This window comes from Pelagibius sp. (assembly GCF_965227505.1).
Classification (GTDB): domain Bacteria; phylum Pseudomonadota; class Alphaproteobacteria; order Kiloniellales; family Kiloniellaceae; genus Pelagibius.
Genome location: NZ_OZ245757.1, coordinates 1802979 through 1859702, shown reverse-complemented (window position 1 = coordinate 1859702; position 56724 = coordinate 1802979). Strand labels below are relative to the sequence as shown.

General features: G+C 64.2%; 52 protein-coding genes, 1 tRNA gene and 1 other RNA gene (2 of these 54 running past the window's edge). 43 read left to right on the top strand and 11 right to left on the bottom strand.

Annotation, left to right across the window (positions count from 1 at the left end; genetic code table 11):
- From ACO06P_RS08735 to ACO06P_RS08715, 5 genes are all read left to right on the top strand, one after another.
- A protein-coding gene (locus tag ACO06P_RS08735) for a TRAP transporter substrate-binding protein (RefSeq protein ID WP_420349727.1) crosses the window boundary here: on the top strand, positions 1-871 show its 3' portion. Its footprint begins 164 nt before the window's first position; the window shows 871 of its 1035 coding nt (coding positions 165-1035); its start codon lies beyond the left edge, outside the window; it ends in the stop codon at positions 869-871.
- Between the two features lie 112 nt (positions 872-983).
- Positions 984-1505 (top strand): TRAP transporter small permease, encoded by a 522-nt coding sequence (locus ACO06P_RS08730; RefSeq protein ID WP_420349726.1) that lies wholly within the window; start codon positions 984-986, stop codon positions 1503-1505.
- 9 nt (positions 1506-1514) lie between these two features.
- Positions 1515-2822 carry a TRAP transporter large permease gene (locus tag ACO06P_RS08725; RefSeq protein ID WP_420349725.1) on the top strand — a complete coding sequence of 436 codons (1308 nt, stop codon included), beginning with the start codon at positions 1515-1517 and terminating at the stop codon, positions 2820-2822.
- 189 nt (positions 2823-3011) lie between these two features.
- Complete coding sequence (locus tag ACO06P_RS08720; protein WP_420349724.1) at positions 3012-4382, top strand: FAD-binding oxidoreductase; 1371 nt, start codon at positions 3012-3014, stop codon at positions 4380-4382.
- A 99-nt stretch (positions 4383-4481) separates the two neighbouring features.
- Entirely contained in the window at positions 4482-7331 is a 2850-nt protein-coding gene (locus tag ACO06P_RS08715) for a cation-translocating P-type ATPase (protein WP_420349723.1), read from the top strand.
- Positions 7332-7401: 70 nt separating this feature from the next.
- Here ACO06P_RS08715 and ACO06P_RS08710 read toward each other — a convergent pair whose 3' ends face one another.
- Entirely contained in the window at positions 7402-7560 is a 159-nt protein-coding gene (locus ACO06P_RS08710; protein WP_420349722.1) for a hypothetical protein, read from the bottom strand.
- 244 nt (positions 7561-7804) lie between these two features.
- On the opposite strand from ACO06P_RS08710, the gene ACO06P_RS08705 reads away from it, so the two are divergent.
- The gene (locus ACO06P_RS08705) at positions 7805-11356 is read left to right on the top strand and encodes an AsmA family protein (RefSeq protein ID WP_421935173.1); all 3552 of its coding nucleotides are present in this window, start codon (positions 7805-7807) and stop codon (positions 11354-11356) included.
- Positions 11357-11415: 59 nt separating this feature from the next.
- On the opposite strand, the gene ACO06P_RS08700 is transcribed toward ACO06P_RS08705, so the two are convergent.
- Together ACO06P_RS08700 and fumC are read right to left on the bottom strand one after the other, a co-directional pair.
- Entirely contained in the window at positions 11416-11682 is a 267-nt protein-coding gene (locus tag ACO06P_RS08700; RefSeq protein WP_420349614.1) for a ribbon-helix-helix domain-containing protein, read from the bottom strand.
- A gap of 16 nt (positions 11683-11698) precedes the next feature.
- A complete protein-coding gene (gene fumC, locus ACO06P_RS08695; RefSeq protein WP_420349613.1) occupies positions 11699-13099 on the bottom strand; it encodes a class II fumarate hydratase in 1401 nt (466 codons plus the stop codon).
- A gap of 762 nt (positions 13100-13861) precedes the next feature.
- Here fumC and ACO06P_RS08690 point away from each other — a divergent pair.
- On the top strand, positions 13862-15289 hold the full coding sequence (locus tag ACO06P_RS08690) for a methyl-accepting chemotaxis protein (protein WP_420349612.1): 1428 nt from the start codon (positions 13862-13864) through the stop codon (positions 15287-15289).
- A 119-nt stretch (positions 15290-15408) separates the two neighbouring features.
- Here ACO06P_RS08690 and ACO06P_RS08685 read toward each other — a convergent pair whose 3' ends face one another.
- Positions 15409-16128: a helix-turn-helix transcriptional regulator gene (locus ACO06P_RS08685; protein ID WP_420349611.1), complete on the bottom strand. Its 720-nt coding sequence runs from the start codon at positions 16126-16128 to the stop codon at positions 15409-15411.
- Between the two features lie 296 nt (positions 16129-16424).
- Between ACO06P_RS08685 and ACO06P_RS08680 the strand changes: the two genes are divergently transcribed.
- The 3 genes from ACO06P_RS08680 (at position 16425) to ACO06P_RS08670 (ending at position 18729) form a co-directional block, all read left to right on the top strand.
- Positions 16425-17372 (top strand): transporter, encoded by a 948-nt coding sequence (locus ACO06P_RS08680; RefSeq protein WP_420349610.1) that lies wholly within the window; start codon positions 16425-16427, stop codon positions 17370-17372.
- A gap of 302 nt (positions 17373-17674) precedes the next feature.
- Entirely contained in the window at positions 17675-18157 is a 483-nt protein-coding gene (locus ACO06P_RS08675) for a VOC family protein (RefSeq protein ID WP_420349609.1), read from the top strand.
- Positions 18158-18228: 71 nt separating this feature from the next.
- The gene (locus ACO06P_RS08670; protein ID WP_420349608.1) at positions 18229-18729 is read left to right on the top strand and encodes a VOC family protein; all 501 of its coding nucleotides are present in this window, start codon (positions 18229-18231) and stop codon (positions 18727-18729) included.
- Positions 18730-18736: 7 nt separating this feature from the next.
- On the opposite strand, the gene ACO06P_RS08665 is transcribed toward ACO06P_RS08670, so the two are convergent.
- Positions 18737-19384, bottom strand: a complete 648-nt coding sequence (locus ACO06P_RS08665) for an alpha/beta fold hydrolase (protein WP_420349607.1) — start codon at positions 19382-19384, stop codon at positions 18737-18739.
- A gap of 147 nt (positions 19385-19531) precedes the next feature.
- Here ACO06P_RS08665 and ACO06P_RS08660 point away from each other — a divergent pair, with 147 nt between their 5' ends.
- Positions 19532-19762 carry a hypothetical protein gene (locus tag ACO06P_RS08660; RefSeq protein WP_420349606.1) on the top strand — a complete coding sequence of 77 codons (231 nt, stop codon included), beginning with the start codon at positions 19532-19534 and terminating at the stop codon, positions 19760-19762.
- Positions 19763-19929: 167 nt separating this feature from the next.
- On the opposite strand, the gene ACO06P_RS08655 is transcribed toward ACO06P_RS08660, so the two are convergent.
- On the bottom strand, positions 19930-20511 hold the full coding sequence (locus ACO06P_RS08655; RefSeq protein ID WP_420349605.1) for an SspB family protein: 582 nt from the start codon (positions 20509-20511) through the stop codon (positions 19930-19932).
- Positions 20512-20660: 149 nt separating this feature from the next.
- Positions 20661-21037: a transfer-messenger RNA gene (gene ssrA, locus ACO06P_RS08650) on the bottom strand.
- 286 nt (positions 21038-21323) lie between these two features.
- Here ssrA and ACO06P_RS08645 point away from each other — a divergent pair.
- The 3 genes from ACO06P_RS08645 (at position 21324) to ACO06P_RS08635 (ending at position 23182) form a co-directional block, all read left to right on the top strand.
- On the top strand, positions 21324-22118 hold the full coding sequence (locus ACO06P_RS08645; RefSeq protein ID WP_420349604.1) for a thymidylate synthase: 795 nt from the start codon (positions 21324-21326) through the stop codon (positions 22116-22118).
- Between the two features lie 21 nt (positions 22119-22139).
- Positions 22140-22673, top strand: coding sequence for a dihydrofolate reductase (locus ACO06P_RS08640; RefSeq protein ID WP_420349603.1), 534 nt, complete (start codon positions 22140-22142; stop codon positions 22671-22673).
- 89 nt (positions 22674-22762) lie between these two features.
- On the top strand, positions 22763-23182 hold the full coding sequence (locus ACO06P_RS08635; protein ID WP_420349602.1) for an SRPBCC family protein: 420 nt from the start codon (positions 22763-22765) through the stop codon (positions 23180-23182).
- A gap of 87 nt (positions 23183-23269) precedes the next feature.
- On the opposite strand, the gene ACO06P_RS08630 is transcribed toward ACO06P_RS08635, so the two are convergent.
- Positions 23270-23764, bottom strand: coding sequence for a YHS domain-containing (seleno)protein (locus tag ACO06P_RS08630; RefSeq protein ID WP_420349601.1), 495 nt, complete (start codon positions 23762-23764; stop codon positions 23270-23272).
- Positions 23765-23984: 220 nt separating this feature from the next.
- A complete protein-coding gene (gene apbC, locus ACO06P_RS08625; RefSeq protein ID WP_420349600.1) occupies positions 23985-25145 on the bottom strand; it encodes an iron-sulfur cluster carrier protein ApbC in 1161 nt (386 codons plus the stop codon).
- Between the two features lie 192 nt (positions 25146-25337).
- On the opposite strand from apbC, the gene hflK reads away from it, so the two are divergent.
- From hflK to ACO06P_RS08605, 4 genes are all read left to right on the top strand, one after another.
- On the top strand, positions 25338-26477 hold the full coding sequence (hflK, locus tag ACO06P_RS08620) for an FtsH protease activity modulator HflK (protein WP_420349599.1): 1140 nt from the start codon (positions 25338-25340) through the stop codon (positions 26475-26477).
- An 11-nt stretch (positions 26478-26488) separates the two neighbouring features.
- Positions 26489-27382: a protease modulator HflC gene (gene hflC, locus ACO06P_RS08615; protein ID WP_420349598.1), complete on the top strand. Its 894-nt coding sequence runs from the start codon at positions 26489-26491 to the stop codon at positions 27380-27382.
- Between the two features lie 178 nt (positions 27383-27560).
- Positions 27561-27746 (top strand): DUF2065 domain-containing protein, encoded by a 186-nt coding sequence (locus ACO06P_RS08610; protein ID WP_420349597.1) that lies wholly within the window; start codon positions 27561-27563, stop codon positions 27744-27746.
- Positions 27747-28104: 358 nt separating this feature from the next.
- Positions 28105-29601: a DegQ family serine endoprotease gene (locus ACO06P_RS08605; protein WP_420349596.1), complete on the top strand. Its 1497-nt coding sequence runs from the start codon at positions 28105-28107 to the stop codon at positions 29599-29601.
- 121 nt (positions 29602-29722) lie between these two features.
- On the opposite strand, the gene serB is transcribed toward ACO06P_RS08605, so the two are convergent.
- On the bottom strand, positions 29723-30631 hold the full coding sequence (gene serB / locus ACO06P_RS08600; protein WP_420349595.1) for a phosphoserine phosphatase SerB: 909 nt from the start codon (positions 30629-30631) through the stop codon (positions 29723-29725).
- 76 nt (positions 30632-30707) lie between these two features.
- On the opposite strand from serB, the gene miaA reads away from it, so the two are divergent.
- The 6 genes from miaA (at position 30708) to ACO06P_RS08570 (ending at position 36676) form a co-directional block, all read left to right on the top strand.
- Entirely contained in the window at positions 30708-31673 is a 966-nt protein-coding gene (gene miaA / locus ACO06P_RS08595; protein ID WP_420349594.1) for a tRNA (adenosine(37)-N6)-dimethylallyltransferase MiaA, read from the top strand.
- Positions 31674-31917: 244 nt separating this feature from the next.
- Complete coding sequence (locus tag ACO06P_RS08590; RefSeq protein WP_420349593.1) at positions 31918-33699, top strand: acetolactate synthase 3 large subunit; 1782 nt, start codon at positions 31918-31920, stop codon at positions 33697-33699.
- A gap of 83 nt (positions 33700-33782) precedes the next feature.
- Positions 33783-34298, top strand: coding sequence for an acetolactate synthase small subunit (gene ilvN / locus ACO06P_RS08585; protein ID WP_299391063.1), 516 nt, complete (start codon positions 33783-33785; stop codon positions 34296-34298).
- 152 nt (positions 34299-34450) lie between these two features.
- The gene (ilvC, locus tag ACO06P_RS08580) at positions 34451-35470 is read left to right on the top strand and encodes a ketol-acid reductoisomerase (protein ID WP_420349592.1); all 1020 of its coding nucleotides are present in this window, start codon (positions 34451-34453) and stop codon (positions 35468-35470) included.
- Positions 35471-35810: 340 nt separating this feature from the next.
- Positions 35811-36392, top strand: a complete 582-nt coding sequence (locus ACO06P_RS08575; protein ID WP_420349591.1) for a GNAT family N-acetyltransferase — start codon at positions 35811-35813, stop codon at positions 36390-36392.
- Positions 36389-36676, top strand: coding sequence for a DUF6881 domain-containing protein (locus ACO06P_RS08570; protein ID WP_420349590.1), 288 nt, complete (start codon positions 36389-36391; stop codon positions 36674-36676). Before ACO06P_RS08575 ends, ACO06P_RS08570 begins: the two co-directional genes overlap by 4 nt.
- Positions 36677-36845: 169 nt before the next feature.
- Here the strand turns inward: ACO06P_RS08570 and ACO06P_RS08565 are convergent, their stop codons facing one another.
- A complete protein-coding gene (locus tag ACO06P_RS08565; protein WP_420349589.1) occupies positions 36846-37661 on the bottom strand; it encodes an aspartate dehydrogenase in 816 nt (271 codons plus the stop codon).
- A 312-nt stretch (positions 37662-37973) separates the two neighbouring features.
- Here ACO06P_RS08565 and ACO06P_RS08560 point away from each other — a divergent pair, with 312 nt between their 5' ends.
- The 19 genes from ACO06P_RS08560 to ACO06P_RS08470 all read left to right on the top strand — a co-directional run.
- Positions 37974-38954, top strand: coding sequence for a Bug family tripartite tricarboxylate transporter substrate binding protein (locus tag ACO06P_RS08560; protein ID WP_420349588.1), 981 nt, complete (start codon positions 37974-37976; stop codon positions 38952-38954).
- 145 nt (positions 38955-39099) lie between these two features.
- On the top strand, positions 39100-39600 hold the full coding sequence (locus ACO06P_RS08555; protein WP_420349587.1) for a tripartite tricarboxylate transporter TctB family protein: 501 nt from the start codon (positions 39100-39102) through the stop codon (positions 39598-39600).
- A 48-nt stretch (positions 39601-39648) separates the two neighbouring features.
- Positions 39649-41334 (top strand): tripartite tricarboxylate transporter permease, encoded by a 1686-nt coding sequence (locus ACO06P_RS08550; RefSeq protein WP_420349586.1) that lies wholly within the window; start codon positions 39649-39651, stop codon positions 41332-41334.
- A 631-nt stretch (positions 41335-41965) separates the two neighbouring features.
- Entirely contained in the window at positions 41966-43006 is a 1041-nt protein-coding gene (locus ACO06P_RS08545; RefSeq protein WP_167223262.1) for a rod shape-determining protein, read from the top strand.
- Between the two features lie 118 nt (positions 43007-43124).
- Entirely contained in the window at positions 43125-44066 is a 942-nt protein-coding gene (mreC, locus tag ACO06P_RS08540; RefSeq protein WP_420349585.1) for a rod shape-determining protein MreC, read from the top strand.
- On the top strand, positions 44063-44572 hold the full coding sequence (mreD, locus tag ACO06P_RS08535) for a rod shape-determining protein MreD (RefSeq protein ID WP_420349584.1): 510 nt from the start codon (positions 44063-44065) through the stop codon (positions 44570-44572). Before mreC ends, mreD begins: the two co-directional genes overlap by 4 nt.
- A gap of 17 nt (positions 44573-44589) precedes the next feature.
- A complete protein-coding gene (gene mrdA / locus ACO06P_RS08530) occupies positions 44590-46476 on the top strand; it encodes a penicillin-binding protein 2 (protein WP_420349583.1) in 1887 nt (628 codons plus the stop codon).
- Positions 46477-46481: 5 nt separating this feature from the next.
- Positions 46482-47636, top strand: coding sequence for a rod shape-determining protein RodA (rodA, locus tag ACO06P_RS08525; protein WP_420349582.1), 1155 nt, complete (start codon positions 46482-46484; stop codon positions 47634-47636).
- Between the two features lie 261 nt (positions 47637-47897).
- Positions 47898-47973, top strand: a tRNA-Lys gene (locus ACO06P_RS08520).
- A 222-nt stretch (positions 47974-48195) separates the two neighbouring features.
- The gene (locus ACO06P_RS08515; RefSeq protein ID WP_420349581.1) at positions 48196-48588 is read left to right on the top strand and encodes an ATP-binding cassette domain-containing protein; all 393 of its coding nucleotides are present in this window, start codon (positions 48196-48198) and stop codon (positions 48586-48588) included.
- A gap of 240 nt (positions 48589-48828) precedes the next feature.
- Positions 48829-49836, top strand: coding sequence for an NAD-dependent 4,6-dehydratase LegB (locus ACO06P_RS08510; RefSeq protein WP_420349580.1), 1008 nt, complete (start codon positions 48829-48831; stop codon positions 49834-49836).
- 2 nt (positions 49837-49838) lie between these two features.
- Positions 49839-50981 carry a DegT/DnrJ/EryC1/StrS family aminotransferase gene (locus ACO06P_RS08505; RefSeq protein ID WP_420349579.1) on the top strand — a complete coding sequence of 381 codons (1143 nt, stop codon included), beginning with the start codon at positions 49839-49841 and terminating at the stop codon, positions 50979-50981.
- Positions 50982-51043: 62 nt separating this feature from the next.
- Positions 51044-52150 (top strand): UDP-N-acetylglucosamine 2-epimerase, encoded by a 1107-nt coding sequence (gene neuC, locus ACO06P_RS08500; protein WP_421938193.1) that lies wholly within the window; start codon positions 51044-51046, stop codon positions 52148-52150.
- Complete coding sequence (locus ACO06P_RS08495; RefSeq protein ID WP_420349577.1) at positions 52147-53031, top strand: methionyl-tRNA formyltransferase; 885 nt, start codon at positions 52147-52149, stop codon at positions 53029-53031. The genes neuC and ACO06P_RS08495 overlap by 4 nt, the downstream gene beginning before the upstream one ends.
- Positions 53028-53699, top strand: coding sequence for a PIG-L deacetylase family protein (locus ACO06P_RS08490; protein ID WP_420349576.1), 672 nt, complete (start codon positions 53028-53030; stop codon positions 53697-53699). The genes ACO06P_RS08495 and ACO06P_RS08490 overlap by 4 nt, the downstream gene beginning before the upstream one ends.
- Positions 53696-54772 (top strand): N-acetylneuraminate synthase, encoded by a 1077-nt coding sequence (gene neuB, locus ACO06P_RS08485; RefSeq protein WP_420349575.1) that lies wholly within the window; start codon positions 53696-53698, stop codon positions 54770-54772. Before ACO06P_RS08490 ends, neuB begins: the two co-directional genes overlap by 4 nt.
- Positions 54773-54842: 70 nt before the next feature.
- Complete coding sequence (locus tag ACO06P_RS08480; protein WP_420349574.1) at positions 54843-55619, top strand: class I SAM-dependent methyltransferase; 777 nt, start codon at positions 54843-54845, stop codon at positions 55617-55619.
- Positions 55620-55654: 35 nt separating this feature from the next.
- Positions 55655-56323, top strand: a complete 669-nt coding sequence (locus ACO06P_RS08475) for an acetyltransferase (RefSeq protein ID WP_420349573.1) — start codon at positions 55655-55657, stop codon at positions 56321-56323.
- 48 nt (positions 56324-56371) lie between these two features.
- Positions 56372-56724, top strand: the start of a protein-coding gene (locus ACO06P_RS08470; protein WP_420349572.1) for a nucleotidyltransferase family protein. Its footprint extends 691 nt past the window's final position; only the first 353 of its 1044 coding nucleotides appear in the window; it begins with the start codon at positions 56372-56374; the stop codon falls past the right edge of the window.

Below are 56724 nucleotides of genomic sequence, written 5' to 3'. Positions count from 1 at the left end.
CAACTACCATTCCGAGAATGCGGCGAAGTTCGCCGAGGCCGTCACCGCGGCCTCCGGCGGCGAACTTGAGATCGTCGCCCATCCCGGCGGCTCGCTGTTCAAGGGCGGCGAGATCTACCGCGCCATCCGCACAGGCCAGGCGCCGATTGGTGAGCGCCTGATCTCGGCGCTGGGCAACGAGGACCCGCTGTTCGAAGTGGATGCCCTGCCGTTCTTGGCGACCAGCTTCGAAGACTCCTGGAAGCTCTACCAGGCCTCCAGGCCGCAGCTCGAGGAGACCCTCGACAAAGCCGGCCTGAAGCTGCTCTACGCGGTGCCCTGGCCGCCCCAGGGGCTCTACAACAAGACCGCGGTGACCTCCGCCTCCGACATGAAGGGCGTGAAGTTCCGCGCCTACAACGCCGCCACCTCGCGGCTGGCCGAGCTGATGGGCGCGGTTCCGACCAAGATCGAGGCGGCGGAACTGACCCAGGCCTTCGCCACCGGCGTTGCCGAGAGCATGATCTCATCCGGCTCCACCGGCTATGACCGCAAGATCTGGGAGCATGTGAAGTACTGGTATGACGTCCAGGCCTGGCTGCCGAAGAACATGGTGATCGTCAACCAGGCGGCCTGGGACGGGCTGGACGAGACCCTGCAGAAGATCGTGCTGGACGAGGCGGCGAAGGCCGAGCAGGCGGGCTGGGACAAGGCCCGCGAGCTGGCCGATTGGTACAAGGAGCAGCTGGCGGCCAACGGCATGGAGGTGGGCCCGCCCAGCGACGCGCTGAAGGCCGACTTCGAGTCCATCGGCGCGACCATGACCAAGGAGTGGCTGGATAAGGCCGGCGCCGAGGGTCAGGCGGTGATCGACGCCTACAACGCCATGTAGGTTCGCCTTTCGGTGGCCGGCCGCGCGCTGCGGCCGGCCCCGATGGCCATCCCGGAGCCGCGGCGCATTCTGAGCCGGGCTGATCCGGAACGATCCTTGTAGGGGGCTTTCGATGCAGGGGACCATGCGGCGCGGCCTCGGCGGCGTGCTCGACCGGGTTTATCTGGCCGGCGGTGTGCTGGCCGGGCTCTTCCTTCTTTCCATCGCGCTGCTGGTGCTGCTCAGCATCGTCTCGCGGCTCCTCGGCATCTTTGTGCCGGGCCTTTCGGAATACGCCGGCTATGCCATGGCCTCGTCGTCGTTTTTCGCCTTGGCCTACACCTTCGGTGCGGGCGGCCATATCCGCGTCAACCTCTTCCTCGGCAAACTGACCGGTTCCCGGCGGCGGGCCGCTGAGATCTGGTGCCTGGCCGCCGGCAGCTTCTTTGCCTGCTACCTCGCCTGGTTCAGCGTGAAGATGGTTCGGGTCTCGCACATGCTGGGCGACATCAGCGAAGGTTCCGACGCGATGCCGCTGTGGATCCCGCAGATCGGCATGGCCGCGGGCTCGGTGCTGCTGGCCGTCGCCCTGGTCGACCGGCTGGTTGCCGTCCTCCGCGGCGCGCCGCTGGCCGCCCAGCAGACCAGCGAGTAGAGGCGGACCATGGAACAACTGATCCTCACCCTGGTCTTCCTCGTCGTGCTCTTCTTCCTGCTGGGCAGCGGGGTCTGGGTCGGGCTGTCGCTGCTGGGCGTCGCGCTCACCGGCATGCTGCTCTTCACCACGCGCCCGGCCGGTGACGCCATGGCGACGACGATCTGGAGCGCCTCTTCCTCCTGGACGCTGACGGCCTTGCCGCTGTTCATCTGGATGGGGGAGATCCTTTTTCGAACGCGGCTCAGTGAGGACCTCTTCAAGGGGCTGTCGCCCTGGCTCGGACGCCTGCCCGGGCGGCTTCTGCACGTGAACGTCGCCGGCTGCGCGCTCTTCGCCGCGATTTCCGGCTCCTCCGCTGCCACGGTGGCCACTGTCGGCAAGATGTCGATCCCGGAACTCCGACGCCGCGAGTACCCCGAGCGTATGATCATCGGCACTCTGGCCGGGGCCGGGACCCTCGGGCTGCTGATCCCGCCCTCGATCATCCTCATCGTCTACGGCGTGACGGTGAACGAGTCCATTGCCGGACTGTTCATGGCCGGGGTCTTTCCCGGCATCATGCTGGCGCTGCTGTTCATGGGCTATATCGCCATCAAGGCGCTGCTCGATCCCGCCTCCATGCCGCCGCGCGAGGCGGCTCTGACCTTCGTGCAGAAGATTCGGGCCTCTTTTTCTCTGCTGCCGGTGATCGCGCTGATCATCGGCGTTCTGGGGTCCATCTACGCCGGCATCGCGACCGCGACCGAGGCTGCCGTGCTGGGTGTGATCGGCGCCCTGGTGCTGTCTTTCCTGCAGGGCTCGCTCACCTGGAACAGCTTCGTCGAAAGCCTGATGGGCGCGACCCGCACCTCCTGCATGATCGCCCTCATCCTGGCCGGGGCGGCCTTTCTGTCGCTGGCCATGGGCTTCACCGGCCTGCCCCGCGATCTGGCCGCCTGGATCGGCGCGCTGGAGCTATCGCCGCTGGCCCTCATCCTGGCGCTCACGGTGTTCTACATCATCCTCGGCTGCTTTCTCGACGGCATCTCCGCGGTGGTGCTGACCATGGCGGTGGTGGAGCCGATGGTGCGCCAGGCGGGCTTCGACATGCTGTGGTTCGGCATCTTCCTGGTGATCGTCGTCGAGATGGCCCAGATCACCCCGCCGGTGGGCTTCAATCTCTTCGTCTTGCAGGGCATGACCAAGCACGAGATGCCCTACATAGCGCGGGCCGCCCTGCCGATGTTCGGCATCATGGTGCTCGCGGTGGCGCTGGTCGTCGCCTTTCCTGAGATCGCCACCTGGCTGCCGGCCCAGATGCGCGCCAGTCCCTGATGCCGCGGCTTGTGTCAGGGAGCCATTCCCGGGGAGATCACGGAGGTCTTACTGCGGAAAACCTGGGATTTGCTGCGCGGGTCCCCAGATCTGCTATAGTGCAGCGATTGTAAAAGGAAGACCCGAAACATGGCCAATGCCGCCCCCCGACCGACAGCCTCGCCTGACAGCAACCTGCCTGATAGCAATTTGCCCGGTGACCCTCTGATCGATGCGCTGCGCGCGCTGCTCGGCGACCGTCTGTCGACCGCCCGTGCCGTGCGCGAACACCACGGCAAGGACTCCTCTTTCCACGCCATGGAGGCGCCGGATGCGGTCGCCTTCGCGGAATCCACCGAGGAGGTTTCGGCCATCGTGAAGCTCTGCGCCGAGCACGGCCGGCCGGTCATCCCCTTCGGCACCGGAACCTCGCTGGAAGGTCAGATCCAGGCGACCAAGGGCGGTATCTGTATCGACGTCAGTGCCATGCAGCAGATCCTGGAGCTCAACGAGTCCGATCTCGACTGCCGGGTTCAGGCCGGTGTCACCCGCAAGGCGCTGAACACCCACCTGCGCGACACCGGGCTGTTCTTCCCCATCGATCCCGGCGCCGACGCCTCCCTGGGCGGCATGGCGGCGACCTCGGCCTCCGGCACCAACGCCGTGCGCTACGGCACCATGCGCGACAATGTGATGGGGCTGACCGTCGTTCTGGCCGACGGGCGGGTGATCCGCACCGGCGGAAGGGCGCGCAAGTCTTCGGCTGGCTACGACCTGACCCGGCTCTTCGTCGGCTCGGAAGGCACACTCGGCGTGATCACGGAGGTGCAACTGCGCCTCTACGGCATCCCCGAGGCGATGACGGCAGCGGTCTGCTCTTTCGAGAGTCTGTCCGGTGCCGTGGACACGGTGATCCTGACCATCCAGTCGGGCATTCCCGTGGCGCGCATCGAGCTTCTGGACGAACACCAGATCGACGCGGTGAACCGCTACGCCAAGCTGGACCTGCCGGTGAAACCGACCCTGTTCTTCGAGTTCCACGGCACCGAGTCCTGGGCGCGCGAGCAGGCCGAGATGGTCGGCGAAATCGCCGAGGGCTATGGCGGCAGCAACTTCGAATGGGCGACCAAGCAGGAAGACCGCAACCGTCTCTGGCAGGCGCGCCACAATGCCTGGTATGCGAACCTGGCCTTGAAGCCGGGGGCCATGGGCTGGGCGACGGACGTCTGCGTGCCGATCTCGCGGCTGGCCGAGTGCATCCTGGAGACCCGCAAGGACATCGATGAGAGCGGTGTGCTGGCCCCTATCGTCGGGCATGTCGGCGACGGCAACTTTCACCTGACCTTCGTGCTCGACCCCAACGATCCGGACGACATGAAGAAGGCCGAGGGGGTGAACGAGCGCATGGTCATGCGCGCCCTTGCCATGGGCGGCACCTGCACCGGCGAACACGGCGTGGGCAGCAGCAAGATGAAGTTCCTGCAGGCTGAGCACGGCGAGTCGGTCAGTGTCATGCGACAGGTGAAGCTGGCGCTCGATCCGCAGAACCTGATGAACCCGGGCAAAATCCTGACCGTCTGACGGTCCTTTTCCTTGCCCTGCTCTTGAGCCTTGCGGGGGCGCTGATCCGCGCGCATCCTCTGCGCTGTCATGACCCTGCCTGAAGGATCGCAGCCGCCGGTGGCCAAACCGCCCGGTTCAAAGCAACCCGGGGCGAAGCCGGACCTGCCGGGCGACGGCAAGGGGCCGGGGGGCGTGCGGTCGGCCACTGCGACTGCGTGGCACTCTCTGACCGCCGCCCAGGCCATTGCGGCACAGGAGTCGAGCGCCGCAGGCCTGCGCGAGGCCGAGGCGGGGCGACGCCTGGTCGAATACGGTCCCAACCGCCTGCCGCGTGCGCGCAGGCCGGGCGCCCTGGTACTCTACGTCAGGCAGTTCAAAAGCCCGCTGGTTTACCTGCTGCTCGCCGCGTCCGTCGTCTCGGTCTTTGTCGGGGAGTGGAGCGACGCGCTCTTCATCTTCGTCGTGCTGCAGCTGAACGCCGTTATCGGCGGTTACCAGGAATGGCGGGCCGAGACGTCGGCAGCCGCCCTGGGGCAAATGATGCGCGACCGCGTTGTGGTCCTGCGCGATGGCGATGCGCGGCAGGTCGACACGGCCGACCTGGTGCCCGGCGACGTGGTGCGCCTTGAATCCGGCGGACGGGTGCCGGCGGACCTTCGACTGCTGGAACAGCACGAGCTGAGCGTCGACGAATCGCTGCTGACCGGCGAATCGCTGCCGCTGGAGAAAGCCGTCGACGACGTGGCCCCTGCCGCGGCGCCGCTCTCTGACCGCATCAACCTTCTCTTTGCCGGCACCACGGTGCTGACAGGGCGGGCGCGGGCGCTGGTGGTTGCCAGCGGCGCCGACACCCAGATCGGGCGCATCGCCAGTGCATTGGCGCTGCCCGACCAGGCGCCGCCGCCGCTGATCGCCCGCCTCGAACGCATGGGCCGGGTGATCGGGATGGGTACCGTCCTGGCGATCGGCGTTCTGGCCACCGTGCAGCTCCTCCAGGGCCTCGATCTCCTGACCGTCTTTCTGGTCGCCGTGGCGCTTGCTGTGGCCGCCATTCCGGAAGGCCTGCCGGTTGCGATCACCGTAGCGCTTTCGATCGCGACCGGGCGTATGGCACGGCGCAACGTCATCGTGCGGGCGCTGCCCGCGGTCGAGGGGCTGGGCGCTTGCAGCCTGATCGCCAGCGACAAGACCGGAACCCTGACCTGCAACGAACTGACGGCGAAGCGCGTTGTGCTGTTCGACGATGCCGGTCCGGCGGTGGCGGGTACGGTCGGCGGCCAGGGCTATCGCCCTCAGGGAACCGTCACGGTGGACGGCCGGGCGCCCTCCAAGCAGGAGCTGGCCGGTTTCGCCGAACTCGCCCGCAGCGCCGCGCTCTGCAACGAGGCGGAGATCGCGTTCGAGGAGGAAGCGGTTCGGCACCTGGGCGACACCGTCGACGTCGCCTTCCTTGTGCTGGCCGCCAAGCTGGGGTTGGACCCTACGGCTCTGAGAGCCTCTTACCGCGTCCACGGCATGATCCCTTACGAGCCGCAGCGGCGCTATGCCGCCTCCTTCGTGTCCGGCGGCGGTGCAGCGGCGGGGCCGGTGAGTGCCGGGACCACGGGCGGCGCCACGGTGCATGTGAAGGGGGCGCTGGAGGTCCTGCTGCCCATGTGTGACGGCATCGATGCCGAGCGTGCGCTGGCGGCGGGCGACGCGATGGCGGCCGAAGGCTACAGGGTGCTGGCGGTGGCCCGGGGCAGTGTCTCCCAGGATGCGGCCGGGCGGGCCGATGCGGGTTCCCTGCGCTATCTCCGTCTGCTCGGCCTGGTGGGGCTGATGGATCCGCTGCGCCCGGAGGTGCCGCAGGCACTCGAGCGCTGTCGCGAAGCCGGTATCGCGGTCGTCATGATTACCGGCGATCATCCGGAAACCGCCCGGGCGATCGCCCGGGACCTCGGTGTCGGTGACGGTGACCCCGTCGTGATGACCGGGGCGGATCTGCAGGCTGCCGCTTCCGGGACAAGGAACTTCAGCGAGACCGTGGCCTCCGTCCAGGTCTTCGCCCGCGTCGAGCCGGTTCAGAAGCTCGAGATCGTTCAGGCCCTGCAACAGGCCGGTCACGTCGTCGCCGTCACGGGAGACGGTGTGAACGACGCGCCGGCCTTGGCGGCGGCTGACATCGGCGTCGCCATGGGCAAGGGCGGGACCGACGTGGCCCGTGGCGCTGCGGACCTGATTCTTACCGACGACAACTTCGCCTCCATCGTCGGCGGCATCGAAGAGGGACGCATCGCTTACGACAATGTACGCAAGCTGATCTACCTCCTGATTTCCACCGGCCTGGGCGAAATCGTCCTCTTCCTGCTCGCCATCCTGGCAGGCCTGCCGTTTCCGCTCTTCGCCGTTCAACTGCTGTGGCTGAACCTTGTGACCAACGGCATCCAGCACGTGGCGCTCGCCCTCGAAAAGGGGGAGCCGGGCATTCTGCAGCGCCGGCCGCGGCCGCGCGACGAGGTGCTTTTCGACCGCCGCATGATCGGCCAGGTGGCCATGGCCGGCGGGTATATGGGCTGCTGCGGCTTCGCGTTCTACTTCTGGTGCCTGGAACGCGGCATGGCGGAGGCTGAGGCGCGCAACCTGCTGCTGCTTCTCATGGTGCTGTTCGAGAACGTGCACGCCATCAACGCCCGTTCGGAGCGTCGCTCGTCGCTTGGCCTGCCCCTGATGGCCAATCCCTTTCTCTTTGTTGCCATCGCGGCGGCGCAGGGGCTTCACATTGCCGCCCTCTACATGCCCGGCCTCAGCGATGTGCTGGCTGTGCAGCCGGTCAGTCTGCTCGAATGGTTCTTCGTTCTGGCGCTGGCTCTTTCCCTGCTGGCCGTGATGGAGGCCTGGAAGGCCCTTTCGGGGAAAAGCCCAGGAGGAAGCGCAGGTGGAAACCCAAGGGGAAACTCTGGCGGGAAACCGCAAAAGCCCGAGTAGTCACAGGGGTCATCTGCCCGAGGGGCATCCGGCAACGACCGTACAACTGCGGGAGCACCGCCGGATGCGTCTAGACCGGCTCGTCCTTCGCCGGATCCGCCTCCGCTCTTTCGCCGATCTGTCCGGCGTCCGGAGCCGGGCGCTTCTGCCGCTGGCGGCGCCTGCGTTCCTCGCGCTGTCGTTTCAGTCGTTCGCTGCGATACGAATCCAGGTCGATGATTTCGCCCATTGGATTACCACCTATCCGCCGGCTGCGTTTCGCCGGACCCTTGGGTATTGCACCCTTTGGCCCGTCCGGTCCGAATCAGGCTTCGGCTTTGCCGCCGTGACCTGATAAAAGTAGCTTAACGGAATTGAACGGCGTTGCAATGCTCTCACCTTTAGTAACACGAATGGATCCGGTCAGCATGCCCGCCGTCGCGGTTCCGCTGCCCAGATCTCAGACACGCGTCTTCGTATAGCGAGGTAGGCTGTTGAAGAAGCTGGCCCTATCAGTCGTCGCCCTTTTCGTCCTGCTGATCGCAGGTTTGTTGATTCTTCCCAGCTTCTGGGATTGGAATGCGGAAAAGGGCAGGATCGCCGAAGAAGTCCGCAAGCTGACCGGACGCGACCTTCAGATCGTCGGCGACTTGAATCTCCAGTTGCTGCCCTCGCCGGCGTTTTCCGCCAACGAAGTGAGCCTGGCCAACATCGCGGGCGGCAGCGAAGATGCGATGGTGCAGCTGGAAGAGTTGCGCGTTCAGGTGGCGCTTTTTCCCTTGCTGCAACAACAGGTTATCGTCGAGACGGTGACCCTGGTGAAGCCGGAAGTGGTGCTCGAGGTCTTGCCGGACGGCCGGCGGAACTGGGACTTCCGCGCGCCGGCCGACGGCGATGCTGCGGAACAAGGGACCGGTCCTGCTGCAGAGGCGCCGACGCCTGTCCCTCCGCCGACGCCCGCTCCGTCATCCCCCGGCGGCGAGGACACGATCAGGGTCGACAGCTTCGTCATCGAAGACGGCACCTTCGTGTACCGCGACGCCGTTTCGGGGCTGGAAGAACGGGTGACAGGCGTGAACGCGGAACTGGCTGCCGAAAGCCTGGCCGGCCCCTTCGCCGCCAACGGACGGGCCGTCTATCAGGGCGTTGAAAGCGAGTTCGATCTCAGCCTCGGACGCTGGCGCGATCAAGGTGCGATCCCCTTTTCCATCGGACTGACACTGCCGAAGGCGGCAGCCGCGGCGACCTTCTCCGGCGCGGTTTCGCGCCACCAGGATCTGCGGACGCTGAGAGGGCGGCTGCAAGGCGAAGGAGAGAACCTGGCGGCCCTTCTCTCTGTACTGAAACTCGATGCGCCGGCGGGACCGGCGCAAGGTCTTCTGGCCCAGTCCTTCAGCGTGGAGAGCGAAATCACCGCCGGACCCAGCGAAGCGGAAGCTGCCGCGCTGAAACTGGGGCTCGGCGATACGACGCTGGAGGGAGAGGGCAAGGTCATCGTCGGCGATGTTCCCGAGATCGCCGCCCGGCTCTCCGCTACCCGGCTGGACCTCGATCGTCTGATGGAGCAGATGACGGCAGGTTCATCGGAAGGTGCCGGTCAGGCGGGGCAGAGCGATCCGCAGGCCACGGCGCCGCCGGCCCCGGCACCACAGCCGGGAAGCCCGGACGGTCTCGCGGGAACAGCCGATGCGGACGGCTTTGTGCTGCCGGCGGGCATCGTGGCTGAGATCGATCTGGCCGTCGATACCGTGGTCTATCGGGGGCAGTTCGCCCGCGGCCTCACGGCAGCCGCACGACTCGACGATGGTACCCTGTCGGTCGAAAACCTTGCCGCCTCGCTGCCCGGGGGGTCGGAGTTCTCCCTGAAGGGTGCGCTGGCCGGCGCACTGGACGGCGATGAGCAGGTGCCGCGCTTCCGTGGCCGGTTGGAAGCCGGTTCCGACAACCTGCGCGCCCTGCTGGCCTGGCTGGATGTCGAAATCGACGAAGTGCCCACGGACCGGCTGCGCAAGATGGAGGTGACGACTGCTGTCGACCTGGGGCCGGATCAGGTGACGCTGCGCGACATGGACCTGAGCCTCGATGTCAGCCGGATCACCGGCGGGATTGCGCTGGCCTTGCGCGAGCGGCCGGGGCTGGGTTTGGGCCTGTCGATCGACAAGCTGAACCTGGATGCCTATCTGCCGAAGGAAGGCGCGGCGCCGGCGCCGGCGAGTCCGCAGGCGCCGGCGGAGGGAACGGCCGGGGCGCCGGCTGAGTCTGCCCAGACGAGTACCCAAGCTTCGCCGGAGCCGGCGGCCCCCGCAGGTCTCGCCATCCTTGATGGCTTCGATGCGAACCTCGACATCAGGGTCGGGGCGCTGACCTACCAGGGGCTCGCCCTCAACGGCCTGCGCCTCGACGCCACACTGCAGCAGGGCGGCATGGTCGTGCGCGAAGCCTCGCTGATGGACCTCGCGGGCTCGCGGGCCAGTTTCGCGGGCAGCCTCGCCAATGTCGGCCGCAGCCCGTCCTTCGACGGTTCGCTCGATGTTTCGGTTGCTTCGCTGTCACGCCTGGCCAAGGCCCTGGCCCTGCCGATCGACGGGCCGCCGCCGCTGGAGGCTTTCACCCTGTCGGGCGCCGTCAACGGCACGCCCGAGCGTCTGCGCTTCGATCAGCGTCTCTCGGCGCTCGGCGGCAGTCTGCGCGCCGCGGGGACGGCCGAGCTGGGCGCCGGCATGCCGCGCGTGGAGGCGGGGCTGGAGGCAAGTCACCCGGACCTGACGGTGTTGCTGCGGGAAATGCTGCCGGGTGAGAAAGTCCCTGCCGGCCTCGGCCCCGCAGACCTGAAGGGCCAGCTGTCCGCGGCGCCGCAGTCGGTGGCGCTCTCACAGCTCGGCGGAACGCTCGCCGGTGTCGATCTGAGCGGCGATCTCGCCCTGGCCCTGGAGGGCGAACGGCCGCGGCTCACCGCTAATCTACGGACCGGTGCCCTGCCGCTGGCGGCTCTGGCGGCGCCAGCCGCTGCCGGTTCCGGCGGCGCGGGCGCCGCATCGGCCGGCGCCAGCGGCGGCGGCACGGAGCGGGCCCGCACCACATCGGCGCAGGCGGGCCGCTGGTCGACGGAGCCCCTGGATCTGACGGCCTTGCGCGAAGTCGATGCCGAGGTTGCACTGCAGTCCTCAGCCATTCTTCTGGACAACGCGCGGCTCGACAACGCGCAGCTGGAGGCGGCGCTCAGCGGTGGCGTGCTGGATCTCAAGCGCTTCACTGCGACGGCCTTTGGCGGTGCCCTTTCCGTGACCGGCAAGGCGGATGCGCGCGAGACGGCGCCCGGTGGCCTGGAGGTGGCGGCCGCCGTTACGGCGATCGAGATGGACCTGAGGGCGCTGCTGCGCGACCTGGCCGACAGCGATCGTGTCTCGGGGCCGCTGACGGTGGAGACCAGCCTCAATGCCAGGGGCGGCAGCGAAGCTGCTCTGGTGAACAGCCTGAACGGCAGCGGCAAGATCGACGGCACCCTGACGGTGGCGGCCAAGGCCGAGGAACAGGCAGGCGCCTTGATCCTGGACATCCTCGGCCAGAAGGTGAAGGAGGTCCGGGGCATCAGCGACAGCACGACCCTGCTGTTCAGCGCTTTCGCCGGGGCGCCGTCGAAGGTCGACGGAACCTTCGTCGTGGAGGACGGGGTGCTGACGACGACGGACACCCGTGTGCAGGGCCGCAACGCCCGGGCCCTGACCGCCGCGACGGTGAACCTGCCGACCTGGACGCTGGACAGTCAGACCGATGTATTCCGGGACAGCGATCCGCAGACGGCCTATCTGACGGCGAAGCTGCGCGGCGATCTCGACCGCCCGAACATCAGCATCGGCGGCGAACCCTTCCGGCGCCGCGACGATTCCTCGCAGAGCGGCAGCGGGGCCGGCGGTTCTGTTCCAGAGGACGCACCCTCGGCGCAGCAGTTCGAGCCCGAGGCGCCGCCTCAACCGCAGAGGCCGCCGAAACCTGAAGACATTCTCAAGGAAGGTCTGAAGAACCTGCTGCAGGGCCTGGGCGGTTAAGCCGCCCGCCCAGCTACTCCGCCCACACAGTTACTCCGCCCACCCAGCTACTTTGCCCCTCACTCTTTCGGCGACTCCGCGCCGGCCCGCTCCTGGTAGTAGCGGAGCAGATAGACCCTTACGGCCGAAGACAGGTTGCCGCTGCGCTGGCGGTCGATCCGCTCGATCAGCCGCGTCACCGAAAGCCCGCTGCTCTCCGCAACGCTGCGCAAGGCGTCCCAATACACTCCTTCCAGGGACAGCGAGGTGCTGTGCCCGGACAGCTTCACCGAGTGTTTGCGAAGCCGCGCCCCTGGGTCCGCAGACCCTTCGCCGTTGCCCGCCATCAGGCCTTGCTGCCCATCAAGCCTTGCTTCGCGGCCCCAGCATATTGTCCGGCCGCACCCAGGCATCGAAGTCCTCCGCGCTCAAGAGGTCCAGCGCAATGGCGGCCTCCTTCAGGGTGGAGTTCTCGGCATAGGCCTTCTTCGCCACCTTGGCGGCGTTGTCGTAGCCGATGTGCGGGTTCAGTGCCGTCACCAACATCAGCGACTGCTGCATCAGGTCCGAGATGCGGGTTTCGTCGGCCTCGATGCCCTCGACGCAGTTGGTGCGGAAGGAGTCGCAGGCGTCGCCGATCAGCTGCGCCGACTGCAGCAGCGAGTAGATCAGGACCGGCTTGAAGACGTTCAGCTCGAAGTGACCGTTGGACCCGGCGACGCTGCAGGTGGTGTGGTTGCCCATCACCTGGGCGCAAACCATGGTCATGGCCTCCGCCTGGGTCGGGTTCACCTTGCCGGGCATGATCGAGGAGCCGGGCTCGTTCGCCGGCAGCCGCAGCTCGCCGAGGCCGCAGCGCGGCCCGGAGCCGAGCAGGCGGATGTCGTTGGCGATCTTCATCAGCGAGCAGGCGATGGTGTTGAGGGCGCCGGAGGCCTCCACAACGGCGTCGTGGGCGGCCAGCGCCTCGAACTTGTTCTCCGCCGTGACAAAGGGCAGCTGGGTGATTTTGGCCACCTCGGCCGCAAACGCCTCGGCGAAGCCTTCAACGGCGTTGAGACCGGTGCCTACGGCGGTGCCGCCCTGCGCCAGCTGCATCAGCCGCTCGGTCGCCCCCTCGAGCCGCTTGATACCGTAGGCGACCTGGGTGGCGTAGCCGGAGAACTCCTGGCCCAGGGTCAGCGGTGTCGCGTCCATCAGGTGGGTGCGGCCGATCTTGATGATCCCCTCGAAGGCCTTGGCCTTGGCGTCCAGCGCCGCATGCAGATGGCCCAGGGCCGGGATCGTCTCTCCGACGATCTTTTGCACCGCGGCGATGTGCATGACGGTCGGAAAGGTGTCGTTGGACGACTGGCCCATATTGCAGTGGTCGTTGGGATGAACCGGGTCCTTGCCGCCGATCTTTCCGGTCAGGATCTCGTTGGCCCGCCCGGCGATCACCTCGTTGGCGTTCATGTTGGACTGGGTGCCGGAACCGGTCTGCCAGACCACCAGCGGAAAGTGGTCCATCAGCTTGCCGTCGGCGACCTCCTGCGCGGCCTGGCAGACGGCCGTAGCAAGCGCGTTGTCCAGAACCCCCAAGGCCTGATTGGTGCGCGCCGCCGCCAGTTTCTGGATGCCCAGTGCCTGGACCAGTGCCGGGGGCATCTTCTCGCCGCCGATCCTGAAGTTGGTCAGCGAGCGCTGGGTCTGCGCGCCCCAGTAGCGATCGGCCGGAACGGCGATGTCGCCCATGGAGTCGGATTCGGTACGGGTCTCGGTCATGACGGCAGTCCTATTGTCGCGGCGGGGCGGAGTGAAACGCGGCGGAGTTTAGGCCGGAGGCGCGCCACCGCCAAGGCCTTGGGCGGTGGGCCTTCCGCTGGTCTGGACAGCTCCGGGTAGGAGCGCGTGGAAGGGCTCGAGGGTGAACCGGGAGGATGGCGGACCCATCGATCATTGGTGTGCCGCGACCTGCCCCCCCCCATCCCAGTGCCCATCCCAGTGCCCGTCCCCGTCATCCGTGCCAGGTGCGAAAGCCGAGCGCCGCCGTGAAATCCGCCGCGACTGGCCGATGCCCGGGCGGCGGGCCAAGCTGCCCATTCTCCTATGGCTGTGGGATGACCGGGTGGTACGGCGCCGGTCGAGACCCCGGAGCGGAGCGGGACAAAGCGCCCCGCGCCGCGGCCGATCCGATCATCTTAGATGTCTTCAGCCCGGCCCGCCGGGAGATGCAGGCCTTTCCGCGGCTGAACGCGGAACCGGCGGCAACGCCGCCGGCCTCTGCGAAGCCCGCGGGGTCCTGGGCCCTAAGGCTTCGGCGCGAATGCCGCCGCCTTGATTAGCTTCAACCACTGATAGCCTGATTTTCCTGATTTATATCGTCAGTACGACAATCTGAGTTAACGAAAAGAATACGGATGCTGTGTTTATATAGCGAAACCGTACATGTGAGCATTCGCTAAAAGAATTGGGTGAGCTATGGCAATCAAGTGGTTGAAGGGGACCTCCGCGGGGGGATCTTCCGGCAGCAGCATTCACAAGCAGATGGTCGACAATATGCCGGTCAGCGTGATGCTCTGCGATCTCAAGGACTTCACGATCACCTACGCGAACAGCTCTTCGATAGAAGCGCTGAAGGGCATTCAGCACGCCTTGCCTGTGCCTGCGGAGGAGATCGTCGGTCAGTCAGTCGACGTCTTTCACAAGAACCCGGCGCATCAGCGTCAGCTTCTCTCCGACCCGAGCAATCTGCCCTTCACGACCAAGATCTCGGTCGGCGGTGAGTGGCTCGATCTGTTGGTGACGGCGCTCTATGACGACAAGGGCACCTACATCGGCCCGATGCTGACCTGGAGCGTGGTGACCCAGCAGGTCAAGCAGGAACGCGAGACCGCAAAGCTGATGAAGATGCTGGACGAGATGCCCGTCAACGTGATGCTGGCGGACAAGGAAACCCTGGAGATCACCTACATCAACAAGACCAGTATCGAAACCCTGAAGCCGCTGCGCAACCTCCTGCCGGTGCCGCCGGAGGAACTGCATGGCAAGTGCATCGACATCTTCCATAAGAACCCGGCGCATCAGCGCGGCCTGCTGGCCGATCCCAGCAACCTGCCGCACCGGGCCATCATCACTTTGGGCGAGGAAAAGCTCGACCTGCAGGTCGCGGCCATCATGGACGACGACGGCGAGTACCTGGCGCCGATGATCTGCTGGTCGGTGGTGACCCAGAACGTCCGCCTGGCCGACAACGTCTCCTCGGTGGTTTCGGCGGTGTCCGCGGCCTCGGCGGAAATGCAGTCTTCAGCCAACTCGCTGACGGCAACCGCGGACGAGACCTCGACGCGTACCTCCACCGTCGCCTCCGCCTCGGAGGAGTTGAGCAGTTCGATCTCGGAGATCTCGCGGCAGATCACCCACTCGACCGAGATCGCTCAGTCGGCGGTGAACTCGGCCCAGGAAGCGAGCAAGATGATCAACGGTCTGGCAACCTCTGCCGAGAGCATCGGCACGGTCGTCAGCATGATCCAGGACATTGCCGAGCAGACCAACCTGCTGGCCCTGAACGCCACCATCGAGGCGGCGCGCGCCGGCGAAGCCGGCAAGGGCTTCGCCGTGGTGGCGAGCGAGGTGAAAGCGCTGGCCAACCAGACCGCCAAGGCCACCGAGCAGATCGCCCAGCAGATCGGCGAGATCCAGGGCGCGACCGGCTCGGCCGTGTCCGGCATCACGGAGATCACCAAGACGATCGAGGAGATCAACTCCGTGACCACCGCCATCGCTTCGGCGGTGGAGGAGCAGGGCGCCGCCACGCAGGAGGTGAACCAGAACATCTCCGCCGTCTCCCAGGCCACCGGCGAGACCGAGCGGATGTCGAAGGATGTCCTTCAGGCGGCCGGAGAACTCTCCTCTCAGGCGGAGTCCCTGGAGGGTTACGTCGCCGACTTCCTGAAGACCATGGAAGCAGCTTAAAGCGGGGGGTGGGACGCGCGCAGGACGCATCTTCCCCACATGCGCCGGGCGGTAGAAACACCGTCCTGATTCCTGCAGCAGAGGCCGGGCCCTTGGGTCCGGCTTCTTTTCTTCTGGGGTCAGGCCGGCAAGGGGGTGGGGCACGCCCGGCGGTCGCGCTGGCGGGCGCGATCGGCCACCACGAAGTCGTGCAGCGTCTTGCCGCGCTCCTCGGCGAAGCGCTCCTCCAGCACGGACATCTCGTGCATGCGGTCCAGGCGGAAGGCGCGGAAGTCGTCGCGCAGCTCGCACCAGGCGATCAGCAGCCAGACCGGGCCGTAGAAGGCCAGCGCAAGGGGGCGCACCGCCCGCTCGCTGGCACGGCCCTCCGCCGTCACGTAGTGGAAATAGAGCTTGCGCCGGTTGCGCAGGGCCGCACGGATGGCCGCGGCATCGACGCTGAGGGGCGCCGCCATGTGGTCTGCCGGGGCCGCGAGGGGCGTGCGCTCGACCTGTTCGCGCAGACTCTCCGGCAAGACCGCCTGTACCTTGGCAACGACGTCGGCGGCGGCCTTGGCGAGCGCCGGGTCGGCCCAGGATTCGATGATGCGCGCACCCAGCACCAGGGCCTCGATCTCCTCCTCCGTGAACATCAGCGGCGGCAGGTCGAAGCCGCGCTGCAGCACGTAGCCAACCCCGGCCTCGCCCTCGATCGGAACGCCGGAGGCCGCCAGATCCCGGATATCCCGGTAGATCGTGCGCTCCGACACTTCCAGGGTGTCGGCCAGCCGTTTGGCTGTCACCAGCTTGTGGCGGCGAAGCTCCTGAACAATCTGAAACAAACGGTCGGCACGGCGCATACTGTCTCCTCCTGACAGACAGCCTAACAAAAGCATGCTGACAGCATGTTGTCAGGAGCGTTTTAGTCCAATTCATTTGCATACGATCAATTGGACGCGCGCGGCTTTCCGATCTTCTTCTCGCCGGGCGGCGTCCTGACGGCGTCCCGAAAGCGCGCGATCACGGGAGCATGTTTTTCGCGCGCTTTGCGACGATTTGCCGCTGCCTTTTGTCCTAGGAATCCGCTCCAGGTCAATGCCCGGAACCAGGGAGGCGGCTACAGCATCCCCGCAGTCCATCAACGAAAGAGGGGATGATGTTTCCTACAGTATTTGTGCATGCCAGAAGGGCCGTCGCGGTTGCCGCTCTCGGTCTGACCTTTGGCCTTGCCGGGCCGCTTGCCGCCGAGGACAACGGCGGCGGATTTCTCGGTCTGGATCTCGAGGGGTCGTTGGGCGAAGGCCGTCACAGCCGCTATGTGCCGCCGCTGACCAATCCGATCTTCAACGAAACGCCTTACATCACCACCGAGGCGCGGGCCGTTTACTTCTATCACCGGCTGCCCGAGGATTTCGTCACCGACGGCGGCGACGTCAACCTGGTCGCGCTGCAGCTTCGTCTGGCGATCACTGAGCGGCTTGGCTTCATCGCCACCAAGGACGGCTACGTCGATTTCGACTTCGACGAAACGCTGCCCGATACGGACGGCTTCGCGAACATCGCCCTCGGCTTCAAGTACGCGATCCTGTCGGACCCGGAGAACGAGGGCATTCTCACGGCGGGCCTGCGCTACGAGATTCCGATCCACGATCTCGATACGGGCGGGATCGAACTGCAGGGGAACGGCGATGGCTTTCTCAACCCCTTCATAACCGCCGCGCGCGCCTTCGGGGATTTCGGTCTGCAGGCCAGCTTCGGCGCAAACTTCGCGCTGGACCCCGACGAGGACACCTCGATCCTGCATTACTCCCTGCATGCCGACTACGAGGTGCTGCCGGGTCTGTTTCCCATCGTCGAACTGAACGGCTTTACTGCCTTCGACAACGCCGACCGCCTGACCGGAGCGCTGGGCGACCTCGACGGCGTCGATGTCCTCAACTTCGGCAGCGAGGACCGCGACACCACCGTGACCATCGGCGGCGGCGCCCGCTACCGCTTGACCGACAACTTCCAGTTCGGACTGGGTGCGGAGACACCGATCACCGACAAGGACGATACGATCTTCGACTACCGGGTCTACTTCGATCTCGTGGCGCATTTCTGACCACGGACGCATCAGCGCGCCGGCCCGCCGGGACGGTGCGCAAACTCCTGACCGGCCTGGGCTGGCCCCGCTCTGCGTTCCCGCAGGGCCGATGCCGGCCCCGGCCGGATTTCGGCGACGCGACCCTGCTTGTCCGGCTTTTGATCCAGCGCCCGATCGGCCCAGTGGTCTTTCGACTGGCGCTGCGCATGAAAGGCTGCCTCCGCGCATGATGCTGACAGCATGTTGTCAGCACGGCTTTGCTACAAAGAGGGCGAGAACAAAGCCCGAATGTAAGCCCCGAGCCACGGAGACCCGCCGCCATGCGGATGAGCAGCCTGCATCCCATCATCACCACTGACCGCTTTGCCGAAACCAAGACCTTCTACCGGGCCCTGCAGTTCACCTATGCCTTCGAGGGGGAGTGGTACGTCCATCTCGTCTGGCCGGCCAATCCGACCCTGCAGCTGGCATTCATGCGGCCCGGGCAGGCGAACCAGCATCCGCTGTTTCGCTCACGCTTCGATGGCAGGGGGCTGTTCCTCGGTCTTGAGGTTGCCGAGGTCGACAGCGTGCACGACGACCTGCTGCGGCGTGGATTTGAAATCGAAATCGCGCTCCGGGACGAGCCCTGGGGGCAGCGTCATTTCGCGATCCAGGATCCCAACGGGATCGTCCTGGATTTCTACACCGCAACAGAACCGACCGCCGACTACGCCGCGCAGTACCGCGATCCGGGCAAGACGCTGCCCAAGGCCGCTGCGGCCGAGAGCGGCCTGGCTTTTGCCGAGCCCGCGCTTGGCTGAAGGCGCTTCGGCCCCGGAGCGAAAAACACCGGGGATCCCGCACAACAGAGATAAAGCGAGAGGCTGAACAGATGACGGAAACGCTCACCGCGCAGACAGGAGCGCCCGATGCGGCCACCACCGGCCAGGACACCGCGCCGGAACCGGTGCTGGGCACCATGAACCACATTGGCATTACGGTCAGCGGTCTCGCGGAGTCGACGGAGCGCTTTTATGGACCGCTGCTGCGCTTTCTCGGCTACGAAGTGATTCACCAGACTGCGGAGATGTCAGTCTGGCTCTCGGCCAGCGGCTGCGCGTTCAACCTCTGGCAGGCCAAGCCGGAGCATGCGGGGCGCCGGCCGGAGCGCTATGCGCCCGGATTTCACCACTTCGCCTTCAACGCCGACAGCCGCGAGACGGTGGACCGCTGTCATGCCTTTCTGCGCGAGCAGGGGATCGAGATCCTCGACCCGCCGGCGGACTACGATTACGAGCCGGGCTACTACGCTCTGTTCTTTGCCGACCCGGACGGCATGAAGTTCGAGCTGGTCCACCTGCCGCCGCCGGCCAGCGCGTCCATCGTCGCGTGAGCGTGCTCTACTGCAGGCGCTGCAGAAAAGCGTGCAGCGCCTGCAGGGCCTCCTGCCAGTTCTGCTCGGCAGAGCGCCCGCTGGCCTTGCGCGGCTTCAGATCGTGATCGCCGTCTTCGGCCCAGTGAAGGTCGATGCCGGCCGAAAGCCGGTAGCCGCTCACCTCTTCGCGGTTGCCCATGGCGTCCCGGCTGCCTTGCAGGATCAGGGTGGGAACCGAAAGGGCTTCCAGGTGCTCTGTGCGCAGGCGCTCGGGCTTGCCCGCGGGGTGAAAGGGGTAGCCGAGGCAGACCAGACCGCGCACCCCGGCGCGCTCGGCAACGAGGCTGGCCATGCGCCCGCCCATCGACTTGCCGCCGATCACCAGCCGCTCCGGCCCAAGGCGGTCGATCACCGCCTGCCAGCCGGCCAGCAGCAGCGGGGCGCGGTCGGGCGGGCGCCGTTTTCCGTCAACCCGGCGCTTGGCCATATAGGGGAACTCGAAGCGCAGGACCTGCCAGCCCCGGTCCGCAAGGCCGTCTGCGAAGAAGGTCATAAACGGCGTGTCCATCGGCGCGCCGGCGCCGTGGGCGAAAGCGAAGGTGAGCGCCGCATCGGCCGGCCCCTGACGCAGGAAGGTCGGCACCTCGACGGCTATATCCTTGGAATTCCTCATATTTTCAGGGCTGGATCGATTCGAAGGAATGGTGCTGGCGTAACGCTCTCTTAACCAAGCCCGGCAATGATAGTGAGGGACTGAGGCCTTGTCCGCTTCAGTGCCGCAGACCTAAGAACTGACCGCAAAACCGCTGGAGAGGCTGCCATGCAGCGCCCGAAGGAAGAGGCCGCAGACGACATCCGCCATCGCGACCTCAGCCAGATCCCCGAGGACGAAATGAGCCCGGAGGAGAAGCGCGAGTTGAGGCGCCGGTTCGAGGAATTCGTCGGCCTGATGCGTCGGCCCTCGGTGGCGGACAAGCTGGGCGCGCGGCCGTCCGAGAAGACGGTCAGGCCCTGGGATCCTGCCACGGCGAAAAAGCGCCACCCGTCGTAAGGAGCCGGCCAGAGCTGTGGACCTGGACCGCGGGCCTGAGTTGCGGGTCTCGGGTCAGGTCCGATGCGCCTGTCTTGCTGTGCGGCACGGCCATCTTCCGCGATATCGGATCATTTGCCGGCCGCGGCACGGCCGGCCTGCTTTTCGCGATCCTGCTTCTCGCGACCCTACTTTTTGCGAAACGCGTCGAGGGTGACGACCTTCTCGGCTGTGGGCGTTTCTTCGTCCTTGTTCTCGTCTTCGCTGTCCGCTGCCGCCGTTTTTTCGGACGGGCTGTCCGGGGGCGGTGCGGCCTCTGGCTGGTCGGAGAGGCCGGATTTCGCGCCCTCCAGAACCTGGGCGGCGGAGCCGCCTTCCTGGGGCGCGGCGCCGCCTGTGGCGGAGTCCACATCGAACTGCAGGCCGAAGCGCACCGAAGGATCGGCAAAGGCGGTGACCGACGGGAAGGGCACGACCAGGCGGTGCGGCACGTCCGCGAAGCTGAGCGTTACCGAGAACTCCTTTTCAGAGATCTCCAGCCCCCAGAACTGATGCTGCAGAACGATGGTCATTTCGCCCGGATAGCGGTCCCGGAGCGTCGCGGGCATCTCGACGCCTTCCTGATCGGTGCGAAAGGTGATGTAGAAGTGATGGTTGCCCGGCAAGCCGTTCTCCGCAACGTGCGTAAGGGCCCGCCTGACCACGCTGCGTAGGGCATCCTCGACCATACGGTCGTATCGCAATTCCTCTTTCGCCATAGCCTCCACCACGATTTCGCGCTCCCTGCACGCTCACCCGCTGCGCCTCTTGTCTGTTCGCCGGGCCACGCAAGCGGCTGCCCGGCCCGGGCGGTTGCGGATGGGGCGCGGGCTTTCGCCAGCAACCCTTCTGGGGCGCTTCTGTTGCCTCTGCGCCCCAAGGTGGGGCGCTTCTGTTGCCAGGTGCGCCCCGAACCCCGCCTAGGCGTGTGAAGGCCTAGGGCTTAAGTCGGCTAACCCGACCGCTATTAAGCGGCGAGGCGTGCCTCACTGTAGTTGTCGTTCGCAACTATAGTATGGCCCGATAACGGCGGTACCATGCCGGGAACCAAACCCGTCTTTACCACGCACGTCGATCCTGTTTCGCCCCCAAAAGGTCCCCTCAACCACCACAAAGATCGGCTGAATTGGCGGAATTTGGTGGAGGCGCCGGGTACTGCCCCCGGGTCCGTCGCGCTTATTCCACAGGCCTGTTTAGCGCCATAGCCGGATAACCGGCAGGTATAATATAGGCACTTTCCGAAGCGGTTGAAAGAACCGCGAAAAGGGGCCGGGAAGGCGGCGGCCCCCGCCGCCCCGCCACCGCCATCTCGCCTCTGGGCGCCCGGGGTTAACAGAGCCTTAAGGCCCGGGTCGGCGACCCGGGCCGCTTGGGGCTGGCGTGCTGGGGATAAAGCCGCGCCCGTTAGCGCTGCAGCCGGCTGGGCATTGCGCTACACTTGCGACGGCCGAGTCGGCCGGCCGCCGCCCCGGTCTGGCGCCGGCGGAGGCGGTGGCGGCGCCCGGCGGGTGCGGACTCAGAGAAACTTGGGACTTGAGCGACCGTGAAGCAGTATCTCGACCTGTTGCGCAAGGTGCGCGAAGACGGCAGCTACAAGGGCGACCGCACGGGCACCGGAACGCAAAGCATCTTCGGTCATCAGATGCGCTTCGATCTGTCCGAGGGCTTTCCCCTCGTCACCACCAAGAAGCTGCATGTGAAATCGATCGTTCATGAACTCCTCTGGTTCCTTCAGGGCGACACCAACATCGCCTATCTGAAGGCCAACGGCGTGCGCATCTGGGACGAATGGGCCGACGAAGACGGCAATCTCGGCCCGATCTACGGCGCCCAGTGGCGGTCCTGGCCGGCGCCCGATGGCCGGCATATCGACCAGATCGGCCAGATCCTCGACCAGTTGAGAACCAATCCGAATTCGCGACGCCTTGTGGTCAGCGCCTGGAACGTGGCGGAGATCGAGCGCATGGCCCTGCCGCCCTGCCACTGCCTGTTCCAGTTCTACGTCGCCGACGGCCGCCTGTCCTGCCAGCTCTATCAGCGCAGTGCGGATATCTTCCTCGGCGTGCCTTTCAACATCGCCTCCTATGCACTTCTCACCATGATGGTCGCGCAGGTCTCGGAACTGACGCCCGGGGAGTTCGTGCACACGCTGGGCGATGCCCATCTCTATGTGAACCATCAGCAGCAGGCCGACCTGCAGCTTCAGCGCGCGCCGCTGCCTTTGCCGCAAATGCGTATCAATCCGGCGGTCCGCGACCTCTTCGCCTTCCGCTATGAAGACTTCGAACTGACCGGCTACGAGGCCCATCCGCACATCTCCGCGCCCGTGGCCGTCTGACCGGGGCTCCGGCTGCGCCCTATGTCCGAGGTTCCCATCGCCCTGATCCTGGCGCGCGGTGACAACGGCGTCATCGGGCGTGCGGGCGGCCTGCCCTGGCATCTCTCAGGCGATCTGCAGTTCTTCAAGGCCCAGACCCTGGGCAAGCCCATTGTCATGGGCCGCAAGACGTTTCAGTCGATCGGCCGTCCGCTGCCGGGCCGCCCGAACCTGGTGATCAGCCGCGACCCTTCTTTTCGCCCGGAGGGGGCGGAGGTCTTCGCCGATCTGGAGGCGGCGCTTGCGCGGGCGTCCGATCTGGCGGCCGAGATCCCCGAGGACGGCCCCCGGCGCGAAATCATGGTCATCGGCGGCGGCCAGATCTACGCCCTGACGCTGGCGCGGGCGGCGCGCGTCTACCTGACGGAAGTCCACGCCGCGCCCGAAGGCGACACCCATTTCCCCCCGCTCGACCCCCAGGAATGGCGGGAGGTGATGCGCGAGCACCAGGCCTCGTCCGGCGACGGACAGCCGGACTTCAGCTTCGTGATCCTGGAGCGCCGCGGGGCGGCCTGAGGCCCATCGAACCGCGACGGTTCAATCTCGCCGGGTTAGGCTCTACACTGTCCCGGCAATCTTGATGAAAAAGGGGAGGTCGCACGGTCATGCCAAAAGTCAGTTCCACAACGGAACTGCCGGTTCCGGCTCAGGCTGTCTGGTCGGTGATCGGCAACTTCAACGGCTTGCCGGACTGGCATCCGGCGGTCCAGAAAAGCGAGAGCAAGACGGACGGCGGCACCACCTTGCGGACCGTGACGCTGATGGGCGGCGGTACTATTGAGGAGAAGCTCGAGGAGATCGACGAGCACGAGCGGCTCTATACCTATTCGATCCTCTCCAGCCCTCTGCCGGTCGCCAACTACACCGCCACCTTGCGGGTGCGCGAGGCGGACTCCGGCGGTTGCGTGGTCGAGTGGTCCAGCGAGTTCGACGCCTCGGGCGCAACGGAGAACAACGCCATCGAGCAGATCAGCCAGGTCTACGAGGCCGGCTTCGAGAACCTGAAACGCATGTTCGGCGGCTGAGCAGACCTCAACCGCCGAACTTCAAGCGCCGAACTTCAAGCGACGAACCGGCGTGAACTGCCGGTTGCGGTCACGAACAGACCCTGGTCACGAACCCGACTTGATGCCGGGCCAGTTGGTGTCGGCTTTGGCGATGTGGCCGGAAATGTCACGCTCCCAGCGGCGCTGAACCGATCTGGAGTAGTTCAGGTAGAGCTTGCCGTCGACGATCTTCCAGGCATCCGGGTCGACGGAGGCGGTATAGCCCTGCGACACCGCCCAGGCACAGTAGCCGCCGTATTGCGGTGCATAGCGGGCCGGGTCGGCGGCAAAGGCGTCGCGGTTGGCCTCTGAAGCGAACTGCCAGGTCGCGCCGTCATAGTCGTGGGTGAAGAGGGGCTTGCCCTTTACCGGCTTGCCCTCTGTGAAGTAGGCCACCGGGTCGAAGCCGCGGATTGCCTTGCCGCCGGCGGTGAAGACCGGGTCGACGGCCAGGGCGGGCCCGGAAAACGTCACTGCGGTGAGGGTCGCTCCGGCGGCGACCAGGCCGCTCGCCAGAACAAGGCCGCCGAAGCGGCGGCGGGAAACGTCAATCTGCGCCATGGTCTTTCCCTTTTTCGAAGGCCCGGGCTCAAAGACTTGACCGCAAAGGCCTGGATCTTGTGGTTCCTGTCCAGATCCCGCCGGGGCGGGACCGCTCTGGTCGTTGGCCATAAGAGTTGTGTGCCGGGGCGCGGCCAGCAATTCAACCGCATCTCACGTTTCTGCGAGTTGCGGTGAGCGGGTGAGTCCGAGCCGTCGACCTGGGACCGGGGCCCGGGGGCTACTGCATGACGATCTTGGGCGCCTGGCGGGCGCCGCCGGCATCGATCTGGGCGGAGACCTTTTCCCAGACCCGTGCGGCGATGGCGCCATAGGCCTTGGCCTGGGCGGCATCGGGGTTCGACACCACGATCGGACGGCCGCCGTCGGAGGTCTCGCGGATCTCGATATCCAGCGGCAGTTCTCCGAGAAACTCCATGCCCAGCTTCTCGGCTTCGCGCCGGGCGCCGCCGTGACTGAAGATGTGGGACTCGTGGCCGCAGTTCGGGCAGATGAACACGCTCATGTTTTCGACGATGCCCAGCACCGGCACGTCAACCTTGCGGAACATGTTCAGCCCCTTGCGGGCGTCCAGCAGGGCGATGTCCTGCGGCGTCGAGACGATGACGGCGCCGGTCAGCGGCACCTGCTGCGCCATGGTCAACTGGGCGTCGCCGGTGCCCGGCGGCATGTCGACCATGAGGATGTCGAGTTCGCCCCAGTCGACGTCGCGCAGCATCTGCTGCAGCGCGCTCTGCACCATCGGTCCGCGCCAGATCATCGGCGTGTCCTCGGCCACCAGGAAGCCCATGGACATGCACTTGAGGCCGTAGTTCTCCATCGGGTTCAGGATCTTGCCGTCCGGCGAACTCGGCCGCCCGCTGATGCCCAGCATGCGCGGCTGCGACGGCCCGTAGATGTCGGCGTCGAGCACGCCGACCTTGAGGCCAAGCTGCACCATTGCCAAGGCCAGGTTGGTGGTGGTCGTCGACTTGCCGACGCCGCCCTTGCCGCTGGCCACTGCGACGATGGAGCGCACGCCCGGGACCAGTGCCTGTTGCTGTCCGCCGCCGCGCTGGCCCGCCGGTTGGCCCTGTGATTGGCCCTGTGGTTGGCCCTGGGGCTGACCCTGAGGTTGGCCCTGGGCGGAGGACTTCTCGGCGGTCAGCACGACCGTCACCGAGGTCACGCCGTCCAGGTCGTAGACCGCCTTTTCCGCGGCTTTGCGCAGGGGTTCCATCGCTGCGCCCTGGCGCGGATCCACCTCGATCGCGAAGCCCACGTTGCCGTCCTTGACGACAAGTCCGGAAACCATCCCCAGGCTGACGATGTCTTTCTGCTGCCTGGGCTCAACAATCGCCTTCAAGGCCGCGAAAATGCTTGCCTCGTCTACTGCACTCATCCTTGAAAACTCCCCGAAACGGCCGATATGCAGGCATGAGGGCCTGCCAGGTATTGCTGGTTCAGACATTGCTAGAACAATGGCGCCAGCGTGATATAAGTCCGGCGCAAGGCGTTTGCAGCCTCGAATTCACGCCTTTCGGGGCAGTTTATCCGATTTCAGCAGTTTAACTAGGCGACGGGATGATGAGTTATGCCTTGGGAAAATAAAGGTGGCGGCGGCCCTTGGGGCGGCAGCGGTGGCGGTTCCGGGGGCTCCGGTGGTGGCGGCGGTCCCTGGGGGCGCGGCGGCGGCGGCGGCGGTGGACAGCGTCCGCCCGATATCGAGGACTTCATCAAGAAGGGCCAGGATCGTGTCCGCAGCATCATTCCCGGTGGCGGCGGGCTAGGGAAGTCAGCCTATATCCTGATTGTCCTGGCGCTGCTTGTCGTCTGGGGCCTGACCGGCTTCTACCGGGTTCAGACCAACGAGCAGGGTGTGGTACTGCGCTTCGGGCAGTGGGTGGCGACCACCCAGCCGGGCCTCAACTGGCATGTTCCCTGGCCGGTGGAATCGGTCGAGACGCCCAGCGTCACCTCGGTGCAGCAGATCGATGTGGGCTTCCGGGCTGCCGGCGGAGAGCGTGCGCGCACCGGCCGGCGCGACGTCGAGGAAGAGAGCCTGATGCTCACCGGGGATCAGAACATCATCGACATCGACTTCTCTGTGCAGTGGAAGATCGCAGACGCCGGTCAGTATCTCTTCAACATCCGCGAGCCTGAAGCCACGGTGAAGATCGCCGCCGAAAGTGCGATGCGCGAGATCATCGGCCGCACGGACATTCAGCCGGCGCTGACGGAAGCGCGTGGCACGGTGGAGGCGGAGACCCGCAGCCTGCTGCAGGCGACCCTGAACGAGTACGAAGCCGGTATCGAGATCACCGAGCTGGTGCTGCAGGACGTGCAGCCCCCCAATGCTGTGATCGATGCCTTCAACGACGTTCTGCGCGCGCAGCAGGACCGCGACCGCGCCCGCAACGAAGCGGACCGCTATCGCAACGACATCCTGCCCCGTGCCCGCGGTGACGCCCTGCGCGTGGTGCAGGAGGCCGAGGCCTACAGGGAACGCCTGGAAAACGAGGCTGAAGGTGAGGCCGAGCGTTTCCTCTCGGTCTTCCGGGCCTATCAGCAGAATCCTGATGTGACGCGGCGGCGCATGTATCTCGAAACCCTGCAGGGCGTGCTGAGCGAGACCGACAAGGTCATCATGGACAGCGGCGCCCAGGGTGGCGGGGCCATTCCCTATCTGCCGCTAAATGAATTGCGCGGCCGATCCGTCGCCGGCGGAAACTGAGGAGCGAGACCATGGGCAAGTATGCGAATGCGATCATCGCCGTCGTCGTAGTAGGCCTCGGCCTCTTGGCTTACGGCTCTCTCTTCACGGTGGATGAACGCCAGCAGGCCATCGTGATGCAGTTCGGCGAACCCAAGCGGGTGATCACGGAACCGGGTCTGTCCTGGAAGCTGCCGCTGATCCAGAACGTGCAGTACTATGAACGGCGGGTGCTGAACCTGGATCCGCCGGCGGAAAACATCCTGCTGTCCGACCAGAAGCGCCTGATCGTCGACGTCTTCGCGCGCTACAAGATCCTGGATCCGCTGCTGTTCTTCCAGACGGTGCGGACCGAGGGCGTCGCGCGCCAGCGCCTGGGCGGCATCATCAACGGCCGCCTGCGTGAGGTGCTGGGTAACGAGACGCTTTCGTCAGTGCTTTCGCCGGAGCGCACGCGCATCCTGCAGAGCATTCGTGACAACGTGGACCGGGAAACCCAGCGTTTCGGCATTGCCCTGGTGGACGTGCGTATCCGGCGCGCCGACCTGCCCGACGAGACCCGGGAATCGGTCTATGACCGCATGCGCTCCGAGCGTGAGCGCGAGGCGGCCGAGTTCCGCGCCCAGGGCTTCGAGCAGTCGCAGCGCATCACGGCCGCGGCCGACCGCGAAGCCACGGTCATCGCCGCCGAGGCCCGGCGGGAATCGGAGATTCTGCGCGGTCAGGGCGAAGGCATGCGCACAGAAATCCTCAACAACGCTTTTGGTCAGGATCCGGAGTTCTTCAACTTCTACCGCTCCATGCAGGCCTACAGCGAATCCTTGGACAGTGAGAGCACCTATATGGTGCTGTCGCCGGACAGCGAATTCTTCTCCTTCTTTCAGCAGATCGAAGGACAGGTGAGCCGCGGCCGGGCGATCCAGTAGGCCGCCTCTGCGGCGTGTTCCGAGGGGGCGGCAGTCAGAAGCCGCCCATCGGAAACTCCTGCAATAGAGTGATGTTCCGACGAGGGCCGGCCGACCAGCCGGCCCTCGTTGCTTCCGGCACCTCAGGCCCCCTTCCGGATTATTGGGGGCTGTTCTCCACTCTCTCTGACATGACGCTATGACCGATTTCCTGACCGCGCTGGCGCTGGTCCTCGTGATCGAGGGACTGTTTCTGGCGGTTTTTCCCCATCGGATCAGGCAGATTCTCCAGATGCTGGAGGAAATGACGCCGGAATCCCTGCGCTACGGCGGTCTCGCGGTTGCGGCGCTGGGGGTCTTTTTCGTCTGGCTGCTGCGCGGCTGAGATCCGGCCAAAGGGTTGCAATCGGCAGGCCGGCCCCGCCGGGAACCGCCGGTTTCTTTGGGGACGCCACAAATTCGCCCACTTCGTATCACAGGCTTCGGGTGCTACACTTTTTATTGAGAGGGCCTACAAAGTCTGTCTTGCAGGGCCCAAGTTGGCGGGGTAGGGGGTATGCTCACCGCCTTGTGCGGCGAGCCTTGAGCATCCGAGCAGTCCGGGCCTGAACGTCCGAATGCCCGGAATGCCCGGGGTTTGAGGGCCCCCGGGCGCCCGACATCCGGTCAGACGTTTGGTTCTTCCGGACTCTGATCCGGCCGATGTGGAGCGCTGCTCCAAGCGAGGGAGAAAACCGACAGTGATGCGAAACTCTTCGACGCAGCGGCGCAAGGCAGTGGCCCTGGCGGCAGACCGCACGGCCCCGGGCCGGCGCTGGCTGCTCGCAGCGGTCGCCACGGCCTGCGCTCTCATGATGCTGGCGTGGTCGGCGGCCGTGCAGGCGCGTTCGGCGCCGGATTCTTTTGCCGATATGGTCGAACGGCTGCTGCCCACGGTGGTCAATATCCAGACCCGCCAGACAATCGAGGGCGGCCAGGCCGAACAGTTCGAGGAATTTTTTAAAGAGTTCTTTGAGCGCCGCGGCGAAGGCGGCGAACCGCCGCCGCAGCAGCGTCGGCGCGGCTCCTCCCTGGGGTCCGGTTTCGTGATCGACCCCAGCGGCTTTATCGTCACCAACCACCATGTGATCGCCGACGCCGACGAAGTCGAAGTGGTGTTCTCGGACGGCACCAAGCTGGATGCCACCATCGTCGGCAGCGACAAGGACACCGATCTGGCGCTCTTGAAGGTGGAGGCCAGTCAGCCGTTGCCGGCCACGACCTGGGGCGACTCCGACAACACGCGGATCGGCGACTGGGTCGTCGCCATCGGCAATCCCTTCGGTCTTGGCGGCACCGTCACCGCAGGCATCGTTTCGGCGCGTCAGCGCGATATCAATGCCGGTCGCTACGACAACTTCCTGCAGACCGACGCGGCCATCAACAAGGGCAACTCCGGCGGCCCGATGTTCAATCTTGAAGGCGAGGTCATCGGCGTGAACACCGCGATCTTCTCGCCCTCCGGCGGCTCGGTCGGCATCGGCTTCGCCACGCCGTCCTCGATGGCCAAGAACATCATCGCCCAGCTGCGCGAGTCCGGCGAAGTGCGCCGCGGCTGGCTTGGCGTGCGCATTCAGAATGTCACCGACGAACTGGCTGAAGGGCTGCGCCTCGACAAGCCTCGCGGCGCCCTGGTCGCCGCTGTAACCCAAGGCGGTCCCGCCGAAGAGGCCGGGATCCAGCAGGGCGATGTGATCCTGGAGTTCAACGGCCGCGACGTTACGGAGATGCGCCGCCTGCCGGCGATGGTCGCAGAGACCGCGGTCGGCGCGGAGGTCGACGTCACCATCTGGCGGCGCTCCGCCGAGGAGACCGTCAAGGTGAAGATCGGCGAACTGGAGGCCGACCAGTTGGCGGCCGCGCCTGCCGACCAACCTCAGGAAGAGGTGACGCCCGACAAGATGGAGTCCCTCGGCCTTGCCCTCGGCACCATCACGCCGGAGCTGCGCACGCGCTTCGAACTCGACGAGGACACCAAGGGCGTGATCATCACCGAGGTCGAAGAGGGCGGCTCCGGCGCCGAAAAGGGCCTGCGTCCCGGCGACGTCATTGTCGAGGTCGACCAGGAAGAGGTGGCGAGCCCCGCCGAGGTCGTCGAGAAGGTCGAGAGAGCCAAGTCCGAAGGCTACCGCGTGGTCACCCTGCTGGTGTTCCGCCAGGGCGACTTCCAGTGGGTCGCGGTTCGTATCGATCAAAGCTGACCGCCCAGGCTTCGGTGCCTGAACGAAGCGGCGGCGCCCGTAGGGGCGCCGCCGTTTTGTTTTCGCCTGTGCGACCCACGAAGACCCCCGAGGTCAGGCGGCCCGGCTCAGGCGGCCCGGCTCAGGCGCCCATGTCCTCGTGAAACTCGGCGCGGCGATAGCCCTGAAGATAGAGCAGGGCCGTCAGGTCGCCATGATCGATGCGGTAGCGCGCGGCCGCGCGCACCTTGGGCTTGCCGTGATAGGCAACGCCCAGGCCGGCCGCCCCCAGCATGGCCAGGTCGTTGGCGCCGTCCCCGACGGCGCAGCTGTCGTCCAGGGTCAGGCCCAGGCTCCGGGTCAGGTCCTGCAGGGTCTTCAGTTTCGCCTCCCGCCCGAGAATGGGCTCCACCACCCGCCCGGTAACCCGCCCGTTCTCGATCTCCAGGCAGTTGGCCCGATCTTCGCTGAAGCCGCAGGCTGCGCGGATCTTCTTGGTAAAAACGGTAAAGCCGCCGGACACCAGCGCGCAGTAGGCCCCGGCGGCATGCATGGTGGCAACGAGACTACGGGCACCGGGATTGAGTGTCATGCGCTCCGCCGCGGCTTTCACAACATCCTCGGTCATGCCGGTGAGCAGGCCGACCCGCTCGCGCAGCGCGGCCTCGAAGTTCAGGTTGCCTGCCATTGCGCGGGCTGTGATGTCTTCGACCTGCGCGCCGATCCCGGCGACACCGGCCAGTTCGTCGAGCATCTCCTCGGCGATGATGGTGGACTCCATGTCCGCCAGCAGGAGGCGCTTGCGCCGACCGGCGGCGGGCTGGATGGCCAGGTCCAGCGGCGCCGGGCCCAGGGTCTCGCGCACCAGTGCCTGGGTGATTGTCGGCTCCTCGCCGTCAAAAGGCACATCGCAGGCAATACCCTCGGCCAGCCAGTCCGGCTCACCGGGCGCGCCGCGGCTTTCGCGGATTGCGCCACGCGCCGCCTCGACGATTGCCGCGTTCAACGGCCTTGAGCTGGGGTCCCCGATCACGGTAAGGACGTACTGCATCAACGGCTTATACCGAGGCCGCGCCGCTTCCCGCAAGGCGCACAGTAAACGGCACAGTAAACGGCACAGCAAACGAATGAGCGAAAGCGACGACCGCCAGAGCGTGGTGCTGATCGCCGGACCCACGGCATCGGGAAAATCGGCTCTCGCTATGGACCTTGCAAAGGCCTCCGACGGCGTCGTCATCAATGCCGATTCCATGCAGGTCTATCGCGATCTCGCGATCCTGACGGCGCGCCCCACGGCGGCGGACATGGATGCCGTCCCGCACCGGCTTTACGGCACGTTTTCAGGCGACCAGGTCTGCTCGGCGGGCCGCTGGCGGGCGCTGGCCCTGGAGGAAGCCGCCCATGGCCTTGCCGCCGGCAAGCTGCCGATCCTCGTGGGCGGCACCGGCCTCTATCTGCGGGCTTTCGAGAAGGGGTTGAGCGCGGTCCCGGAGATCCCGGCGGCCGTGCGGGCAGAGACGCGGGACCTGCTGGCGGAGATCGGCGCGCCCGCCCTGCATGCGCGGCTGGCCGAGCTCGATCCGGAGATGGCGCGGCGGCTGTCGCCCGGTGACCGTCAGCGGGTGGCCCGCGCGTGGGAGGTGTTCATGGCCACCGGCGCGTCGCTGGCGGTGTGGCAGGCGCAGGAAGGCGAGGCGGCGCCCTACCGCTGTATCAAGATCTGCCTGCTGCCGGAGCGAGAGACCCTCTATGCCGCCTGCGACCGGCGCCTGGACGCGATGATCGCTCAAGGCGCGCTGGAGGAGGTGCAGAACCTGCTGGCCAAGGGCCTGGATCCCGGCCTGCCGGTCATGAAGGCCCTGGGCGTCCCCGAACTGGCCGCCCATCTGCGCGGTGAGAGCACCCTGCCGGAAGCCCTGGCACTGGCCCAGCAGGCCACCCGGCGCTACGCCAAACGCCAGACGACCTGGCTGCGGCACCAATTTTTGGGTAATGATCCAACTGTGATCACCATCAATGCGCAATATTCTGAAAGCTTGCAACCCAATTTATTTGCAAAAATTCGTCAAATGCTGTTGACCACGGCCGATTAAGGGGATAACGTCCGGCTCCTTTCCGGCGGAATTCGGGCGTTCGATGCGCGTCCGGCCGTCACGCCGCACCGGTTATCTGGGCGGCTGCCCGCCGGAAACGAAGCAATGGCCGGTTCTGCCGGCCTCTTTTGTGCTGAAATGAGATGCCGGGCCGCCCGCCGGGGCCGGCCTTGGCTTTCGGGAAGGGCTGCCAGGACCGGTCGCCCTCAGATCAGGCCGGGGAAAGGCCGAAGGAGAAGGTCGGATGGTTGGAAGAACGTGGACCGATGTGCCGATGATGTCCGGTGCGGAGATGCTGATCAAGGCGCTGCGCGACCAGGGCGTAGAAGTCATCTTCGGCTATCCGGGCGGCGCCGTCCTGCCGATCTATGATGCGCTTTTCCAGCAGAACGACATCCAGCATATCCTCGTGCGCCAGGAAGGCGGCGCAGTTCACGCCGCCGAGGGCTATGCCCGTTCCACCGGCAAGGTCGGCGTGGTGCTGGTGACCTCCGGACCCGGCGCGACCAACGCGGTGACCGGGCTGACCGACGCGCTGATGGACTCGATCCCCATCGTCTGCCTGACCGGCCAGGTGCCGACCCACCTGATCGGCAACGACGCTTTCCAGGAAGCCGACACCACAGGCATCACGAGGCCCTGCACCAAGCACAACTATCTGATCAAGGACGTGGCCGACCTGCCGCGCATCGTCCACGAGGGCTTTTACGTCGCACAGAACGGCCGGCCCGGCCCGGTGGTCATCGACCTGCCCAAGGACGTTGTGCAGGCCAAGAGCGACAGCTACGTCGGCCCGGACGAGGTGAAGCACCGCAGCTATCGCCCGCAGACCAAGGCCGAGGATGCCGCGATCGCCGAAGCGGTGGAGATGATCGCCGGGGCCAAGCGGCCCATCGTCTACGCCGGCGGCGGCGTCATCAACTCCGGCCCCCAGGCCTCCGAGCTCCTGACCCGCTTTGTGCGAATGCTGGGCGTGCCCTGCACCAACACCCTGATGGGGCTCGGCGCCTATCCGGGCAGCGACCCGCAGTTCATCGGCATGCTCGGCATGCACGGCACCTACGAAGCCAATCTGGCGATGTACAACTGTGATGTGATGATCAACGTCGGCGCCCGCTTCGACGACCGGGTGACCGGTCGTCTCGACGAGTTCTCGCCCGGCTCCAAGAAGATCCACATCGACATCGATGCCAGCTCGATCAACAAGAACGTCATGGTCGACCTGCCCATCGTCGGCGACGCCGGCTCGGTGCTGGAGGACCTGCTGGCGGCCTGGAAGGCGCGCGACCTGCAGCTCGACCAGAAGGCGCTGAAAGCCTGGTGGGCGCAGATCGACGAGTGGCGCGCCCGCGACTGCCTGAAGTACGAGCAGAAGGACCAGATCATCAAGCCGCAGCATGCCATCAAGCGGCTCTACGAACTGACCCGGGAGCGCGAGCCCTACATCACCACCGAGGTGGGGCAGCACCAGATGTGGGCGGCGCAGTACTTCAAGTTCGAAAAGCCGAACCGCTGGATGACCTCCGGCGGGCTCGGCACCATGGGCTACGGCATGCCGGCGGCGCTCGGCGTGCAGCGCGCCCATCCCGACGCCCTGGTCATCGACATCGCCGGCGAAGCCTCGATCCTGATGAACATTCAGGAGCTGTCCTGCATCGCCCAGTACAATCTGCCGGTCAAGGTGTTCATCGTGAACAACCAGTGGATGGGCATGGTGCGCCAGTGGCAGGAACTGCTCCACGGCGGGCGCTACTCCGAGAGCTATACGGCCTCGCTGCCCGATTTCGTGAAGCTGGCGGAATCCTTCCACGCCGTGGGCATCCGCTGCGAGAAGGCCGATGACCTGGACGACAAGATCATGGAGATGATCGAGACGCCCAAGCCGGTGATCTTCGACTGCCTGGTGTCCAAGGACGAGAACTGCTTCCCGATGATCCCCTCCGGCGCCGCGCACTACGAGATGCTGCTGGGACCGGAGGACAAGGCCGGCAAGCCGATTTCCGAGGAAGGCATGGTGCTGGTATAGAGGCTACCTGCACGCCTCCGCCTTTCCCAGACGACCGAGAAACAGAAAACAGCGAGGGGCCGTTCCACGGCCCTCACATCATCATGGCAATCAAACAGCAAGAGATCGAAACGCGCACCATCGCGGTGCTGGTGGACAACGAACCCGGCGTTCTGGCCCGCGTCATCGGCCTGTTCTCCGGGCGCGGCTACAACATCGAAAGCCTGACGGTGACCGAGGTCGACCCGCGCCAGAAGCTCTCGCGCATCACCATCATCACCTCCGGCACGCCGCAGATCCTGGAGCAGATCAAGGCCCAACTCGACCGCCTGGTGCCGATCCAGCGGGTCAGCGACCTGTCGCTGGAGGGCCCCTCGGTAGAGCGCGAACTGGCCCTGGTGAAGGTGGCCGGCGCCGGCGAGAAGCGGGTGGAATCCCTCCGCATCGCCGATATCTTCCGGGCCCGGGTGGTGGACTCCAGCCACGACCACTTCGTCTTCGAGATGACCGGCAAGAGCGAGAAGCTGGACGTCTTCATCGACCTCATGCAACCCCTGGGGCTGGTCGACGTCAGCCGCACCGGCGTCGTCGCCATCTCGCGCGGCCCGTCGGGATTGTAGGTCTGCCGGGAACGGCCGGGAATCCAGCCATTTCCCGCCATGCGTCCCGTGCAGGCGGCCATGACGGGAATCCCGTTGCGCTTTCGGGGTTGGCGCTTTAGAACCCCGCCGAGCCTTTCGGAGCAACAAAAATACTTAGGGAGACGGCCGCTATGCGCGTCTATTACGATCGGGACGCCGACGTCAATCTGATCAAGGGCAAGAAGGTCGCCATCGTCGGCTACGGCAGCCAGGGCCACGCCCACGCCAACAACCTGAAGGACAGCGGCGTCAGCGACGTCCGGGTCGCCCTGCGCGCCGGCTCGGCCAGCGCCAAGAAGGCGGAGAACGCCGGCCTTCAGGTGATGACCCCGGAGGAGGCCGCCGCCTGGGCCGACGTGGTCATGATGCTGACCCCCGACGAGATGCAGGCCGACATCTACCGCGACTCCCTGGAGCCGAACCTGAAGGACGGGGCGGCGCTGGCCTTCGCCCACGGCCTCAACGTCCACTTCAACCTGATCGAGCCGCGCAAGGACCTCGACGTGTTCATGATCGCGCCCAAGGGCCCCGGCCACACCGTGCGCTCGGAGTACGTGCGCGGCGGCGGCGTGCCCTGCCTCATCGCGGTGGCGCAGAATGCCTCCGGCAACGCCCAGGAGATCGCGCTGTCCTACGCCTCGGCCATCGGCGGCGGGCGCTCCGGCGTCATCGAGACCACCTTCAAGGAGGAGTGCGAGACTGACCTCTTCGGCGAGCAGGTGGTGCTCTGCGGCGGCCTGACGGCGCTGATCCAGGCCGGCTACGAGACCCTGGTGGACGCCGGCTACGCGCCGGAGATGGCCTACTTCGAGTGCCTGCACGAGGTGAAGCTGATCGTCGACCTGATGTACGAGGGCGGCATGGCCAACATGCGCTACTCGATCTCCAACACCGCCGAGTACGGCGACTACACCACCGGCCCGCGCATCGTCACCGACGAGACCAAGGCGGAGATGAAGCGGGTGCTGGATGACATCCAGTCCGGCCGTTTCGCCCGCGACTGGGTGGCCGAGTGCAAGGCCGGCCAGCCCTCCTTCAAGGCCCTGCGCCGGCGCTCGGCGGAGCACAACATCGAGGAAGTCGGCGCCAAGCTGCGCGCCATGATGCCCTGGATCGCCGCCAACCAGCTGGTGGACAAGGAAAAGAACTAGGGCTGTATCCGTCGCTCAGTCTTCTTCGGGCCCTGTGCTTCCCGGCACGGGGCCCGAAGTGTTTTTGGGTGTGGCACAGAGTTCCCCCTCACCCAGCTTCGGCTAGGCTCGCTGCGCTCGCCAAGCCTGCGCAACCCTCTCCCACCAGGTGAGAGGGGGAACCAAAAAGGATCGCTCCGAAGACGCTCTCCCCTCCGTGGGAGAGGGAGGGGCCCGCGCCGGGATAAGGACTGGGGCGGGAGGGTGAGGGGGATTTCCGCGAAGCGGAAAGGCGGAGTGGTTGGCATCCCGCAACATCTTCGGGTAGCTTGCGCGCCGCCGTGCCAACCGGAAGAGACCGATGCAGAGCGAAACCTTCGCCCCCCTCAAGACCGAACGCCTGATTCTGCGGCCGTGGCGCGACGCGGATGTCGAGCCTTTCGCGGCGCTGAACGCCGACCCGGTGGTGATGGAACACTTCCCAGCCCCCCAGACCCGCGCCGAGACCGAAGCCGTGATGATGCGTATCCGCGAGGAGATGGCAAAGCACGGCTTCAGTTGGTTTGCCGTGGAGGCGCCGGGTGTCGCCCGCTTCATCGGCTTCATCGGCCTCTGGGCGCCCAACTTCGATGCGCCCTTCACTTCGATCCAGGACCCCATCGTCGAGGTCGGCTGGCGTCTCGCCAAGGAGTTTTGGGGCAAGGGCTATGCGACCGAAGGCGCGCGGGAATGCCTGCGCTTCGGATTCGAGGATCTCGACCTGAAGGAAATCGTCTCCTTTACCACAACGACGAACACGCCGTCGCAGAAGGTCATGCAGCGCCTCGGCATGACCCACGACCCCGCCGGTGACTTCGACCATCCGGCCCTGCCCAAAGGCCACCGGCTGGAACGCCACGTGCTCTACCGCCTGCGGCGGGAGGACTGGAGCAAGACTCCATGACTCGAACCTACCTCGCCTGCCTTTGGCATCATGAGCATCCGGATGAGCCGGTTGAGCTTTACAGCGAGCTGGATTCTAAACGTTGGGAGCTGCGCAAAGTCGAGGTGTATCGCAAGGGTCATGGCGACGTAGCTGGGCCGGGTGTTCAAACAGGCGACACGCGGCTGGGAGAAGCACCTTGTCCGCCGCTGGAGGAGATCGCGGCTACCCCGGAACTTGAGCCGAGGGTAATCACGAAAGAAGAGTTCGAGGCCGTTTGGCGGCGGTACGCTACGTCGCAGTAGGACGCAGACGCTGTGCGCCCGCGGCATTCCCCCTCACCCAGCTTCGGCTAGGCGTGATCTGCGATCTCGCCAAGCCTGCGCAACCCTCTCCCACCAGGGGAGAGGGTCTTTCTGCGCGGCGTCAGTTGGTTTCCCTCTCCCCTTTGTGGGAGAGGGAGGGTGAGGGGGCCTAGGTTCCGACCCGCAGCGGCCCGGTCATGCGCCTGAGGGTGGCAAGCACCGACAGCGCCGTGATCTTGCCGGTGCGCGGGTTTTCTTCGGTGGGCACGTTTTCGATGGTCATGGTGAGGCGGGCGGCATCCGCCTCCACCGTCACGGTGTGGGTGTTGCGGGTGACCGTCGGGTCGGCCCAGATCTGCAGGGCCGTCTCGTCGGGGCCGATACCGGCGAGGCTGAGAGCCGCGGCGACGTTCACATTGGCGGGGAAGCCGCGGGCGCCGTCGCGCGCGGTGCCCTCGAAAACCAGCTTGGGTTCGGTGAGCCCCTCGACCGAGATGCCGTTGTCCACCAGGTGCGGGGCGCCGGCGAGGCCGCCGGGAGGCTTGCGGGTGACCAGGGTGACGCTGTCCACCGGCCCTTCGGCGCAGGCCCGCAGCGCATCGAGGCCCAGCAGCGCACCGGTGGGCACGACGATGGTGCCGCCCTTCGCCTGCGCCAGGTCGATCAACTCCGGGCGCGCCAGCAGAGCGCCGACGGAGAGCGGCAGCAGGGTCCTGCCGCGTCCCAGCACGCTCTCGGCCAGTTCGGCGAAGTTGGATGCCGGAATGCACTCCACCACCACGTCGGCGGTCTCCGCGAGATCCGTGAGCGGAAGCACCGGCACCGGGGCCCGGAAGGCGGCCAGGCGCGCCTCGGCCCGGGCGGTATCGCGGGCCGAGACGGCGGTCAGGGTCATGCCCTCGATGGTCCCGGAATCCAGGGCCTCGGCCACGGCAAAGCCGATGGCGCCGAGACCGGCGATCGCTACCTTAATCTGTTCTGGCAAAAGTAATGCTCCTGATTGGCGAGTCGGCCTTTTTTGGCCCCTCGGCTGTTGTTTCAGCCGGCTGGCCCGCTAGACTAGCAGCGAGGCGACCGCACGCCATCCCTGTCCCTGGGCCGGCCATCAGACATGAAGGCCGGCAAGGGGGCGGAGACGGCCAGAGCGGTCGATTGTTTTGGTCAAATGTCTGACGGGCCGGCGGCAACAACGAGAAATGGGACCCACGCCCGCCGGGACCCGAAAGGTCCACATCCGGGTGGCTCGACCCCGTGCGGGGACCAAGCCCGAGGGACAGGGAAGGGAGAACCAAGGAAAATGATGAAAGGTAAGCTTCTACTGGGCGCGGCTGCGCTGGCGACGGCCCTGGTCACAGGCGGCGTGGCGTCGACGCCGGCCGATGCGGCGGACATCTCCTGCCGGACCGCCAAGCTGATCGTGCCCTGGGGTGCCGGCGGCGGCACCGACGTGATCTTCCGCGTCTTCGTTGAGGCGGTGAACAACCAGGGCGCCGAGCCGCAGCTGCAGGTCGTCAATATCAGCGGCCAGGGTGGCAACAAGGGCGCCAAGGAGGCAGTGCGCGCAAAGCCTGACGGCTGCACGCTCTTCGCCATCCACCAGAGCGCCATCACCTCGTTCCTGAACGGGCGCGTCGACTTCACCTGGGATGCCTTCGAGCCGGTCGCCATGCTGACCCGCACGCCGGCCATCTTCGGCGCCAATCCGGACGTGCCCTACAACAACATCAAGGAACTGGTGGACGCGGCCAAGGAAAAGCCCGGCGAAATCGTCGCCGGCGGCACGCTGGGCTCCACCAGCCACTTCGTCTTCCTGCTGCTGGAGGACGCGGCCGGAGTCAAGTTCCGGCATGTGTCCTACGACGGCACGCGCCAGCGCATGACCGCGCTGCTGGCCAAGAACATCGAACTGGGCGAGATCAACCTGGCTTCGGCCAAGCAGTACATCGCGACCGGCGAGCTGAAGGCGCTGGGTATCACCACGCCGGAGCGTAACGGCGAGATCCCCGAGGTCATGACCCTGCAGGAGCAGGGCTATGACATGATCTACGGCACCGACCGCGGCATCATGCTGCCCAAGGGGACGCCGCAGGAGGTCATCGACCACTACGGCAGCCTGTTCGAAACAGCGGCGAATGATCCGGCGGTGGTTGCCGAGATGAACGCCAAGGGCACCGAGGTGGTCTACCTCGGCCCGGCGGACTACACGGCCTACTTCGAGGAGACCTTCGCCAACTGGAAGCGGATCGCCACGGAAGTGGGCCTCTACAAAGGCAACTAGAGCCGAGGGCACCGAGGCCCTTAGAGGATAAACCGCAACCGCTGCGGCCCCGGCGTCACGACAGCGCCGGGGCCGCCACGGCTTTCCACAGCAATCCGGTGGGTCACACCACACCGTCTGGCGCCGAAGGGGGACAGCGCGCACTATGAGCCTCAATCGCGATGTCGTGGTGGCACTTCTGCTGCTGCTGCTCTGCGGGGTCTTTTTCTGGGAGTCCGGCAACATCCAGCTGACCGACTACGGTCAGATGGACTCGACCGTCTGGCCGCGGATCATCCTCGGGGCCCTGCTGGTGGCGAGCCTCATCTATCTCTGGCAGGCTCTGCGCGGCGCGGCTTCCGAGGGCGCAAGCCCGGCGCCGAAAGCCGGGCCGGGCGGTCTTGCCGGCTGGTTCCGCCGCTACCGCAACGCGCTTCTGTGCTACGCCCTCTTTCTGACCTTCCTGCTGACCCTGCCGATCCTCGGCATGCTGCTGGGCGGCATTCTCTTTGTCTTCGCGGCCCTGACGGTGCTGGGGCGGCCCTCCCTGAAGCTGGTGCCGCTGCATGCCGCCATCGCGGTCGGCACCGTGGGCGCGATGTGGGCGGTCTTCACCTTCGGGCTGCGGGTCTTCCTGCCCGAAGGCGTGCTGATCTCCTTTCAATGAACGCTTGCCCGATGACCAACAACAGATCCGCCGGGGCCATTTGACGCCATGGGTTTTGAACCGCTGATCGGCGCCTTCGGCGAGGTGTTCTCGCCCTACAACCTGGGGCTCATGTTTCTCGGGGTCACCGCCGGGCTCATCGCCGGCTCCATCCCCGGCTTCACCATCGCCATGGCGGTGGTCCTGACCCTGCCCTTCACCTTCGGGCTCTCCGCGGTCGAGGGCCTGTCCACCATGATCGGCGTCTTCGTGGGCGGCCTTTCCGGCGGCCTGATGGCAGGGATGCTGACCGGCATTCCCGGCACGCCGTCCTCGGTGGCTACGGTCTTCGACGGCTTTCCGCTGGTGCGCCGAGGCAAGCCGGGCCTGGCGCTGGGGCTGGGCGTCTGGTCGTCCTTCTTCGGCGGCATCATCTCCGCCGTCGTCCTCGTCATGCTGGCGCCGCAGCTGGCGCGCATCGGTCTGGAGTTCGGGCCCTGGGATTTCTTCGCCCTGGTGGTCTTCGCGCTCACCATCACCGCCAGCCTGTCCGGCGAGAACCTGACCAAGGGCATCATTGCCGGGCTGCTGGGCCTGCTGATCGCCACCATCGGCGAAGACGAGGTCAACGGCGTCGCGCGCTTCGATTTCGGCTTCGACGCCATCGAGCAGGGCTTCGGCTTCCTGCCGGTGCTCGTGGGCCTCTTCGCGTTTTCCCAGTTGCTCAGCGACGTCCAGGACCGCGAGCAGGCGCGCCGTCCGCTGATGGAAAGCTCCGCCCGCGCCGTACGCGTCGAGCATCTGGCGGCGATCAAGATCGTCGCGAAGAACGCCGTCAACCTCTTCCGCTCCGCCTTCATCGGCGTCTTTACCGGTATCCTGCCGGCGGCCGGCGGCTCGATCTCCAACATCCTGGCCTACGACCAGGCGAAGAAGGCCTCCAAGAACCCGGAAGCTTTCGGCAAGGGCTCGCCGGAGGGTATCGTCGCGCCGGAAGCCTCCAACAACGCCACGGCGGGCGGCGCCCTCATCACCATGATGGCGCTGGGCATCCCCGGCGACGTGGTGACGGCGGTGATGCTGGGGGCGCTGCTGATCCACAACGTCCAGCCCAGTCCGACCTTCATCGCCGACAACGCACAGCTCGCCTACGGCATATTCGTCGCCTTCTTCCTCGCCCACTTCATCATGGTCTTCATGCAGGCCTTCTGCCTGCGCGCCTTCCTGATGATCGTGCGCATGCCGATGTACTTCCTGGCATCGGTGATCCTGCTCTACACGGCCATCGGGGTCTTCGCGCTGAACAATGTCACCTACGATATCTGGACGCTCTTCGTGTTCGGCATAGTGGGTTACATCCTGAAAAACCTGGGTTTTCCGCTGGCACCGATCATTCTGGGGGTGGTGCTGGGGCACATCGCGGAGCTCAATCTCTCCCGCGCCGTGGGCACGAACGACGACCTGACGCTCTTCATCACCCGGCCCTGGTCGCTGTTCTTCCTGATCGTCGCGCTGTTCTCGGCGGCCTTCCCCTGGTACCAGCGCAACATCGGCAAGATGCGCTGGACCCTGTTCTACATACCCGCGGCGAGCCTGGCGCTTTCGGTGCCGCTGATCATGATGGGCGGGATCGTGCGCCCGGGTATCGGCGTGCTGCTGATCGTCTACGCGCTCTACAAGCTCTATCAGCATCACAAGGCCGGCTGGGCCCTGCCCCGGAAAGGCGGCGACGAAAACGCTGCGGAGACCGTCTGACGGCCGGTCGAGTCGCGTCCTTTTCCTTCGCCGCAGGCGCCGGCCCGTTGTGGAAAAAGCGTAGGAAGCCCCTGGGCTTCAGCAATTCTTAACGCTTTCAAAATAGATATTGTTAACCTCAAGAGTGGCGTTTAGAAAAGTAGGCGTTAACCACGCTTCTGAACGGAATGGCGGGCTTTCGGGCCGCCCGTGCTGAGACGGGAGACAGCACGGAAACCAAAGGGCCATGACCGTCCGAAGGGGAGGCTTCCCCGGACCGGCGGCCGACAGAAGCGGTGATCCCTTTCCCGTGGCCATGGATCGGCCGTGCGCCTGTGCTTTTCGTTCGCCGCTCCACGCTGCCGCGGCTGACGGGGTGAGCGGGTTTTGAGGGAAGGGTTCACGGGACGTGGCCAGGGCGTCGAGGCGCCGGTTTAGCGGCCACGGAGGACCGAGAGGTCTGAGACGAGGGTATAACGGGCAGTGTCGTTGTTGACTTCAGAGAGATCTTTGACCGCCGGACCGCCGGCGGCGCTGATGGCCGGGAATCTCACCGGGTATGCCGCCTTGCCTGACGTTTCCGTGATCGTGCGTTTCGAACAGCCGCAGGCTCTGCGGTCCCGTAAGGATTGAAGAAAAGGCGATTGGATCGATGTTTTCAGGTTTGCTCGGCATGCTCTCCGCCGATATGGCGATCGACCTCGGTACCGCGAACACGCTGGTCTATGTGAAGGGACGCGGCATCGTTCTGAACGAGCCGTCGGTGGTCGCCATCGCCGAGGTGAAGGGCAAGAAGCAGGTTCTCGCGGTCGGCGACGAGGCCAAGATGATGCTGGGCCGCACGCCCGGAAACATCCAGGCGATCCGCCCGCTGCGCGACGGCGTCATCGCTGACTTCGAGGTCGCGGAGGAAATGATCAAGCATTTCATCCGCAAGGTTCACAATCGCCGCTCCTTCGCCTCGCCCCAGGTCATTGTCTGCGTGCCCTCCGGCTCTACGGCCGTCGAGCGCCGTGCGATCCAGGAGTCTGCGGAAAGCGCCGGCGCGCGCCGCGTTTTCCTGATCGAGGAGCCCATGGCCGCGGCCATCGGCGCCGGCCTGCCGGTGACCGAGCCCACGGGCTCCATGGTCGTCGACATCGGCGGCGGCACCACCGAGGTGGCGGTGCTCTCCCTCGGCGGCATCGTCTACTCGCGCTCGGTGCGCGTCGGCGGCGACAAGCTGGACGAGGCGATCATCGCCTATATCCGTCGCAACCATAACCTGCTGGTCGGCGAGGGTTCCGCCGAGCGCATCAAAAAGGAAATCGGCTCTGCCTGCCCGCCGGAAGACGGCGAGGGCGGAACCATGGAGATCAAGGGCCGCGACCTGATGAACGGCGTGCCGAAGGAACTGATCATCTCGGAGCGCCAGATCTCCGAGTCCCTGGCCGAGCCGGTCGGCGCCATCGTCGAAGCGGTGAAGGTCGCCCTGGAGCACACCGCCCCGGAACTGGCCGCGGACATCGTCGACAAGGGCATCGTGCTGACCGGCGGCGGCGCGCTGCTGGGCAACATGGACTATGTGCTGAGAGCCTCCACCGGCCTGCCGGTCTCCATCGCCGACGATCCGCTTTCTTGTGTGGCGCTCGGGACCGGGCGTTGTCTTGAGGAAATGAAGGTCCTGAAGAACGTCCTTATCTCCATGTATTGAGCAGCGGTTGATCTAGGCTCAATGGTTTCTTCATTTGTATTTGTTTTGATGGTTCGGTAACTTAGCCCGAATCGGTCGCTCGTGGCCCCATGGGGGGATGGCCGCGACTGGAGGACCTGTGAACAAACCGACCGGCTCCGAGATTCGCGTTGCCTCACCGCTGAAGGCCTGGGCGAGCCGCTTTGCTCTCTTGCTGCTGGTCGGGGCTGCCTTCGGATTGATGCTGATCGGTCGGACCAACGGCTTTCTCGTCGAACAGACCCGCACGACGGTCACCGACATGGTGACTCCGATCCTGGATGCCGTCTCCCAGCCGGTCGACACCTTCAGCGACGTCATCGACCAGGCCGAGGCCCTGGCCAACCTTCAAAGCCAGAACGTCGCCCTCAAGGAACAGAACGCGCGGCTGCTGCACTGGCAGGCCGTGGCCCGGCAGTTGGAGGCCGAAAACGCCGCCCTGCGCGATCTCAACCGCATGGTGCCCGATCCGGGCATGCGCTTCATCACGGCCCGGGTGGTCGGCGATCCGGGCGGCGCCTTCGTGCGCAGCGTGCTGATCAACGCCGGCGACCGCGACGGCATCGAAAAGGGGCAGGCGGCGACGACGGGGGCCGGCCTGGCCGGACGGGTTGCCGAGGTGGGCCTGCGGTCCGCGCGCATCCTGCTGGTCACCGACATCAACAGCCGCATTCCGGTGATTGTGGGCGGCGGGCGCGACCGCGCCGTGCTGGCCGGTGACAACACCAACTATCCGCAGCTGCTCTATCTCGGGCCGACGGCCAAGCTGCGCATCGGCGACCAGGTCACCACCTCCGGCCACGGCGGCGTTTTCCCCCCGGGTCTGCCCATCGGCGTGGTCTCCGCGGTCAGTGAGACCTCGATCCGCGTCGAGCCCTTTGTCGACTGGGCGCATATGGAATACCTGCGGGTCGTCGATTACGAGATGAGCGGCATCCTCGACTTCCAGTCCGTAGAGGCCGCGCGCACCGCCCAGGCCGAAGCCGCAGCGGCCGAGGCCGCCCAGGCGGCCAGGTCCGGCACGGAGGGCGCACGGCGGTGAGACAGGGCGCCCTGCATCGCCTGGACGGCGTCGCCCGGATCATCTCGCCGTTCTTCGTGACCCTGCTGCTGGTCCTGCTGGCGCTGCTGCCGCTCAGGGTCACCGCCATTGCCCCGATCATGCCGGCCGTCGCCCTGGTCGGCGTCTTCTTCTGGTCCGTCCACCGCCCCGACCTCATGCCGATCTGGGCGGTCTTTCTGATCGGTTTCGTGCAGGATCTCCTGGCCGGCGGCGCCTGGGGCCCGGGGATCGTCGGGCTCCTGCTGGCCCACGCGCTTGTGGTCTGGCAGCACCGGTTTTTCCTGGCGGCCTCTTTCGTGCTGATCTGGTGCGTCTTCATGCTGGTGGCCGCGGTCGCCATGACGGTCACTTGGCTCTGCGCCTGCCTGGCCATGATGACCTACATCGATCCGGGCCCCGTGTTCTTCCAATACCTCATGACCATCGCCATCTATCCCTGTCTGGCCTGGGCGTTTCTGCGCGGCCAGCGCCTGTTCCAGCGGTAGCGCAGGGGGAACGGGACATGCTGCAGAAAAACGAAGACGTCGAACGCCACCGCGCCTTTTCGCGCCGCGGACTTCTGCTCGGCGGGGCGCAGGCGCTGCTGCTGGCCGGCCTCGCCGGACGCATGTACTACCTGCAGGTGGTCGAGTCCGAGCGCTACAAAACTCTGGCCGAAGACAACCGCATCAACCTGCGCCTGCTGCCGCCGCCACGTGGCCGCATTCTCGACCGCTTTGGCTACGCGCTGGCCAGCAACCGCCAGAACTTCCGTGTCGTGCTGGTGCGCGAGCAGGCGGGCGATGTCGAGAGGGTTCTGAAGGCGCTCTCCCAGCTTATCGTGCTGGAGGAATACGACCACAAGCGGGTGCTGCGGGAAGTTTCGCGCAAACGCGGCTTCGTTCCGGTGGTGGTGCGCGAGAACCTCAGTTGGGGCGAGGCCAGCCGGGTCGAGGTCAACGGACCGGATCTGCCCGGTGTCTCCATCGAGATGGGCGAGATCCGCGATTACCCCTATGGCGCCAGCATGTCCCAGGTGCTGGGCTATGTCGCCGCCGTGGCGGAACGTGACCTGACCGGCGACCCGCTTCTGGAGCTGCCGGGCTTTCGCATCGGCAAGAACGGCATCGAGCAGAAGTACGATCTCGACCTGCGCGGCTCTGCCGGCAACAGCCAGATCGAGGTCAATGCCTACGGCCGCGTGATCCGCGAGCTGAAGCGCGAGGAGGGCAAGCCCGGCGACGAGCTGGTGCTGACCCTGGACGGCGGCCTGCAGACCTTTGTCCACCAGCGCCTGATGAGCGAGAAGTCGGCCTCGGCCGTGGTGATGGACACCGAGAACGGCGACGTCCTGGCGCTGGGCTCCGTGCCCAGCTACGACCCCAACGCCTTCAACATCGGCCTGACTGTCAAGCAGTGGAACGACCTCATCAACGATCCGCTGAAACCTCTGACCAACAAGGCCGTTTCCGGGCTCTACGCGCCGGGTTCGACCTTCAAAATGATCGTTGCGCTGGCTGCGCTGAAGGCCGGGATCAGCCCGGAGCACAGGGTTTTCTGCCCCGGCCACATGACCCTGGGCCGGGCCCGCTTCCACTGCTGGAAGCGCCACGGCCACGGCTGGATGAACATGATCGAGGGCATCAAGCATTCCTGCGATGTCTATTTCTACGAGGTCTCCCGCAAGGTCGGCGTCGACAACATCGCCGCCATGGCGCGCCAGTTCGGCCTCGGCGAGCCGGTGGGCATAGACCTTTACGGTGAAAAGGGCGGCGTGATCCCGACCCGCGACTGGAAACTGGCCAACATCGGTGAGCCCTGGCAGGGCGGCGAGACCCTGGTTGCCTCCATCGGCCAGGGCTTTGTGCTGACGACCCCGCTGCAGCTTGCGGTGATGACCGCACGGCTGGCCACGGGCAAGGCGGTCACCCCGCGTCTGACCCGCGGCGTGCGCGCCGAGGTCGAGGGCGGCGATCCCCCGACACCGGACTTCGCGCCGCTCGACATCCCCGAGGGCCACATGCGGCTGATGCACGAGGCCATGGATGCCGTGAGCAACCATCCGCGCGGCACCGCCTACCGGGCGCGCATCGAGGACGAGGGCTGGGAACTGGCCGGCAAGACCGGGACCTCCCAGGTGCGTCGCATCACCATGGCCGAGCGCGCCGCCGGCGTGACCAAGAACGAGCACCTGCCCTGGCGGCGGCGTGACCATGCGCTCTTCGTCTGCTACGCCCCGGTCCACAAGCCGCGCTACTGCTGCGCAGTGGTGGTCGAGCACGGCGGTGGCGGCTCCAAGGTCGCAGCGCCCATCGCCCGGGACATCATGATCGAGGTCCAGCGCCGCGACCCTGCCGCGCGGCCCTCGCTGCCCATCGTGGCCTCCGGCCCCGCCGTGCGACAGGGCTGACGACCATGCCGGCCGATACCTTCCTCAACAGCCGCAATACCGAGATGACCCTGCGCCAGAAGATCTGGCAGCTCAACTGGGGCCTGGTCATCCTGCTCTGTCTGCTGGCCGGTGTCGGTTTTGCCATGCTCTATTCCGCGGCCAACGGTTCGGTGTCGCCCTGGGCGTCGCGCCAGCTGGTGCGCTTCGGTCTGGGCCTGGTGATCATGCTGATCGTAGCCCTGATCGATGTCCGCTACTGGTTTCGCTACGCCTATCTGATCTACTTCGCCAGCCTCGGCCTGCTGGGGGCTGTGGAGGTCATGGGCACCATCGGCATGGGCGCGCAGCGCTGGATCGACCTGGGCTTCATCCGTCTGCAGCCCTCGGAAGTGATGAAGGTTTCCCTCATTCTCGCCCTGGCGCGCTACTTCCACGGCGTTTCGATGGAGGACATCGGTCGCCCCACCTACCTTTTGGTCCCGCTGGCGCTGGTGGTGGCACCGGCGGCCCTGGTGCTGAAACAGCCGGACCTGGGGACCACCGGCATGCTGCTGCTGGGGGCGGGGGCGGTCTTCTTCTGCGCCGGAGTCAGGTGGTGGAAGTTCGCCATCGTCTTCGTGGGTGGCTGTGCCGCGGTGCCTGTCGCCTGGCAGTTCCTGCACGAGTATCAGAAGGCCCGGGTGATGACCTTCCTCAACCCGGGCAGCGACCCGCTGGGCGCCGGCTATCACAATCTGCAGGCGATGATCGCCTTCGGCTCCGGCGCCATCACCGGCAAGGGCTTCATGCAGGGCACACAGAGCCACCTGAACTTCCTGCCGGAAAAGCACACCGACTTCATCTTCACCATGCTGGCCGAGGAGTTCGGCCTGATCGGCAGCCTCGGCCTGCTGGGCCTCTACTTCCTCCTGCTGGCCTACGGCTTCGCCATCGCCTTCCGGGCCCGCAACCAGTTCGCGCGCCTGCTGAGCATCGGCCTCGCCACCAACCTCTTCCTCTACGTCTTCATCAACATGGCCATGGTCATGGGGGTCTTCCCGGTGGTGGGCGTGCCTCTGCCGCTGGTCTCCTACGGCGGCACGGCGCTGCTGACCATGATGACCGCCATGGGGCTCATCATGTCCTGCTACATCCACCGCGACATGCGTATTTCCCGGCGCGGCACGGTGGAGTCCTAGAGCGGAGGCCCAGGGCAAGACCCGAAGACCGAGGGGGCCGCCGCCAGTCTCTCCCTCTCGTCTCTCCCTCTCGTCTCGCTCTTTCTGCCGCCCCTTTGGCTCCCTTGGCCCCCCTTGGCCCCTTGGCGCAGGACCCGTCGACAAAGCCTCTCGACAAAGGCCCCCGGACTTGCTATCACCCCGCATCCCGGCGCCCGGGCCGTTCCCGGCACTTGTTTTGTACCCCGTTGCAGGGCCTGCCCCGGGAAACCCGATACTCGGGGGCGTATAGCTCAGTTGGTAGAGCAGCTGACTCTTAATCAGCGGGTCCTAGGTTCGAGTCCTAGTACGCCCACCATCATTTCAAAGACTTAGCGGGAGGTTCCGGAGAGTTGGACAGTCCAACTTTCGTTGCTGTGACGTTCGGTTTCTGTCCCCTGCTCGGCTACGACCGCCTGAGCTTGTTCCTAGGCGACCAGCTTCTTTATGCCGTTATCGGCCATGTCGCCGGCATCGCTCGGCCATTGTATGGAGAGGTCTTTCCGCTGTATCTCGATGCTTCAGCGCTTCTCGCAGTGCCATGCAGCTTCGCTTTCTCGAGCCAAAGAGTGGCCGCTTCATAGTGCATTGGAACAGTCTTCGTGCTTTGCAGAGTAGCACCGGTTACGTAACACAGAGTATTCTATTCGGTGATGACACGATGACAGTCAACATCGCATTCGGAGTTCTCATGAGAGCTATCAAATCCGCAGTAGCGAGAAGCCCCGAAGAGATGGCGTGCTTGCGTGACTTCGTTGTCAAGGACCCCTCAAATGGCTGCGACACGGTTCTCTGTGCGCGCGGTGTTCGACTTTCCTCTGGCCAACGTCAGCGCATCGGATTAGCCCGAGCGCTGTATTGCGATCCAGATCTCCTGGCTCTAGATGAAGCGACCAGTGTGTTGCACGGGCTTACAGAGCGAACCGCACAATGAGCGGAATGCAAACCATGAACAGCTGCAAGACTATCGCCCTCGCCAATCATCGCCTGTGCACAGCCCGCAGTTGCGACGTAGTTTGTCTGTTCGATAGTCGATGTGTGTGGGCGTCTGGCACGTACGACGGTCTCTGGGTGAGCGGAAGCATATCTCGATCGACGACCTACGCCCCCAATCCTGCAGATGATGCTGCTAGCGATCCCGGCTTTACCGATTTGCTGAGAGAGGCGTTGGCCAATGACCGGGTATAAGACAGCTTTCGTTTCCGGCGCAGATGGCTTTATCGGGTCGCACTTGACTGAAGAACTCGTGAAGCAAGGACACAGAGTGCGTGCACTTGTCTTCTACAACTCGTTTGATCGTCGGGGCTGGCTTGACTGTGTTGAGGATTCAATCCTAGATTCGATCGACATCGTGTCCGGGGATATCCGCGATCCGTTTTTCATGAGAAGTGCCGTTCAAGGATGCGATGTAGTTTTTCATTTGGCTGCCTTGGTTGGGATTCCGTACTCATATATCGCTCCGGAAAGCTACTTGGCAACCAACGTTCAGGGTACTTTGAACCTTCTCCAGGCCGCGCGAGCAGCTGATGTTCGCCACTTTATACACACTTCAACAAGCGAAGTGTATGGCACGGCGCAGTTCGTCCCGATCTCCGAAAATCACCCGCTACAACCTCAGTCACCGTACTCGGCGACAAAAATTGCGGCCGATAGCTTGGCCCTTTCGTTCCACAGCAGTTTTGGTTTACCCGTCACGGTCGTTCGCCCATTCAACACATATGGACCACGCCAGTCAGCGCGCGCTGTAATTCCAACTATAATCACCCAACTTGCGGACGGGACCGGGCCGGTTCGGCTAGGCTCTGTCCATCCAACGAGGGATTTCAATTTCGTTGACGACACCGTTAATGGGTTTGTCGCGGTTATGGATTGTTCCGCAGCTTTCGGCGAGGTTATCAACTTGGGCAGCAGTTTTGAGATCTCTATAAAGGACACGGCTGTTCTTGTTGCTGAAGTAATGAAGACACCGATCGAGATCGTCGAGGACCATACGCGAAAGCGCCCTGGTGCGAGTGAGGTAGAGCGCTTGTGGGCTGACACGTCACGCGCGGAAGAACTGCTCTCGTGGCGTCCTCGTTACGGTGGGCTGGAAGGATTCCGTAGTGGAATCCAAGCCACAGTGAAGTGGTTCGCTGACCCGGCCAATCGTGTTTTGGCCCGCAGCCACCGCTACACGATCTGAACATGATTCCAATCGCCATACCGCACCTAGTCGGACGCGAGGGACAGTATCTCCAGGAGTGCGTACATTCTGGGTTTGTGTCATCAGTCGGCCCGTTTGTCAGTAGATTTGAGGCGATGGTTGCAGATGCAGCCGGTGCTTCCCGCGCGGTCGCGACGTCAGCGGGTACGACCGGGCTACACGCTGCTCTCGTAGCGGTAGGCGTCGGGCGCGATGATCTCGTAATTCTTCCCTCACTGACGTTTATCGCGTCTGCCAACGCCATTGCCCATACAGGTGCTGGTCCCTGGCTGTTGGATGTAGACGAAGCTACTTGGTCACTCGATCCAGCCTTACTCGAGCATGCTCTTGATCAGCTCACCACTCCGGCCGACAAAGGGCCTGTCCACAAAGAAACCGGCCGCCGCGTCGGGGCGATAATGCCTGTCTTTTGCCTAGGACTCCCCGCCGATATGGATCCCATAGTGCGTATTGCCCGAAGGTTTGGGATACCCATTGTTGTTGATGGTGCGGCATCACTCGGTGCCACTTATCGCCGCCGCCCTGTTTGTCAACTGGGTGCGGACCTAACCGTTTTCTCCTTCAATGGAAACAAGACTGTTACAGCCGGTGGAGGTGGTGCTGTTGCCGGACACAATGAAGACCTCTGCCAACTTGTTCAGCATCTTACAACGACCGCTCGAATAGGAGCTGAGTATGAGCACGACAGAGTCGGCTTTAACTACAGGATGACCAACTTGCAGGCGGCCGTCGGTTGCGCTCAGTTGGAGAACCTTGGTGCCTTCCTGGCGCGCAAGCGCTGCATCCGTCAACGCTACAATGCCGCCTTTGGCCAACTGGCGGCAGTGCGACCTTTTCCTGCGCCCTCTTGGGCCGAAAGCGCGTGCTGGTTCTCTGGTTTCATTCTAGAGAAAGGCGACCCAGATTCTTTGCGTGCAGCTCTGCGTGCCGCCGGGATTGATGCGCGACCATTTTGGAAACCGATTCATCTACAGAAACCATACAAGGACGCCCCGCGTACCACACAGCCGCGAAGCGAAGGAGTGTGGCGCCGAATCATTACTTTGCCGTGCTCGACCGGTATTAGCGATGAGGAGCTTGACTTCGTAATCACGTCTGCAAAGGAGGCGCTGCGCTCCATATGAGCCGACGGCGGATATGCGTTGTAACAACTACGCGCGCAGACTATGGGCTTCTTTATTGGCTTATGCGTAGATTGAAGGCTGCGCCTGAAGCCGAGCTTCAGGTGGTGGTAACTGGCATGCATCTTTCCCCGGAATTCGGCATGACCTGTCAAGCACTTGAAGCGGATGGTTTTACCATTGACGCCAAGATTGAGTCTTTGCTCTCAAGTGACAGTCCTGTAGGGATCGCGAAGTCTATGGCCCTCGCGACCATCGGCTTTGCTGAAGCATTTGATCGATTACGCCCCGAGATCGTGGTGATGCTGGGCGATCGCTTCGAGATTCTCGCAGCAGCTCAGGCTGCAATGGTTGCCCGTGTTCCGATTGCGCATGTTCACGGCGGTGAAGCGACAGAGGGGTTGATTGATGAGGCGATCCGCCATTCGCTGACAAAGATGGCACATATTCATTTCACGGCAGCTACACCCTATCGAAAAAGGGTGCTGCAGCTCGGAGAGCGACCGGAATCTGTATTCAATGTTGGTGCTCCTGGCCTGGATAACATACGGCATCTTGCACTCATGGGCCGAGCCTCCTTGGAACGGCACCTACAGACCCGCCTTGGGCGACCCTTGCTTGTCGCAACCTATCACCCTGTAACCCTTAGCGGGGAAACACCCGCTCGGGCAATGAAACAAATGCTTGATGGTTTGCATTCGATTCCGGACGCCACAATCGTACTAACGAAGGCCAATGCGGACACACGAGGGCGCACCGTTAATGAGATGATTGACGCCTTCGTCGCGAAGCATCCGGATCGTGTGATCGCTGTTACATCGCTTGGCCAGCTTGCCTATCTGAGCTTATTGCGATTGGCCGATTGTGTCATTGGGAACTCTTCAAGCGGAATACTTGAGGCGCCAGCATTAGGCACGCCCACCGTGAACATTGGCGATCGTCAGCGGGGACGCATACGCCCGGCTTCCGTGATTGACACCGAAGAGTCCGCGGCGAAGATTGCGGCAGCTATCGGACAAGCCCTTACTCCGGAATTCCATGAGATTGCAAGCCGCAGGGAGACGCCGTTTGGAGATGGGACGGCTTCGGAACGGATGATGCACATTCTTCTTTCAGTTCCACTAGAACAAATCCTTATGAAACGTTTCCATGACATTGAGTTCCAGGCATGAGAATTGTTTTTATCGGCTGCGTCCAGTTTAGCTACAGCGCTCTGAGCCATCTTCTAGACCAGCCTCATGCAGAGGTGGTCGCTGTTGTGACCAAGAACAGCAGTATGAACAGTGATTTCTGCAGCTTGCAGCAACTGGCAGAGACGTCCGGCGTTCCAGTCCTACTCGCAGACGCGGCTGAGGCACCAGATACTGCGACGTGGATCCGCGACTTGACGCCCGATGTTATTTATTGCTTCGGATGGTCTGAGCTATTGTCGGCGAGTGTTCTCTCTGCAGCGCCGCTAGGTGCCATAGGCTTCCACCCAGCCGCACTACCTTACAATCGAGGGCGTCATCCTTTGATCTGGGCCTTGGCATTGGGCTTGGAAAGAACTTCCAGCACATTCTTCATGATGGACGAGAGCGCAGACACCGGGGATATCGTGAGTCAGGTACCAGTGACCATAGATCCGCAAGACGACGCCCGTTGTCTCTATGACAAAGTTACAGAGACTGGACTTCGCCAGATTAGTGAAATTACAAAGACTCTGGCCGTAGGGCGTCTTCGACGTACCCCTCAACCGGCCGGTGCCGGGAGTTTTTGGCGTAAGCGCAGAAAAGCTGATGGGTGTATTGATTGGCGCATGTCCGGAACTGCCATACACAATCTCGTTCGCGCTCTGGCCCGCCCCTATGATGGCGCTCATTGCATCTTTGAGGGACGGGAGGTGAAAGTCTGGCGTACGGAGGTGGTCGCCTTCCATCAACATAATATTGAGCCTGGCAAGGTATTGAACGCACACCCAGACAGCACTCTCTTGGTTAAGTGCGAGGGCGGGGCCATACGGCTTCTTGATCATGGGTTTGGTCGCCTGCCGGATGAAGGGAGCTATCTTTGACCTGTATTCTGATCATAGCTCCACACCCTGACGACGAAACCCTCGGATGCGGAGGAACGCTCCTGCGTCACCGAGATCATGGTGATGAAGTGCATTGGCTGGTTGCCACTGCCATGACGCCAGAGGCCGGCTACAGCGATGAGCAGATAAAAAAGCGCAGCGCGGAGATGGAGAAGGTCAGAGACCATTTTGGTTTCGCCGAACTGCACGACTTGTCCTTTCCGCCTGCCGGGACTGACCAGGTCCCTATGAAAGACATGGTACAAGCCCTTGCTTCGGTAATAGACAGTGTGTCACCGACGACCGTATATGTTCCCTACGGCGGTGATGTACATAGCGATCATCAGATGCTGTTCAGAGCGGCCACTTCGGCTTTAAAGTCATTCCGCGCGCCAACAGTGAATCAGATTCTCGCCTACGAGACGATCTCTGAAACGGACTTCAACAGTGATCCAAGAGAGCCTGGTTTTTGTCCGAACTGGTACGTCGACATCACGTCGTATCTGCCTGGAAAGCTGTTAGCGATGGCTATTTATGACGGTGAAATGGCTGAGTTTCCTTTTCCACGCAGCCCAGAAGCAATAACCGCCCTCGCACATTTGCGTGGTTCTCAATGTGGCTGCTACGCGGCTGAGGGCTTTGTTCTTCTTCGGAGCATAGCGCGATGACGGAATCTGTCTACGTGATTGCGGAAGGTGGCGTAAACCACAATGGATCGCTTCAGAAAGCATTTGAGATTGTAGATGCCGCCTCTTACGCCGGCGCCGATGCAGTGAAGTTTCAAACATTCCAGGCTGATCGTCTTGTTACAAATACTGCTGGAAAGGCCCAATACCAGGAGCGTTTGACTCATGCTGAGGAGACGCAATTCGAAATGCTCCGACAACTCGAACTTTCCGATGGGATGCATCGTGAGATTATGGCGCGTTGTGCCAGCTGTGGCCTCGACTTCCTCTCAACTCCGTTTGATGGTGAGAGCTTGCGATACCTCATTGAGGATTTGGGGCTTCGCCAGATTAAGGTCCCATCCGGTGAGATAACGAATGGTCCGCTCCTATTGCAGGCCGCGCAGCGTGCGGACCGAGTAATCCTCTCTACAGGGATGGCCACTTTGGCGGAAATCGAAACAGCTGTTGCTGTTCTTGTCCGTGGGATGGTGGATCCAAATACCCACCCTGTAAGTCTCTCTGAGGTGCTAGACTGCTACGCTGAACATGGGACCGACCCGCTTAAGGGACGAGTTTCCCTTTTGCACTGCACTTCTGAATATCCAGCGGCGATGGCCGACGTGAACCTGCGCGCGATGGATACACTCTCACAAGCCTTCGGACTCGATTTTGGACTGTCAGACCACACTATGGGAATTGCCGCGCCCATTGCAGCTGTGGCGCGCGGTGCGATCTTGGTTGAGAAACACTTAACGATCGACCGAAACCTTCCAGGGCCTGATCACGCCGCCTCATTGGAGCCTGCTGAGATGAAAGACATGGTCCGGTCAATCCGCGAGATCGAAGTGGCGCTTGGCGACGGTCGCAAACGCCCTAAAGGCACTGAGAGGGCCAACCGTGCTGCTATCCGCAAGAGCATTGTCGCTTCAAGGCTCATCTCGGCTGGCGAGAGCTTCACATCTGAGAACATGGTGTTCAAGCGTCCTGGAATTGGGCTGTCGCCAATGCACTATTGGGACCTTAAAGGCGCGACTGCGTCGCGTGCGTTCGCTATTGACGACCCAATTGAGTAATAGACTAACCCATTTACTATCCGGCATCTGTTTCACGGCTGAGCATTGGATTGGTTGGAGATAAACCAAAATGGTACAGGACACTTGGCGCATTTGGTCGTCCGGCGAACGATCGCGCCGCTACGGGGAAATGCTGTATCAAAGAGCTGTTGGCGATCTCCCGGAGATGGAGAGTTCGAAGGCCGCTGCAAAGAAAGTAGCTGCGCTACTTCGGCCAGGAGACAAGGTCCTAGACGTTGGCTGTGGTGCTGGCCATTACCTGACCAGCCTTCGCAAAGCCGTGTCTGAGAGCTTTAGCTATACTGGCGTCGATGCGACCGAAAGCTACATCGAACTGGCAAAGAGAGCGTTTCCTGCAGACTCCGCAGTAAGCTTCGAAGTGGGCGATGTCTATTCACTGCCTTTCCGGGATCAAGCGTTTGATATAGTGATGTGCAACAATCTCTTGCTGCACCTCCCCAACCTAAAGCCTGCGCTATCCGAGCTTTACCGTGTCACTGCCCGTAACGTGGTGATCCGTACCCTTATCGGCAACACGACCTACCGCATTCAAGAAGCACGAAGCAACAAAATCAATGATGATGGTACGTTGAGCGAAGCACATTTTCTCAACATATACTCTGTCGAGACTGTGAAGAAGATGATGGAAGAGCTTGCTATTCCTTCATTCGAAATTGAAGAAGACAAAGGCTTCGATTGCGCCAAGATTAACGCCGAAAGGGAGCTGTATCCAGAGGATGGCGTCAAAACAAAAGTGATCAATGGATTGCAGGTGGGTGGATATGTAATTCAACCCTGGGCCTTCTTGACCCTCTCCTGCTCACCGGGGACGACCCGGCGCCGGTGATCGACTGGGAGTGAAGACCGATTGGAAATGAAGCGGTGAAGTTCGCAAAAGACTCCCTCGATAGCAGTATGAGCACAAAGCCGCTGCGGGCCGTAGTTCTTGGCGCCGGCGGACACGCCGTTTCGGTTCGCGCATGTTTGCAGCAGTTCTCTGTTGTTGGCTTTGCGATCGCGGATCCAGCGCTTGCCGAATCTCAAGTCGAAGGTTCTCCTGACGTCTACCACGATGACTGGATAATCGAACAAGATCCATCCAGTTTCATCCTGATCAATGCCATCGGTTCGACAGCGATACCCGATAGGCGCCGTGCTGTTTTCGTTCGCTTCAAGAACGCTGGTTTCGCTTTTGCAACTCTTGTACACCCCGCTGCGGTTATCGAGGCGGACGTGCAACTCGGAGAAGGTGCTCAGATCATGGCTGGTGCCGTTGTGCAGGCCGGTGCAGTTGTCGGCCCCAACTCGCTCGTAAATACAGGGGTGACGGTTGATCATAACAGCACCATCGCGCCGCATTGCCATATCGCGCCAGGGGCCACTATTTGCGGTTCGGTGTGTATCGGTGAGGCAACTCATGTTGGCGCTGGTAGTACAGTCATACAGAGTGTTTCTATTGGCTCACGCTGTTTGATTGCTGCGGGATCGGTCGTTGTGCACGACGTCGATGATGGCTGCAGGATGCGAGGCAACCCTGCGCGGCCATTCTAAGTGTGCTCTGAGAGCGCAGAGTAAAACAGAAGGATTGAGAGCACAGAATTGGAAGACTACACCATTACCGAGTCGGCATCGATTCTTGAAGCAATCAACTTGATCGAATCGAGCGTGGGAAAGATCGCTCTTGTTGTCGACTCCGATCATAGGCTCCTCGGCACAGTCACAGATGGAGATGTCAGGCGTGGGCTCCTGACCGGTGTGGCCATGAACCAGCCGGTATCTTTGGTAATCAATCGCCGTCCCCGTACAGCATTGGCGCAGGAAGACAAACAGAACCTCCTGGAGCGGATGAAGAGGCTCCGACTGCGGCACATGCCATTGATCGACGAAGTAGGGCGCTTGGTCGGACTTGAGACGCTCGCTGATCTACTGCAAAGGACTGGGCGTGATAACTG

Coding starts and splice junctions, on each gene's coding strand:
- ACO06P_RS08630 (WP_420349601.1), bottom strand. CDS start 23,764: ATGGCGCAGATTGACGTTTCCCGCCGCCGCTTCGGCGGCCTTGTTCTG.
- ACO06P_RS08710 (WP_420349722.1), bottom strand. CDS start 7,560: ATGGGCGAAATCATCGACCTGGATTCGTATCGCAGCGAACGACTGAAA.
- ACO06P_RS08480 (WP_420349574.1), top strand. CDS start 54,843: ATGGTACAGGACACTTGGCGCATTTGGTCGTCCGGCGAACGATCGCGC.
- miaA (WP_420349594.1), top strand. CDS start 30,708: ATGAGCGAAAGCGACGACCGCCAGAGCGTGGTGCTGATCGCCGGACCC.
- ACO06P_RS08675 (WP_420349609.1), top strand. CDS start 17,675: ATGCGGATGAGCAGCCTGCATCCCATCATCACCACTGACCGCTTTGCC.
- ACO06P_RS08575 (WP_420349591.1), top strand. CDS start 35,811: ATGCAGAGCGAAACCTTCGCCCCCCTCAAGACCGAACGCCTGATTCTG.
- ilvN (WP_299391063.1), top strand. CDS start 33,783: ATGGCAATCAAACAGCAAGAGATCGAAACGCGCACCATCGCGGTGCTG.
- ACO06P_RS08690 (WP_420349612.1), top strand. CDS start 13,862: ATGGTCGACAATATGCCGGTCAGCGTGATGCTCTGCGATCTCAAGGAC.
- rodA (WP_420349582.1), top strand. CDS start 46,482: ATGCCGGCCGATACCTTCCTCAACAGCCGCAATACCGAGATGACCCTG.
- apbC (WP_420349600.1), bottom strand. CDS start 25,145: ATGAGTGCAGTAGACGAGGCAAGCATTTTCGCGGCCTTGAAGGCGATT.
- ACO06P_RS08505 (WP_420349579.1), top strand. CDS start 49,839: ATGATTCCAATCGCCATACCGCACCTAGTCGGACGCGAGGGACAGTAT.
- ACO06P_RS08725 (WP_420349725.1), top strand. CDS start 1,515: ATGGAACAACTGATCCTCACCCTGGTCTTCCTCGTCGTGCTCTTCTTC.
- ACO06P_RS08640 (WP_420349603.1), top strand. CDS start 22,140: ATGTCCGAGGTTCCCATCGCCCTGATCCTGGCGCGCGGTGACAACGGC.
- ACO06P_RS08550 (WP_420349586.1), top strand. CDS start 39,649: ATGGGTTTTGAACCGCTGATCGGCGCCTTCGGCGAGGTGTTCTCGCCC.
- ACO06P_RS08665 (WP_420349607.1), bottom strand. CDS start 19,384: ATGAGGAATTCCAAGGATATAGCCGTCGAGGTGCCGACCTTCCTGCGT.
- hflC (WP_420349598.1), top strand. CDS start 26,489: ATGGGCAAGTATGCGAATGCGATCATCGCCGTCGTCGTAGTAGGCCTC.
- ACO06P_RS08555 (WP_420349587.1), top strand. CDS start 39,100: ATGAGCCTCAATCGCGATGTCGTGGTGGCACTTCTGCTGCTGCTGCTC.
- ilvC (WP_420349592.1), top strand. CDS start 34,451: ATGCGCGTCTATTACGATCGGGACGCCGACGTCAATCTGATCAAGGGC.
- ACO06P_RS08605 (WP_420349596.1), top strand. CDS start 28,105: ATGCGAAACTCTTCGACGCAGCGGCGCAAGGCAGTGGCCCTGGCGGCA.
- ACO06P_RS08515 (WP_420349581.1), top strand. CDS start 48,196: ATGCAGCTTCGCTTTCTCGAGCCAAAGAGTGGCCGCTTCATAGTGCAT.
- ACO06P_RS08635 (WP_420349602.1), top strand. CDS start 22,763: ATGCCAAAAGTCAGTTCCACAACGGAACTGCCGGTTCCGGCTCAGGCT.
- neuC (WP_421938193.1), top strand. CDS start 51,044: ATGCGTAGATTGAAGGCTGCGCCTGAAGCCGAGCTTCAGGTGGTGGTA.
- ACO06P_RS08590 (WP_420349593.1), top strand. CDS start 31,918: ATGGTTGGAAGAACGTGGACCGATGTGCCGATGATGTCCGGTGCGGAG.
- ACO06P_RS08560 (WP_420349588.1), top strand. CDS start 37,974: ATGATGAAAGGTAAGCTTCTACTGGGCGCGGCTGCGCTGGCGACGGCC.
- ACO06P_RS08610 (WP_420349597.1), top strand. CDS start 27,561: ATGACCGATTTCCTGACCGCGCTGGCGCTGGTCCTCGTGATCGAGGGA.
- serB (WP_420349595.1), bottom strand. CDS start 30,631: ATGCAGTACGTCCTTACCGTGATCGGGGACCCCAGCTCAAGGCCGTTG.
- ACO06P_RS08680 (WP_420349610.1), top strand. CDS start 16,425: ATGTTTCCTACAGTATTTGTGCATGCCAGAAGGGCCGTCGCGGTTGCC.
- ACO06P_RS08670 (WP_420349608.1), top strand. CDS start 18,229: ATGACGGAAACGCTCACCGCGCAGACAGGAGCGCCCGATGCGGCCACC.
- ACO06P_RS08570 (WP_420349590.1), top strand. CDS start 36,389: ATGACTCGAACCTACCTCGCCTGCCTTTGGCATCATGAGCATCCGGAT.
- ACO06P_RS08510 (WP_420349580.1), top strand. CDS start 48,829: ATGACCGGGTATAAGACAGCTTTCGTTTCCGGCGCAGATGGCTTTATC.
- ACO06P_RS08545 (WP_167223262.1), top strand. CDS start 41,966: ATGTTTTCAGGTTTGCTCGGCATGCTCTCCGCCGATATGGCGATCGAC.
- ACO06P_RS08495 (WP_420349577.1), top strand. CDS start 52,147: ATGAGAATTGTTTTTATCGGCTGCGTCCAGTTTAGCTACAGCGCTCTG.
- neuB (WP_420349575.1), top strand. CDS start 53,696: ATGACGGAATCTGTCTACGTGATTGCGGAAGGTGGCGTAAACCACAAT.
- ACO06P_RS08700 (WP_420349614.1), bottom strand. CDS start 11,682: ATGGCGGGCAACGGCGAAGGGTCTGCGGACCCAGGGGCGCGGCTTCGC.
- mrdA (WP_420349583.1), top strand. CDS start 44,590: ATGCTGCAGAAAAACGAAGACGTCGAACGCCACCGCGCCTTTTCGCGC.
- ACO06P_RS08685 (WP_420349611.1), bottom strand. CDS start 16,128: ATGCGCCGTGCCGACCGTTTGTTTCAGATTGTTCAGGAGCTTCGCCGC.
- ACO06P_RS08730 (WP_420349726.1), top strand. CDS start 984: ATGCAGGGGACCATGCGGCGCGGCCTCGGCGGCGTGCTCGACCGGGTT.
- hflK (WP_420349599.1), top strand. CDS start 25,338: ATGCCTTGGGAAAATAAAGGTGGCGGCGGCCCTTGGGGCGGCAGCGGT.
- ACO06P_RS08660 (WP_420349606.1), top strand. CDS start 19,532: ATGCAGCGCCCGAAGGAAGAGGCCGCAGACGACATCCGCCATCGCGAC.
- fumC (WP_420349613.1), bottom strand. CDS start 13,099: ATGACCGAGACCCGTACCGAATCCGACTCCATGGGCGACATCGCCGTT.